This window comes from Halomonas sp. AOP27-A1-41, assembly GCF_052378605.1.
Classification (GTDB): domain Bacteria; phylum Pseudomonadota; class Gammaproteobacteria; order Pseudomonadales; family Halomonadaceae; genus Vreelandella; species Vreelandella citrativorans.
In genome coordinates this window covers 173,015-229,973 of the sequence record NZ_JBQSXT010000002.1, presented here as the reverse complement: position 1 = coordinate 229,973, position 56,959 = coordinate 173,015, and the positions used below count along the sequence as shown (strand labels likewise).

Annotated in this window: 42 protein-coding genes and 7 tRNA genes (1 of these 49 only partly in view); 33 read left to right on the top strand and 16 right to left on the bottom strand. The window is 52.8% G+C overall.

Annotated elements, in window-relative coordinates; genetic code table 11:
- The 5 genes from ACT3TC_RS03175 to ACT3TC_RS03155 form a co-directional block, all read left to right on the top strand.
- Positions 1-3,575, top strand: a 3,575-nt coding sequence (locus ACT3TC_RS03175) for a beta strand repeat-containing protein (RefSeq protein ID WP_444639087.1), incomplete at its 5' end; no start/stop codon positions are given.
- A gap of 194 nt (positions 3,576-3,769) precedes the next feature.
- Positions 3,770-5,161: a TolC family protein gene (locus tag ACT3TC_RS03170; RefSeq protein ID WP_444639086.1), complete on the top strand. Its 1,392-nt coding sequence runs from the start codon at positions 3,770-3,772 to the stop codon at positions 5,159-5,161.
- Between the two features lie 68 nt (positions 5,162-5,229).
- Positions 5,230-7,440, top strand: a complete 2,211-nt coding sequence (locus ACT3TC_RS03165) for a type I secretion system permease/ATPase (protein WP_444639085.1) — start codon at positions 5,230-5,232, stop codon at positions 7,438-7,440.
- Positions 7,437-8,690 carry an HlyD family efflux transporter periplasmic adaptor subunit gene (locus ACT3TC_RS03160; RefSeq protein ID WP_444639084.1) on the top strand — a complete coding sequence of 418 codons (1,254 nt, stop codon included), beginning with the start codon at positions 7,437-7,439 and terminating at the stop codon, positions 8,688-8,690. Before ACT3TC_RS03165 ends, ACT3TC_RS03160 begins: the two co-directional genes overlap by 4 nt.
- Before the next feature lie 116 nt (positions 8,691-8,806).
- On the top strand, positions 8,807-9,754 hold the full coding sequence (locus tag ACT3TC_RS03155) for a hypothetical protein (protein WP_444639083.1): 948 nt from the start codon (positions 8,807-8,809) through the stop codon (positions 9,752-9,754).
- 154 nt (positions 9,755-9,908) lie between these two features.
- On the opposite strand, the gene ACT3TC_RS03150 is transcribed toward ACT3TC_RS03155, so the two are convergent.
- Together ACT3TC_RS03150 and ACT3TC_RS03145 are read right to left on the bottom strand one after the other, a co-directional pair.
- A complete protein-coding gene (locus ACT3TC_RS03150; RefSeq protein WP_444639082.1) occupies positions 9,909-10,952 on the bottom strand; it encodes an alpha/beta fold hydrolase in 1,044 nt (347 codons plus the stop codon).
- A gap of 420 nt (positions 10,953-11,372) precedes the next feature.
- Positions 11,373-14,567, bottom strand: coding sequence for a Mur ligase family protein (locus ACT3TC_RS03145; RefSeq protein WP_444639081.1), 3,195 nt, complete (start codon positions 14,565-14,567; stop codon positions 11,373-11,375).
- A 268-nt stretch (positions 14,568-14,835) separates the two neighbouring features.
- Here ACT3TC_RS03145 and ACT3TC_RS03140 point away from each other — a divergent pair.
- From ACT3TC_RS03140 to nadA, 3 genes are all read left to right on the top strand, one after another.
- Positions 14,836-14,911, top strand: a tRNA-Lys gene (locus ACT3TC_RS03140).
- Positions 14,912-14,965: 54 nt separating this feature from the next.
- A tRNA-Lys gene (locus tag ACT3TC_RS03135) sits at positions 14,966-15,041 on the top strand.
- Between the two features lie 307 nt (positions 15,042-15,348).
- Positions 15,349-16,380 carry a quinolinate synthase NadA gene (gene nadA / locus ACT3TC_RS03130; RefSeq protein ID WP_444639080.1) on the top strand — a complete coding sequence of 344 codons (1,032 nt, stop codon included), beginning with the start codon at positions 15,349-15,351 and terminating at the stop codon, positions 16,378-16,380.
- Between the two features lie 92 nt (positions 16,381-16,472).
- Here nadA and ACT3TC_RS03125 read toward each other — a convergent pair whose 3' ends face one another.
- Positions 16,473-17,933, bottom strand: coding sequence for a M48 family metalloprotease (locus ACT3TC_RS03125; RefSeq protein WP_444639079.1), 1,461 nt, complete (start codon positions 17,931-17,933; stop codon positions 16,473-16,475).
- A 155-nt stretch (positions 17,934-18,088) separates the two neighbouring features.
- Here ACT3TC_RS03125 and ACT3TC_RS03120 point away from each other — a divergent pair, with 155 nt between their 5' ends.
- Positions 18,089-18,349 carry a sulfurtransferase TusA family protein gene (locus ACT3TC_RS03120; RefSeq protein ID WP_444639078.1) on the top strand — a complete coding sequence of 87 codons (261 nt, stop codon included), beginning with the start codon at positions 18,089-18,091 and terminating at the stop codon, positions 18,347-18,349.
- Entirely contained in the window at positions 18,349-19,446 is a 1,098-nt protein-coding gene (locus ACT3TC_RS03115) for an AI-2E family transporter (protein ID WP_444627691.1), read from the top strand. Before ACT3TC_RS03120 ends, ACT3TC_RS03115 begins: the two co-directional genes overlap by 1 nt.
- Positions 19,447-19,552: 106 nt before the next feature.
- Here ACT3TC_RS03115 and ACT3TC_RS03110 read toward each other — a convergent pair whose 3' ends face one another.
- Positions 19,553-20,029 carry a peroxiredoxin gene (locus ACT3TC_RS03110; protein WP_193053283.1) on the bottom strand — a complete coding sequence of 159 codons (477 nt, stop codon included), beginning with the start codon at positions 20,027-20,029 and terminating at the stop codon, positions 19,553-19,555.
- A 251-nt stretch (positions 20,030-20,280) separates the two neighbouring features.
- Between ACT3TC_RS03110 and dapA the strand changes: the two genes are divergently transcribed.
- The 3 genes from dapA to purC all read left to right on the top strand — a co-directional run bounded on the left by dapA (position 20,281) and on the right by purC (position 22,991).
- A complete protein-coding gene (gene dapA / locus ACT3TC_RS03105; protein ID WP_193053282.1) occupies positions 20,281-21,165 on the top strand; it encodes a 4-hydroxy-tetrahydrodipicolinate synthase in 885 nt (294 codons plus the stop codon).
- A gap of 95 nt (positions 21,166-21,260) precedes the next feature.
- Positions 21,261-22,244, top strand: a complete 984-nt coding sequence (bamC, locus tag ACT3TC_RS03100) for an outer membrane protein assembly factor BamC (protein ID WP_444639077.1) — start codon at positions 21,261-21,263, stop codon at positions 22,242-22,244.
- A gap of 30 nt (positions 22,245-22,274) precedes the next feature.
- On the top strand, positions 22,275-22,991 hold the full coding sequence (gene purC, locus ACT3TC_RS03095) for a phosphoribosylaminoimidazolesuccinocarboxamide synthase (protein ID WP_172117407.1): 717 nt from the start codon (positions 22,275-22,277) through the stop codon (positions 22,989-22,991).
- A 9-nt stretch (positions 22,992-23,000) separates the two neighbouring features.
- Here the strand turns inward: purC and tsaA are convergent, their stop codons facing one another.
- On the bottom strand, positions 23,001-23,732 hold the full coding sequence (gene tsaA / locus ACT3TC_RS03090; protein WP_444639075.1) for a tRNA (N6-threonylcarbamoyladenosine(37)-N6)-methyltransferase TrmO: 732 nt from the start codon (positions 23,730-23,732) through the stop codon (positions 23,001-23,003).
- A 100-nt stretch (positions 23,733-23,832) separates the two neighbouring features.
- Here tsaA and ACT3TC_RS03085 point away from each other — a divergent pair, with 100 nt between their 5' ends.
- The gene (locus tag ACT3TC_RS03085) at positions 23,833-24,363 is read left to right on the top strand and encodes a GNAT family N-acetyltransferase (RefSeq protein WP_172117409.1); all 531 of its coding nucleotides are present in this window, start codon (positions 23,833-23,835) and stop codon (positions 24,361-24,363) included.
- 31 nt (positions 24,364-24,394) lie between these two features.
- Here the strand turns inward: ACT3TC_RS03085 and nadC are convergent, their stop codons facing one another.
- Positions 24,395-25,249 (bottom strand): carboxylating nicotinate-nucleotide diphosphorylase, encoded by an 855-nt coding sequence (gene nadC / locus ACT3TC_RS03080; protein ID WP_444639074.1) that lies wholly within the window; start codon positions 25,247-25,249, stop codon positions 24,395-24,397.
- Between the two features lie 107 nt (positions 25,250-25,356).
- On the opposite strand from nadC, the gene ampD reads away from it, so the two are divergent.
- The 7 genes from ampD to ACT3TC_RS03045 all read left to right on the top strand — a co-directional run bounded on the left by ampD (position 25,357) and on the right by ACT3TC_RS03045 (position 34,724).
- On the top strand, positions 25,357-25,941 hold the full coding sequence (gene ampD / locus ACT3TC_RS03075) for a 1,6-anhydro-N-acetylmuramyl-L-alanine amidase AmpD (protein ID WP_193053326.1): 585 nt from the start codon (positions 25,357-25,359) through the stop codon (positions 25,939-25,941).
- A gap of 382 nt (positions 25,942-26,323) precedes the next feature.
- Positions 26,324-28,996: a pyruvate dehydrogenase (acetyl-transferring), homodimeric type gene (gene aceE, locus ACT3TC_RS03070; protein WP_172117411.1), complete on the top strand. Its 2,673-nt coding sequence runs from the start codon at positions 26,324-26,326 to the stop codon at positions 28,994-28,996.
- Between the two features lie 59 nt (positions 28,997-29,055).
- The gene (gene aceF / locus ACT3TC_RS03065) at positions 29,056-31,074 is read left to right on the top strand and encodes a pyruvate dehydrogenase complex dihydrolipoyllysine-residue acetyltransferase (RefSeq protein ID WP_444639073.1); all 2,019 of its coding nucleotides are present in this window, start codon (positions 29,056-29,058) and stop codon (positions 31,072-31,074) included.
- Between the two features lie 310 nt (positions 31,075-31,384).
- Entirely contained in the window at positions 31,385-32,038 is a 654-nt protein-coding gene (gene adk, locus ACT3TC_RS03060; RefSeq protein ID WP_172117413.1) for an adenylate kinase, read from the top strand.
- 105 nt (positions 32,039-32,143) lie between these two features.
- Positions 32,144-32,842: a tRNA (adenosine(37)-N6)-threonylcarbamoyltransferase complex dimerization subunit type 1 TsaB gene (gene tsaB, locus ACT3TC_RS03055; protein WP_444639071.1), complete on the top strand. Its 699-nt coding sequence runs from the start codon at positions 32,144-32,146 to the stop codon at positions 32,840-32,842.
- Positions 32,839-33,546: a class I SAM-dependent methyltransferase gene (locus tag ACT3TC_RS03050; RefSeq protein ID WP_441677230.1), complete on the top strand. Its 708-nt coding sequence runs from the start codon at positions 32,839-32,841 to the stop codon at positions 33,544-33,546. The genes tsaB and ACT3TC_RS03050 overlap by 4 nt, the downstream gene beginning before the upstream one ends.
- 50 nt (positions 33,547-33,596) lie before the next feature.
- Positions 33,597-34,724, top strand: a complete 1,128-nt coding sequence (locus tag ACT3TC_RS03045) for a phospholipase D-like domain-containing protein (protein WP_444639070.1) — start codon at positions 33,597-33,599, stop codon at positions 34,722-34,724.
- Positions 34,725-34,750: 26 nt separating this feature from the next.
- Here ACT3TC_RS03045 and ACT3TC_RS03040 read toward each other — a convergent pair whose 3' ends face one another.
- Positions 34,751-35,419, bottom strand: coding sequence for a YecA/YgfB family protein (locus ACT3TC_RS03040; RefSeq protein WP_441677226.1), 669 nt, complete (start codon positions 35,417-35,419; stop codon positions 34,751-34,753).
- A gap of 69 nt (positions 35,420-35,488) precedes the next feature.
- On the opposite strand from ACT3TC_RS03040, the gene ACT3TC_RS03035 reads away from it, so the two are divergent.
- The 3 genes from ACT3TC_RS03035 (at position 35,489) to ACT3TC_RS03025 (ending at position 39,125) form a co-directional block, all read left to right on the top strand.
- Positions 35,489-36,070 (top strand): SprT family zinc-dependent metalloprotease, encoded by a 582-nt coding sequence (locus tag ACT3TC_RS03035; RefSeq protein ID WP_444639069.1) that lies wholly within the window; start codon positions 35,489-35,491, stop codon positions 36,068-36,070.
- 170 nt (positions 36,071-36,240) lie between these two features.
- The gene (acs, locus tag ACT3TC_RS03030) at positions 36,241-38,190 is read left to right on the top strand and encodes an acetate--CoA ligase (protein ID WP_172117419.1); all 1,950 of its coding nucleotides are present in this window, start codon (positions 36,241-36,243) and stop codon (positions 38,188-38,190) included.
- A gap of 272 nt (positions 38,191-38,462) precedes the next feature.
- Complete coding sequence (locus ACT3TC_RS03025) at positions 38,463-39,125, top strand: LuxR C-terminal-related transcriptional regulator (RefSeq protein ID WP_016916171.1); 663 nt, start codon at positions 38,463-38,465, stop codon at positions 39,123-39,125.
- Between the two features lie 72 nt (positions 39,126-39,197).
- Here ACT3TC_RS03025 and ACT3TC_RS03020 read toward each other — a convergent pair whose 3' ends face one another.
- From ACT3TC_RS03020 to ACT3TC_RS03005, 4 genes are all read right to left on the bottom strand, one after another.
- Positions 39,198-43,139, bottom strand: a complete 3,942-nt coding sequence (locus tag ACT3TC_RS03020) for a hybrid sensor histidine kinase/response regulator (RefSeq protein WP_444639068.1) — start codon at positions 43,137-43,139, stop codon at positions 39,198-39,200.
- Between the two features lie 90 nt (positions 43,140-43,229).
- Positions 43,230-43,751 (bottom strand): hypothetical protein, encoded by a 522-nt coding sequence (locus ACT3TC_RS03015; RefSeq protein WP_444639067.1) that lies wholly within the window; start codon positions 43,749-43,751, stop codon positions 43,230-43,232.
- A 102-nt stretch (positions 43,752-43,853) separates the two neighbouring features.
- Positions 43,854-45,650 (bottom strand): sodium:solute symporter family protein, encoded by a 1,797-nt coding sequence (locus ACT3TC_RS03010; protein WP_172117422.1) that lies wholly within the window; start codon positions 45,648-45,650, stop codon positions 43,854-43,856.
- A 6-nt stretch (positions 45,651-45,656) separates the two neighbouring features.
- Positions 45,657-45,917 carry a DUF4212 domain-containing protein gene (locus tag ACT3TC_RS03005; RefSeq protein WP_172117423.1) on the bottom strand — a complete coding sequence of 87 codons (261 nt, stop codon included), beginning with the start codon at positions 45,915-45,917 and terminating at the stop codon, positions 45,657-45,659.
- 735 nt (positions 45,918-46,652) lie between these two features.
- Here ACT3TC_RS03005 and ACT3TC_RS03000 point away from each other — a divergent pair.
- The 3 genes from ACT3TC_RS03000 to ttcA all read left to right on the top strand — a co-directional run bounded on the left by ACT3TC_RS03000 (position 46,653) and on the right by ttcA (position 50,185).
- Positions 46,653-48,467: a putative nucleotidyltransferase substrate binding domain-containing protein gene (locus ACT3TC_RS03000; protein ID WP_444639066.1), complete on the top strand. Its 1,815-nt coding sequence runs from the start codon at positions 46,653-46,655 to the stop codon at positions 48,465-48,467.
- A gap of 8 nt (positions 48,468-48,475) precedes the next feature.
- A complete protein-coding gene (locus ACT3TC_RS02995) occupies positions 48,476-49,126 on the top strand; it encodes a DNA polymerase III subunit epsilon (RefSeq protein WP_444639065.1) in 651 nt (216 codons plus the stop codon).
- Positions 49,127-49,273: 147 nt separating this feature from the next.
- The gene (gene ttcA, locus ACT3TC_RS02990) at positions 49,274-50,185 is read left to right on the top strand and encodes a tRNA 2-thiocytidine(32) synthetase TtcA (RefSeq protein ID WP_444621515.1); all 912 of its coding nucleotides are present in this window, start codon (positions 49,274-49,276) and stop codon (positions 50,183-50,185) included.
- Here ttcA and fnr read toward each other — a convergent pair.
- The 4 genes from fnr to ACT3TC_RS02970 all read right to left on the bottom strand — a co-directional run bounded on the left by fnr (position 50,172) and on the right by ACT3TC_RS02970 (position 55,078).
- Entirely contained in the window at positions 50,172-50,924 is a 753-nt protein-coding gene (gene fnr / locus ACT3TC_RS02985; RefSeq protein WP_444639064.1) for a fumarate/nitrate reduction transcriptional regulator Fnr, read from the bottom strand. The genes ttcA and fnr overlap by 14 nt on opposite strands.
- Positions 50,925-50,986: 62 nt before the next feature.
- Positions 50,987-52,414, bottom strand: a complete 1,428-nt coding sequence (gene hemN, locus ACT3TC_RS02980) for an oxygen-independent coproporphyrinogen III oxidase (RefSeq protein WP_444639063.1) — start codon at positions 52,412-52,414, stop codon at positions 50,987-50,989.
- 85 nt (positions 52,415-52,499) lie between these two features.
- Complete coding sequence (locus ACT3TC_RS02975) at positions 52,500-53,225, bottom strand: sulfite exporter TauE/SafE family protein (RefSeq protein ID WP_444639062.1); 726 nt, start codon at positions 53,223-53,225, stop codon at positions 52,500-52,502.
- A complete protein-coding gene (locus tag ACT3TC_RS02970; RefSeq protein ID WP_444639061.1) occupies positions 53,222-55,078 on the bottom strand; it encodes a heavy metal translocating P-type ATPase metal-binding domain-containing protein in 1,857 nt (618 codons plus the stop codon). Before ACT3TC_RS02970 ends, ACT3TC_RS02975 begins: the two co-directional genes overlap by 4 nt.
- Before the next feature lie 144 nt (positions 55,079-55,222).
- On the opposite strand from ACT3TC_RS02970, the gene ACT3TC_RS02965 reads away from it, so the two are divergent.
- From ACT3TC_RS02965 to ACT3TC_RS02940, 6 genes are all read left to right on the top strand, one after another.
- The gene (locus ACT3TC_RS02965; RefSeq protein WP_444639060.1) at positions 55,223-55,960 is read left to right on the top strand and encodes an alpha/beta fold hydrolase; all 738 of its coding nucleotides are present in this window, start codon (positions 55,223-55,225) and stop codon (positions 55,958-55,960) included.
- Between the two features lie 88 nt (positions 55,961-56,048).
- Positions 56,049-56,124 (top strand) — tRNA-Val (locus ACT3TC_RS02960).
- 59 nt (positions 56,125-56,183) lie between these two features.
- Positions 56,184-56,260, top strand: a tRNA-Asp gene (locus ACT3TC_RS02955).
- A 38-nt stretch (positions 56,261-56,298) separates the two neighbouring features.
- Positions 56,299-56,375: transfer RNA gene (locus ACT3TC_RS02950), tRNA-Asp, on the top strand.
- Positions 56,376-56,414: 39 nt separating this feature from the next.
- Positions 56,415-56,490, top strand: a tRNA-Val gene (locus ACT3TC_RS02945).
- A 56-nt stretch (positions 56,491-56,546) separates the two neighbouring features.
- Positions 56,547-56,623, top strand: a tRNA-Asp gene (locus ACT3TC_RS02940).
- A 90-nt stretch (positions 56,624-56,713) separates the two neighbouring features.
- On the opposite strand, the gene ACT3TC_RS02935 is transcribed toward ACT3TC_RS02940, so the two are convergent.
- Positions 56,714-56,959, bottom strand: partial view of a GlcG/HbpS family heme-binding protein gene (locus ACT3TC_RS02935; protein WP_087111863.1) — the 3' portion only. It continues 156 nt past the right edge of the window; 246 of the gene's 402 nt are visible here — the last part of the coding sequence; its start codon lies off the right edge, out of view; the stop codon is at positions 56,714-56,716.

The following is a 56,959-nucleotide window of genomic DNA, read 5'->3' as shown; positions in this document are numbered from 1 at the left end:
CCGACGCCGCGGGTAATGACTCCCCGGAAGCGGCGATCACGGCCCCGGATATCACCGCCCCGGACGCCCCGACGGTCACCCTAGCGAATGACACCGGTGATGTGGACGGTATCACCAGCGATGGCACCATCAACGTAGGCGACCTGATCGCCGACGGCAGCTGGGAATACTCCACCGACGGCGGCGACACCTGGACAGTGGGTGAGGGCGAGAGCTTCGAACTCCCCGAAGGCGCGTACGCCGACGGTGACGTGGTCGCCCGACAAACCGACGCAGCCGGCAACACCAGTGACAATGGCTTGCTGGGAGCCGTTGAGGTTGTTGATCTGGAGGCTGTAGACGATATCGCTTCTGTGGATCTGGGCGAGCCTACGGTAGTGGTTAACCCCTCTACTACTGAGGAAGGCGTTCAAGTGCTTGACATTGTTGAAGGCGACGGAGGCACCGTTAGCGGTACAACCTTTACCGTTTCCGACGATCAGCTTGGTAACGTGTCTATTCAGGTGCAGCAGGTCGCGTTGCTTGCGGTGGCCGACGCGTTCCGGGTCGAGGTTTATGATGAAGAGGACAATCTCGTTTACGTGGGGGCTACTGAAAACTCATTGGTTGGTGATATTGGCGGCCTCGAAATTTTAGGGTTGACTGGTGACGATGAGCTGGTAGCGAACATTAGTGGTCTAGCAGCAGGTAGCTACACCGTCGTAGTACGCAATGACCAGAGTACACTTGAGGGATTGTTGGATGGCCTTACTCTGGAGGAGTTGGGTGAGGCAGGTGTCGTACTGGGGCCAGAGAATCAAGCCATCGTGTTGGATGACGTTGAGAATGCTCTGAACGGCCAGTCCGCTCTTCTTGGTACTACAGTTAGGGGGATTTTGGAGCCAATACTCAACACGTCTACGACCATTGGCGCTGGTGAGCTGGTAGGTATCCTTACCGAACCATTAGATGGACTCGGCCTAACACAATTCCTGGATGACGTTATTGACGCTCTGGCAGAGGCTTTGCTGAGCAATACACTGACAGCATTCCAATTCACCGATATCACTACCACGCTGACGGAATACAGCTTTGATGGTGATCTTGTAGCGACCGGCAATGTTATTACTGGTGACGAACAAGGGGCGGGTGAGGATGCCGTTATACCTGGCAGTGCTATTACTCTTGTGACAAACAGCTTGGGGCAGAGTGTCGAAGTGCCCGACACGGGGGTTGTTTCTCTTGAGGGGCTATATGGCGTGCTAGAGATCGCGGCGGACGGTAGCTACACCTATACGGCCAATGGCGATAATGCATCTATTGATCAGGAAGAGGTGTTCACTTACACCATTTCGGATGGTATCAACAGCGCTGAAGCTGATCTCACCATCAATATCGAAGGCAGCGAGCTTCCACTGCTGACACCGCAGGACGACAGCATTGAGCTCGACTTGGGAGCACAGTCTGCAAGCGTTAATACTCCCGTCAGTAACAGCAATGTTGGGGTGGGCTTGCTCGAAGGCGATGCGGGAGATATTACCGGTGTGCCTCTGATGGTGACTCAGGACCAAGTTGGAGAGGTGCGCATTGAGGTTAGTCAGACAGCGCTCTTGGCTGTCGCGGATGCTTATGTGGTTGAGGTGGTCGACGCCGAAGGAAATGTGGTGTTTACCGCTGCCACGCCCGATAACCCGATAGTGGGTGATGTGTTAGGGCTCGGAGTGCTAGGTGTGACGGGGGATGGCACACTCGTGACTACTGCGCCTGGTTTGGCACCAGGTGACTACACCGTCGTAGTACGTAATGACCAAAGTGCCGTTGCTGAAGTCATCTCCGGCTTATCGCTTGCAGAACTCGGTGATAAGGGGGTAATCCTTGGGCCGGAGAACCAAGGTCTGGTCCTTGATGCTGTGGATAACGCCTTGGGTGATAATCCTCTGTCCGGCTCAGTACGCGGAGTACTTGAGCTGACGCTTGATACCCTCAATGGTCTGGGGGCGAGCAGCCTGGTTGATGTCATCAGTAGCACGCTGACTACATTGGGCCTTAGCAGCTTGGTGGAGGACGTCCTTGACGCTGTTGCCTCTTCTCTTGCAAGCAATACGCTGACGCTGCTGCAAACTACCAATATTACGACAACGCTAACGGAGTACAACTTCGAGGGCGATCTTGCCGCTAGTGGCAATGTGCTTACCGGTGAAGGCGAAGGCAATGTCGCTGACGGTATCGCTAATGGGGGGGTAGTAACCGCGGTTACTAACAGCGACGGTGAAAGCGTTACAGTGCTTGGCACTGGCAGCGAAGGGGTGCAGATTGCTGGGCTCTACGGTGTACTGACGCTCTTTGAGAACGGCAGCTATACCTACGCGGCTACCGGAGCGCGAGATGGGTTGGGTCAAGAGGAGGTCTTTACCTATAACGTTACGAATGGCGCCTTTGCCGCTGATGGCTCTCGTATTACGGCACAAGCTACTCTGACTGTTGGTATCGATGGTGAAGGTGTGGCAAGTGATGTTGCCCTTGCTGGTGTGGAGTATGATTACGCTACCGAAGCTGGGGTCGATTTTGACAACGATCTTGGTTTTAGCTGGCTACTCGGTGCATTGGGAGCCACGGTATGGACGCGTCAGGAACCTATTGGTAGCACTATAACGGTTGCTGAGAATACGACTCAGGATCTAACTATTGCTGTGACAGGCGGCGACCTGCTAGGGGTAGGAGGCAACACATCAATTTCTATTGAGAAACTTATTGATGGTGCTTGGCAGGTTCAAGAAACCTACGACAGTAACCAGTTGGTAGGATTGCTGGGGGTAGGTGGCAGTAGTGAGTTCGTGGTAGGCGATCTAACTCCTGGTCAGTACCGGGTGAGCATGGAACCTGGAAGCGGGCTTGTTAGTGTGGCAGGAAGCATCAGCGTTGACCTCAGTTCTACAGTGACGCAACTGGATGAGTTCGAGCAAGCGGGTATCAGCGTTGCAGAAGGCAACCTATTTGAAAACGATATACTGCGCAGCGAGGATTTCGAGCTATCAGTCGGGGGGCAGAGCACCAGCGTGGGCAGTGACGTGACGCTAGTTGGCCAGTATGGCACGCTGACTGTGGCAGCAAATGGTGATTACACTTATACACCTGATGCGGGTCTGGATTACTTTACAACCGTGCTGGAGGAAACCTTCACCTACGAGGTTGACTATGGTGACCGTGTAGAGCAGGCCGATCTAACGGTATTTGTAAGCCCATCCGGTGCAGGCATTGATAGTGATACAGAGGCAAGCATCCTCACTACTTTCATGGCGGATGATGTTATTGCTCTGGACGATGGCAGCAGCGATGAGCAAGATTCTAATGCTGACTTTGCCCAGCATGACTCTGTTGAGGAGACGGAAGCAGTAGATCTTGCCTTGGAAGACGTTATTGATATGTCTGAGCAGGAGGAAATAGTGTTTCCTGAGACTGAATCTGACAATAATGACATGGAGAGTGAGGCGGATGAACGCACTGAAAGTGTCTATACGCCAGCAGAGGCTGAGCTTATAGCACCAACAAACGATCCGCTTGATGAGTGGGATCAGAGTACGACCGTTGTGTATTAACAGCGCTTGTTTATAGGCATAGTAGCCAAAGCACCGGGCCTTATGGCCCGGTGCGTTTTTATGAGCCGTCAGTATTTAATGAAGCCAAATAAGCTTCTTGCTATATGTGTCGCATGATCTGTGCGATATATAGCAGGGGCAAAGAGTTTTAAGGCCAGCCTGTGCTGTAGCAGTAACTTGAAGTGGAGTGTGATATGAAGTTGCCAGGTGCTGACCCGGTAGAAAAAAATACAGCGTATGCGGCAGTGCTAACGTTTGGTTTGCTTATAGGAAGTGGTGTACCGCAAGCCTGGGCTCAAGAAGTTGAATCCTCATCACTGATGCCAGCGACTATATCGTCGGTACCCGAGGAGTCTGCAGGTATACAAAGGTTAACGTTACAAGAAGCCGTACAACGTGCGGTTGAGTGGTACCCGTCAGTGACAGAGTCGCTAGGCCGTTTATATGAGCAAAATGAGCAAGTGGCCGTTGCGCGGTCAGGCTACTTTCCTCAAGTAAACGCGGGTATCTCGTCGGAGTACAGAACATCAAGTAATCAGAGGGAAGAAGCGCTTAATATCACTGCATCTCAGCTTTTATATGACTTTGGGAAAGTATCAAATGATGTAAAAGCCGAGCTGTTTGGTATGGAACGCGATCAGGCAAGAGTCTTACTGGCGATAGATGAGTTGGCCCGTGAAACATCGCAAACAGTCATTGAAATCCAGCGTTATGAAACATTGCTGGAAATTGCAGATGCCCAAGTTGCTGGTATAACCGATATACAGGCATTGGCTGCGCAGCGGGCTGAGATGGGGGCTAGCACGCAGTCTGATCAAATACAGGCCCAGTCGCGATTGGAAGCCGCGATCGCGACACGCCTGCAGTTAGCGTCACAGCTTTCGGTCTCGCGAAGCAATTTGCAAAGATTAGCAGGTGTATCAACACCGGTAAGCGTTGTACAAGCGCTTCCCAATGAAGTACTTCACGCATGCACTAACGCGTCAAACCAGTTTTACAATGTACCTGAAGTAATGGTGGCTGATGCTCAACAGAACGAAGCAAAGGCGTTAATAGAAAGGCGTAAAGCAGATTTATATCCAACCGTGTCATTAGAAGCTGGATACAATCAATTTATCAACCCAAACCAAAGCGGCGATGATGATGGGGCGTCATTAAGAGTAAACCTTACAAGCAGTCTTTATCGAGGTGGGGCAACACGTGCACAAAGACGGTCGGCTGATTATGCGCTGCAAGCCATTGAGGCATCAAAAGATAATGTGCTGATCAGATTACAACAAAGTATTCAGGATGCTCAAGAGCTGACCAGAAGTGCACAAAGCCGGATAGATGTGCTGGATGCACGAGCAAGTAGTATAACAAGGACGCAAGAGTTATATCGACAGCAATATCTATCGCTAGGGACACGCTCGCTACTAGACCTTTTAAATGCAGAGGGGGAAATACACCAATCACGCTTTGACCAGGAAAATGCACGTTATGATATGTACGCCGTGCAAATGGACTGTCTTTACGCTTCTTCAGGATTCCGTAGCTTATTTGAAATAAGCGATGATGTTGTACAAGGGGTTAGCCTGTCGCCATGATTTTAAGTTGTCAATGTTTACGGGTTTTATAATGATGTTACCAACTTCAAATGTTAAGGTGTTTGCGAATGTCAAGTGAGAATGGTGGCGATCAAAATAATAATAAAAGTATAGACTACGATCACTGGATTGAAGCCATGGTCATGATAGCCAGGAGTTACAGGCTTGAATATTCAATAGAAAATGCTCGTGTAAACGCTGCCTGGAGCCAGGAGTGTGCATTACCAGAAGCACTTGGAAGCATTGCTCGCCAGCTGGGCATGTCATTGAATATTCAGCGCTTTAGTTTAAAAGAGATTACGCCCTGGCGGCTGCCAATCATTGTACAGTTTGAAAATGGGCAATTGGCTGTTGTAGAGACAGTGAGTAGTGAAGATGAGGTAGGGGTAGTTTATTGCGGCGATGAGGGTATTAAAAGCGTTATTGCTTTAGACATGTTAGAAAAGTATGCAGTAAATCTTTTTATCCTTCGCCCGTCAAAATCGGTTCCAGACTCAAGAGTAGATGAATACATAAAGCCCTATAAGAAAAACTGGTTAAGGCAGATTGTATTACGTGATTTAAAGCCCTATGGGCACATTATGGTAGCTGCGCTAATCGCTAATGTTTTAGCGCTAGCAGGCATAATTTTTACGCGCCAAGTGTATGATAGGGTTATACCTGCAGAGTCTTATTCAACGCTCTATGTACTGTTTAGTGGCGTTATGATTGCGTTATTATTTGATTTTATATTAAGAAGAACGCGCGTAAAGGTAACCGACCTGCTTGGGAAGCGTGCCGATTTACGTATGTCGGATAGAGTGTTTGGGCATGCATTAAGGATCAAGAACTCACAACGCCCAACGTCAACAGGCACGTTTATTTCACAAATACGTGAGCTAGAGCGTGTTCGAGAGCTGCTAACGTCAACAACCGTTACTGCATTCTCAGACATGCCTTTTTTCATTCTCTTTTGTTTTGTATTTTGGTATATCGCAGGATCCCTTGTTCTTGTACCTCTGGTTGCCCTTGTATTGATGCTACTGCCCGCACTCCTGGTGCAGCGTAAGCTTAAGAGGCTAGCGAACGAGTCAATGCGAGAATCATCGTTGCGAAATGCCATGTTGGTGGAGTCAATTCAAGGCATCGATGACATCAAAGCACTTCAAGCAGAGCCCAGGTTCCAGGGGCAGTGGAACCACTATAACTCGGAAGTGGCTGATGTAAATCTTAGAATTCGCTATATCACTAATACACTGAGTGTTTGGGGACATACCGTTATTACGGGGGTCTTCGCGGCGGTGGTTCTATTTGGCGCGCCTATGGTGATGTCAGGCGATTTAACAACCGGCTCCTTGGTAGCTGCTTCTATTCTGGCGTCCAGAATGCTTTCGCCCATGTCTGGTCTAACACAGGTGTTGAGTAAGTGGCAGCAGGCAAAAGTGGCTGCTGAGGGGCTTCATAAAATAATGGAGCGTCCAACCGATTACTCAGAGAGTGAAAAAAGTGTACACCGGCCCATTATCAATGGTGACTTTGAATTTAATGAAGCCTTATTTAAATATAATGCAGAAGCAAAGTTGCCCTCTCTTTATGCTAAACAGTTAACAATAGCGGCCGGTGAGAAAATCGCCATTCTTGGTAAAAATGGTGCTGGCAAGTCAACATTGCTACAAGCCTGTTCGGGAATGCTAGAGCCGAGTGAGGGGGAAGTAACGCTGGATGGAATCAGGCTTTCTCACATTGACCCTGCCGATGTTAGGCGTGATATAGCGCTTCTCAGTCAGAATGCCCGACTGTTTCACGGTACTATTCGTGAAAACCTTCTCATGGCTAGACCTCAGTCGTCTGATCCGGAACTACTGGAAGCGCTACAAACGACTGGCGCGCTGGAGTTTGTTCGTAAATTGCCTGATGGTCTGGATCATGTGATTCTGGAGGGTGGAGGAGGACTGTCCGGCGGGCAGAGGCAGGCACTATTACTCGCGCGCGTTTTCCTTCGCAAACCCAATATCTTGCTCCTGGATGAGCCCACCGCTTCGTTAGATGAAAGTTCTGAAAAGCGCATTATTCAATCATTAAGCGCGTTATCCGATGATAAAACAGTGGTTATAGCGACACATCGCATGGCCTTGCTGAGCATGGTAGAGCGTATCCTCGTGATTGATAATGGACGTATTGTTATTGATGGCCAAAAGGACAAGGTATTAGCCCAGCTCACACGTCGGTCTGCTACAAACAGGCAGAGCCTCAGTGGCAGTAGAAATAACCAGGGTGGAAGCGGGGATAAAACGCTATGACAGGGCTAACGAATACAGAGGGAAAATCAGGTAATAACGCGTCTATGTCAAAAAAAATACCGCTCCTTGATGTTAAAGAAGATGAGCGGCGCTATAACCATGAGACAGATGATGCGACTATCGTACGTTCCACCAGAATTATTTGGTGGGTACTGGCCGTTTTTATAACGTTTGGCGTATGGTCTTATTTTGCTGAACTTGTTGAAGTGTCGTCAGGCACTGGCAAGGTGGTTCCCTCATCCAGAGAGCAGGTTATTCAGTCTCTTGAGGGGGGGATTCTTGCAGATCTTCGAGTACGAGAGGGAGATACGGTCGACGTTGGGGAAATTCTGGGGCAACTTGATCCTACACAGTCGGAGTCCAGTGTAGGCGAAACAGCATCTCGATATCGTGCTGCATTGGCAAGAGTAAGCAGGCTCGTCGCTGAGGTAAATGAAGAGCCTTTAAGTTTCCCAGAAGAACTTGAGCCATTTACAGTACTGATCGCCAGTGAAACTCTGCTTTATGAAACGCGCAGAAGGGCGCTAGAAAGCTCCCTGGCAGGTATTGAAGACGCTTTGGAAATTGTACGAGAAGAACTTGAGTTGACACGTTCGTTAATGCAGGTAGGAGCAGCAAGTAATGTAGAAGTGCTGCGGCTCCGACGTCAAGAGTCAGAGCTAAAGCTGCAGGCTGCTGATGTAAGGTCGGAATACTTTGTACTAGCCAGGGAGGAATTGGCTGAAGCACGTGCTGACGTAGAGGCTTATTCTTCTGTGGTAAGAGGGCGCGCAGATACCGTTTCCCGTTTAACAATGCGTTCGCCGGTACGAGGTATTGTGAAAGATATAGAAGTGACTACGACGGGAGGGGTTATCCCGCCCAATGGCCGATTAATGACTATTGTGCCTTTGGATGACCAACTGCTAATTGAAGCGCGTATCTCGCCACGAGACATTGCTTTTATTCATCCAGGCCAGGAAGCCAGCGTTAAGATAACGGCCTATGACTATAGTTCATACGGCGGGCTGGATGGTGAAGTAGTGATTATTTCTCCTGATACGATGCAGGACGAAGCTGACCCTAATATCTTCTATTATCGGGTATTTGTAAGAACCCAAACTGATTCACTTGAAAATGATGTTGGTACAAAGTTCTCTATTGTTCCAGGGATGATTGCAACCGTAGATATACAAACGGGATCGAAAACTGTTTTTGACTACCTTATTAAGCCAATAAGTAACGCACGAGAAGCGATGAGGGAAAGGTAATAATAACCGATAGAGGACGAATAGCCGTGTATGCGGCTATTCGAACTCTGTGAGAGGTAAAGGCTCCTGAATGTTATAGCTCTCGCTGTTAGCAGCTAAATACTTAGAGGTTTTATATGTCTAAACTCAAGGCGTATGCGGGACTCTTTTTGTTGCTTTTTTGTTGGGTCAACCAGGGAGAAGCCAAGACGCGAGAGCATGAAAAGTGCTCTAATACTACTTCCTCAGGTAGCTATCAACAGCAGTATTCTACCGACGAATTTGTTATTTTTTATGATGTGGTTGGTGATCATTCTATCTCCAACCAAACAGATAGCAATCATAACCAGGTTCCTGATATCGTAGAGGACGTCATGCTGCAGCTGATCACGATGCGTGATGTGCTGCGCTCTTTAGGCTTCAAGCATCCGTTTGATCAGCATCGCTATGAGCGGGCGGGCGTTGGTCGAATTCATGTAGGCATGAGAAACACGGATATCAAAGGTCTAGCATTTGACCCACCACACCGTGATACTACTCCGGGGTTAGGAGAGCCTTGTGTGCTGCTGATTCGGCTTTCTCCTAACCTTGAAACGGGGGATTTGACTCCTGCTCATGAGCTCTTTCATCTTTATCAATACGGATACACTGTTTACAAAAACAGCTGGTATCTGGAAGGAATTGCTCGTTGGGCGGAGAGTTTGCTGGGCGAACGCGCATATCCGAGAGGGGTAATCCCCAATACGCCGGAAGAGAAGGAAGCGCTGTTTTCGCAATCCTATAATGCAGTCTCCTTCTGGATGGCGTTCTTGAAGAGTGTTTCGCCATCAACGGTGGGAGAGCAAAATTACCCTGATGGGTTACGCGCACGACGCTATGTCGATGGGGGCCAAATTATCCACAAAAAGGCCAGTACACACGGTGCCGCTGCTATCATCAATGTATTGGAATCCTTTGATATGCTTGACCGCCTGATCAGCAACGATAAGGGCTTGGGGCCAAAATCATGGCCAAATACTGACCGCCATGATGTCGCAAATAATGAGCCTATGTTTAACGTAGTCTACCAACTTATAGATGATTAATAAGCCGTAAGAGAAGTAGGTGCCTCATTAAACCTTCTACGCCCGAGAAGCGAGACGAAATTAAGTCAGCAGAAAGGCCTTTTACTTACCCCTTGGCCGCAGAAACTGAGTGCATCCATACACGCACCACGTGACTGGTAGCATGGCATAAATATTAGCTAGTGTTTTTCATGTCTTCATTGACCAGGGCGACTCGAATTTCTTTAATACTTGCTCCCTTGGCGATTAATGCAGCTGCTTTTTTCCCGTGGTTGCCTAAGGCATGCCGTTTGGGTAATGGGGCATGGGCGTAAATGTGATGAACGGTTAGTTCTTCTTTTCTTAGTTTATTGATATAAAAAACTTGAGTATTAAAAGGAATTGCTAGATCTCTAGGGTCAGATATAACAATGATAGTGGGCTGCGGGGCCTTGGGGATATCGTTAACATGTTCAGTTGGGTCGTATAGTGTATCTAAGGACTGTTTTTTGACTCCAGGAGTACGGCGTATTTTTCTCCACCGCAGAGATAGTTGGTGAACGGGTAGTAAGCCTGCTGTTAGCACAGCGGCAGATATGTCCTTGCGAAGATTCAGCATGGCGGCTGCTACTTGCCCCCCTCCGGATTGACCTACGACTATAAAGCTTTTAATTTGGTGCCTTGTTTTAAGCAAATCCAGAGTCTTGCTCATGAGTTCTATTTCGTTAATCTGACGGCTTTTTTCATGATTGCCTGACGACCCAAATGTGCCTGGACGCCCAATTAGAATAGCTGGAGTGTTGGCGTCGCCGGCCCACTGTTGCATCATTTGTACGTTTTTTTGGGGTGAATACTGTTTATAGCTAGGTGCTACTAAACGTTCTCCTCTCGCCGTTCTGAGTAGTAAGTCACCAGGAAAATAAATCATGGCTTTTACGTTTTCTCCAGCACTTAGCCCAGCGGGATAGTAGCGGATACATTCACTACTACTGTGCGTTTCCACCCATAAGGAAAAGGGAATGCTGGAAGCAAGCTCTTGCGTGCAAAAAGTACTATGTAAGACGTCATTAAAACTAAAGCTATCGCTGTCTCTGGGTACGGAAAGTAGCTTGGGGACTTGAGAAGCATAGGCAGGTAGATTTCCTTTACGCAATATTTCGGCATTCCCTATACCTAGTCTGGCCTGTATATCAGTAATATACCAACGTATCTTTTTTTTCAGTTTATTAATAATGGTCACTTTATGTAGCCCTCTGTTAACGATGCTTGTTTTTTGATGAGTATTCGGGCCTTTGGAAAATTTATAAAGTTAGCAGCCGATTAATGTTGTTTGATAATAGGCATGAGGGGCATCTTGACAGGCGATGCTTGAAGCTCATGCTAAAAAAATTGCTCAATGCTAGAAGGTTATAATATAGTGCCGTAGATGTATTTACTCAATTCGTTAGATGTGGATTTAAAAGAGTTAAATAAATAGTTTTTTCATGAGCAGTTTATTTGACCTATGTCGATTATGATATTATATGCTGTATAGCGTATCCATAACTAGATGGTTGGAAAGTTGGAACAGAATAAATACAGCGGCTCGCCAGCCTTTCTCCTTAACACAGCACCTACTGATAGAGGGGGCGAGCCGCTATAGTACTTATCGCATATTGCTTCATTGAGACTCACTGTCCATCCAAGTGATAATTTCATGCATTCCAGTGCTATTTGAGCCTTTTACCAGCACGCTGTCGCCGTCGCAAAAGGCGCTCTCTAGCACGGTTTTTAACGTATCAATAGAAGCAACATAAGCTCCTCGCTGTGTTATGGGCAAGTGATCCCAGAAGGTTCGGTAGTGTGGTCCGACTAAGTATAAACGGTCAATGTTCTCATGTTTAACAATCTCTAGCAGCGCTGTATGATACTGCTCAGCTGCTGTTCCTAGGTCTTCCATCTGACCCAAAACAGCTATTTTGCGGCCTGTGTCTTTAAGACGCCCCAGTCGCTTCAGTGCTGCGGACATTGAGCCCGGGTTGGCATTATAAGCATCATTGATTAATGTTAGCTTGCGGCCTCTGAAAAGAAGGCGCTGTTCCGCCCCACGCCCGGGTAATGCGTGGAATGTCTTTAAGCGTTCTACTATTGGTGCCATCGCGTAGTTTAGCGCTGTAATGACGGCTATTACGGCAAGACCGTTCAAAGCCATGTGATGGCCCGCTGCGCCAATTGCTATACCTTCCTGCGGCCCTCCGTAGCGTGAGAATGTAGCAATCTGTGCTGTGTTATCATAGCTAATTAGTTTTATATCGCTATCTACGTGCTCGCCGAACAAAATAACACGTTGTTTGTATTTAATGGCGGCTGCGTAGACTGTTTTAAATTCTTGCATATCGCGATTGATGACGGCTATTCCTCCTGGAGGCATGCCCTCAAAAATAGCACTTTTAGCTCGAGCAATATCTTCGACCGTATGTGAATTACCTATGTGTGCCGGATGGATGTTTAGGAATACGGCAACATGCGGTTGAACCATTCTGGAACTGATCTTCATCCTTCCTACGGCCATTTCTATAACTAGGTGTGGCGTGTCCCAGTTTGCGGAAGATAGGTTCCAGGCAATGCCATGGGGTAAGTTCGCATTGAACGCACTGGAATAAACTTCACCCTGGGTCTTTAGTGCATGTGCCAGCATAGCGACTGCCGTTGTTTTACCCGAGCTTCCGGTCACTCCGACTACAACCCCGCTCATTTGCTTCCGAGCATAGTGACCAAGAGCTAAGATTGCTTCTCCAGTATTATCAACCTTTAGTACGGGAAGTTCGTTACTTTCTATGTCATTTATTGCCGGGAAAGATGAAGATGGGCTCACCATTACGCCCGCTGGTGTTGGTAATGTACGCAGATGACTTGGCCGTATTCCAAGCTTTTCGTTTGTCCCTTTGACTATCACTAAATCACCGTGGCCAACACTTGGGGCAAAGTATTTAATACCCTTTGCGGACCAGCCGCTTTCGGGCCGTTGAGCCCAGTGTCCACCTGTAGCTGCCTCTAAGTGATGGGCATTCCAAACGCGGCCGTTACTCTCTAGTCTATTTGTACTGGCGCCTTCTAAATAATGCAATAAATAAGCCACATACCCCGACAGATAGTGCTCCACATCATCAATGCGCACACGAAAACTATGATGACGGATGAAAAAGCTGCCCATAATGCGTTGCGGGTTCTGAAAATAGATCGCAAACTCTGGCCAGAAAAAGCCATTGAGCAGGTAGTGTGCTCGTGCCTCTAAGGCGCGGTAAAACTTTTTCAGATTGATTTGCTCCAGCAGATGCCGGTGCTGGTCGCTTGCTTCCAGGCGCGTAATCATTTTGTGAGCTGCCATCATTAGTTCGAGCAGTGTTGGGAAGGTAGTAATACGCCCAATCACAAAATCAAGATGCCCGGCAACATTTTTGATACCAAACTGGTAGTAACGCGCTTCTGGCCGATACAGGGTTAATTCATTGACACAATAGCTAAGCCAATGGTCATGGATTTTCCAGTGCTCTTTCTCGATGAAATACTCGAACGCCTTTTCAACCGTGTTCAGCCAGCGCTCATCTTTAGTAAGACCGTATAGACGCATTAGCCCAAAAGCGGCTTCGCCATCGTAGTAGATGATGCGGAACTCTTCTTTTATGCTGAGGTCATCGGCATTTAAAACGTGGTAAAGCTGGCCGTTTTCCTGGTTTTGCATGCGCTGTATGCCGAGCGCTAGCTGCTCCATAAGGGACAAATACTGCTGGTCATTGGTAAGCTCTGTGTACTTAACAAGTGCCAGCAGGCATACCGCGTTACCACCAAGCTTTATTTCATTATTATTATCTTGTAAGTAGGCGAGGGTTTCACCTGAAGGCAGTGTGTATTGGCGAATTAGCTCGTTAGTTAAGTGCTTGATAGAACGGTCTATCGCAGATTTTAACTCGCTGCTTTTAGTGACCTCCCAAGCTTCAAGCATAGAGTAGGTGGTACTGGTATGGCGAAGTGTATTGTAGGCTTTAATTTCTCTGTCGAAGCAGGGGTGTATGCCATAAGTAAAGCGGCCTTTTGCATCGACCTGTTCTGCCAGGAATTGGCTGGATTGCTGGATTAATGACGTTACCTGTACGGGGTCTAGCTTCTCGATAATTCGCCGCCCTGTGTTGCGGCCCTCCGTGCCACCGCTATAGCCGTGGAGTAGTGCATAGGGTTGATCGGGCTGCACTAAAATGGCCTGTGTAGTAAAGAGCAGGGCTTGATCTTGAGAACTAGAGGGTAACGAGAAGTGCTTACCGTAGCGGTTCACGCCATAGCTGAGAAAATTTTTCTTGTTAAGTGCTGCTTTGGGCTGTTTAGCGCCAAGATACAGCATTGCATTCGCGTTGAGCTCTTGCTCAAGAAAGGCGTAGCGGAAGTTGGTGTCTAAAGAAATACCGTAGCGGAAGTAGTTACGCTTTACGCTTTGCATTTGTTTTAAGCAGTCTGCCCAGGGCATAACCAGTTTTTCAGTCACCCAGTCAATACGTAACCAGCGTACCCCGAGGGACGTTTTGAGTTTACGTTGCTGCCAGTCAGCGAATTTTTTCCACACTTCATCTAGCTGTTTGCCGGAAAAGTGCACAACGGTTGCTCGCTGTAAGCCATCGGTAAATGAGAAAAAAACGGTCAGGATTTTACCTGCCAACAAGCGGGAGTTTGATAATGCCTCTTCTAGCGGGGCTTTTGCCTGTACCATCAGGTCTGAGAGCTTTTTTGTAGGACATGTGTCCATAAAGCCGCGTAACGGCGGGCGGGTGTTAGGTCTGTTGCTACGCGTTAAAGTTGTTTTTTTGGCCGCTGATGGTTTGTTCATACTGTGTTTCTCATTGTTGGCGTCGCTGAAGTATAAGGGTATGAAGTACCTGCAAGGTATGCCTTTTCTCCAAGGCCTAAAGCTCCTGCTTAGTGAGAGAGGTGTATTCGCACCTTACAGCTCAATATTCATTTTAATTATTGTGAGGCATTAGCGCTGGGAGGGGTACCCCTGCTTGATGAAGGGAGGGGGGAGATATTTCGCCAACAAGTTTTAAAACTACTTGCCATGGTCGGTCCTGGTCTGTACTATATGCATCCGTTCGAAGGGGTCGTTAGCTCAGTTGGTAGAGCAGTTGACTTTTAATCAATTGGTCGTAGGTTCGAATCCTACACGACCCACCATCGAACAGCGCGTCATTAGACATATCGCTATGTCAGCACAGTAAGCAAAAATTTGGGTCGTTAGCTCAGTTGGTAGAGCAGTTGACTTTTAATCAATTGGTCGTAGGTTCGAATCCTACACGACCCACCAAATTCAACGCCCTTGGTAGCTTGCTGCCAGGGGCGTTTTGCTGTGTGCCTGATGCGTACAGCCGCACAATATACCACTTGCAGAAGACAACAATTTGCCACCACAATGGCTTCATGCAATGTGATTAAGCAACGTTCATTAGAGAAAGCTGTTAAGAGAAAACAGCGTAGAGAAATAGTTAGTAGCGCAGTAGGCCACCGCGAGAGACGCAGCGGCCTGTTGCAATCGCGAGCGGCATGTGTGGATGACACAGGTCGCGACTAGTGTTTAACAGGGGGATTCCCTGTTCGTCACAGTGGTAGACACGATGACTATTATGACTTCTCAAGCTGAGCTTGATGCTCCGCTCCCTAGCCCGTATTGCCCTACTCGTATTCCCGCAGAAGACCAGGCGCGTGTCGAAGAGATAAAGCAGCTGCTGCACACGCACAATGCCGTCCTGGTCGCACACTACTACACCGATGACGCTATCCAACAGTTAGCGGAAGAAACCGGTGGCTGCGTGGCAGACTCCCTTGAAATGGCGCGCTTTGGCGCTCGACATGACGCTACCACGCTGATTGTGGCAGGTGTGCGTTTTATGGGGGAAACAGCCAAAATCCTTTCGCCTGAAAAACGCGTATTGATGCCCACGCTGGAGGCAACCTGCTCGCTGGATATTGGCTGCCCGGTAGATGCGTTCAGCGCCTTTTGCGATGCGAACCCCGACCGAACCGTGGTGGTGTATGCCAATACATCAGCAGCTGTCAAAGCACGTGCTGACTGGGTGGTGACGTCATCCATTGCCGTTGACGTGATTGAGTACTTGCAGGCAAAAGGTGAAAAAATCCTTTGGGCACCGGATAAGCATCTGGGGGGATATATTCAGAAAAAAACCGGCGCTGATATGCTGATGTGGGACGGCGCCTGTATTGTGCATGAAGAGTTCAAGGCGAAAGGTATTGAGGACTTAAAACGCCTTTATCCTGATGCGGCGGTGCTGGTGCATCCTGAATCGCCGGACGCGGTGGTCAATATGGCGGATGTGGCGGGGTCGACGTCCCAGTTAATCAAGGCCGCTCAAACATTGCCCAATAACCAGCTTATCGTGGCAACAGATCGCGGCATTTTCTTTAAGATGCAGCAAGCGGTGCCGGACAAGACATTGTTTGAAGCGCCGACAGCCGGGAATGGCGCTACCTGCCGAAGCTGCGCGCACTGCCCGTGGATGGCCATGAATGCACTGGATAATCTGGCGGATGCGCTGCGCTACGGCAGTGGGGAAATTCATGTTGATGAGTCGCTACGCCAGAAAGCGCTAAAGCCGCTTGAGCGTATGCTGAATTTCAACGCTAAATAGAACAGCTTCACGCTGTGATTAGCTCATCAAGCTCCTGGCCCTTCGCAGGCCAGGAGCTTGATGCGGGCCATTCATTTCAAAGCGTTACGTCGTTAAAAGTCATCCAGCGCTTTACGGTATTCAATAAAGGCTTCTCGGCGCTGTTCAATACGTGCAAGCGCTTGCTGGTCGTTCTCTTGCTCGGCCGCGTTGCGCGCCAGTGAGAGTTGCTGAATGCCTCGGTCGACTCGTCCTGTCAGCTGTAAATGCTCGGCGCGCGCCAAATGCCCCCAACCGTTGTGCCCGCTTCGCCCAGCGGCTTCGGCCAGCAGGTTAAAGCCTGGAGGGTATTCAGGGTTTTGCGCTGTTATGTTACGCAGGAGCTGATAAGCGGCTTCTGGGTCTCGCTGCAGTTGTGCCTCTGCCAAAATCAGTTGGGCGGGCAGATAAGATGGCATCAGCCTCAAAAGGCGCTGGCTTCGGGTAATGGCTTCATCATAGCGTTGGGCATCCAGCGCGACGCTTGCCGCAGACGCAGGCAGCATGCCGTAATCCGGTAGCTCAGTGGCCAGTTGATCGAGCATTTGTAAGGCTTGATCCGTTTGACCATTACGCGCAGTTATTAATGCCTCTAGATAGCGTCGTGCCGGCTCTTCTGCGTCATCCTGGGCAAGGCGGGAAGCGGCTTGTTGCGGGGAGTTTTGGTAAATGCTTAATAGGGCGCGAGCGCGCATCATGTCGTAAAGCGTATTGCTGGTATAGGTGCTGGCCACACTGAGCTGCGAGGCACGCCCTTGTGCATCGCTTAAGCGGCTGTCTGAAACTGGGTGGGTGAGTAGAAACTCAGGCGGGTTGCCGCCTTGTAGTCGCGCCAAGCGTTGCATGGCAGAAAACATGCGGACCATGGCATGAGGGTCGTAGCCAGCATCGGCCATCGCCTGTAAGCCGATACGGTCAGCCTCTTGCTCAAAACGTCTTGAGTAGCTGAGCTGGTCCTGGATCAGGGCAGCCTGTGAGCCCATGGCGGCGGCAAGGCCCGCTTCGCCACCTCCGCTGGCCGCTACCAGCATGCCCGCCAGCATGGCTGCCATGGCAGGAAGTTGCGTCTGTTCTGCTCGCGCGCTACCTCGGGCATAGTGGCGCTGTGATAAGTGGCCAAGCTCATGAGCAATCACCGAGACAAAAGCACCTTCATCTTCAGCAAAGGCAAAAAGCCCGGAATTGATTCCCACCACGCCACCGGGAACGGCAAAGGCATTGAGTGATCGGTTATCGACCATCACCATCGTCGTTTGCAGGTCTCCCAATTGGCTGTATGGCAGCAGGCGCGCCACAAGGCTTTCCAGGTAATCGCTTACGATAGGGTCTTGCCACTGAGGCGCCTGGGCCCGGAACTGACGTAGCCATGCTCGGCCCAAACGGAACTCTTCACTGCTGGCTGATGACGAGGGACCGCCAAGCGTGGGCAGATGATAGTCATTAAGTGCGTAGCTTGGCGGGCTTGAGACGCTAATGCTGCAAGCAACAATTAGCGCGCAGAGCCCACGGGGATAAGCAGTCCGTATGTGCGGCATGGCATCCTCATTGATAAGGGTAAAGCGCAGCGGTTACCGCTGTGACATTGATTGATGCTGTAAAGTGCCGTTAAATCAAGTGAACAGTGATCATCGCAACATAAACAGTTTATGCAACAATGGCGAGATCATGCAGGCATTTTTAGGGAGCAGGTATGTCTGAATCATCCGTACGTTTTCATCCAGACGTGGTGCTTGATGCGTGTGGGCTGCCGTGTCCGATGCCGTTACTCAAGACTAAACAGGCGTTAGCCGGTTTGGCGGCTGGGCAGTTGCTTGAAGTGCGTGCCACTGATGCAGGCTCATGGCGCGATATAGCGTCGTTTACTGATCAAGGCAATCATGAGATGGCGGCGCGAGAGCAGCATGAAGGCACGTACTTTTTTTGGATACGTAAGGCGGGAGACGCACACTAATGACCATGCGTACTATTCTTAAAAGCTGGGTTGAACGCTATTTTTCCGATGAAGAAGCGCTCGTCTTATTGCTGGTATTGGTGGCTGGCTTTACGGCCATTATCTTGTTTGGCCACATGCTGGCGCCGTTTTTTACCGCACTGGTTCTGGCTTTTCTGCTGCAAGGGGTGGTGAGCGCTTTAACGCGAAGAGGGATACCCCATCTTTTAGCCGTTACTCTTATTTTTCTAGCCTTTATCAGTGCTTTGTTAACCCTTGCGTTCATTTTAATGCCGCTGATTTGGAATCAGTTGGTCGGGTTTGTACATGAAACGCCGCGCATGTTTGCCAGCGGCCAGGGGTGGTTGGATGAGATGCAGGCGCGCTACCCAAACCTGGTTACGCCTGATCAAATGCAGAGCTGGATCGGTGTAGCAAGCCGTGAAATTAGCCAGCTAGGCCAGCGTGCGCTGACGCTCTCCTTGGCCTCTTTGGGTAATGTCATGTCACTGATTATTTACCTCGTCCTTGTGCCCATTCTGGTCTTCTTTATGCTGAAGGACCGCGAGGCGCTGGTTGGGTTCGCGGTTTCGCTGTTGCCACAAAAACGTGCGCTGTTAACGCGCATCTGGCAGGAAATGGATCATCAGATTGCGAACTATATTCGGGGCAAGTTCATCGAAATCATCATTGTGGGTACGGTAGCGTTTGGCACCTTTACCTTTTTTGGTTTGCCGTATACAGCGCTGCTGGCTGTTCTGGTGGGCTTTTCGGTGCTGGTGCCTTTTATCGGCGCTGCGGTGGCTACACTGCCGGTCATGGCGGTAGCAGGTTTTCATTTTGGATTAAGCGATCAGTTTATTTACGTGCTGGTTGCCTATGGCGTGATTCAGGCGCTGGATGGAAACGTTCTGTCGCCAGTGCTGTTTTCTGAAACCAATAATATTCATCCCGTTTCCATTATTGTCGCGGTGCTTTTCTTTGGCGGTATTTGGGGCTTCTGGGGCGTGTTTTTCGCCATTCCGTTGGCCACGCTGCTAAAAGCGTTGGTCTACGCTTGGCCGAGGGGTGTTCGTGAGCAGAATGGAGAAGAGGGTATTATCCAGGCGGAGTCATAAGACCGCACGGCCGCTGCCCGAGGGTTAACAATGCCCTTGGTTTAACACGCTGAGTCTTTTGAACAGTTAACGCCCGCTCGGTGACGACACTGAGCGGGCGTTTTTATTAACGGCTCGCGTGTAGTGCTTCCGCGGCAGCCAGCACTTCCTCTACGTGGCCTGGCACTTTAACGCCACGCCATTCGTTGGCAAGGTTGCCTGCTGCATCTATTAAGAAAGTACTGCGCTCAATGCCCAGATGCTCCTTGCCGTACATTTTTTTCAGTTTGATAACATCAAATATCGTACAGACAGTTTCATCCTTGTCGGAAATGAGCGGGAAGTTAAAATCCTGCTTGGCTTTAAAATTTTCCTGGGCACGCAAACCGTCCCGAGACACCCCTAAAATAACCGTATTGGCGTTATCGAACGCTTTTTTATGGTCGCGGAAATCGCCGCCTTCGGTGGTGCAGCCGGGTGTGCTGGCCTTGGGATAAAAATAGATAACGACCTGTTTGCCACGTAGTTCCGACAGTGTGATTGTCGTATCGCCCGTCGCACTTGCAGAAAAATCGGGGACAGGTTGGCCTAATTCGATATGCATGCAGACTCCTAATCGTTGACGACTTATAGGGTGATTACACGCAACCTGAGGCAGCATGTCAAAGGCATGATAGGTGTGCATCACAAACTCACAGCGGTTTGCGCTGTACAGGCTCGAATCGCCTGAGTACCATTTACCCTCTGTAGGCCCAAACGGGCAGTCGCCATGATGCGTAAAAGAGTGGTTCGGCGCCTTGTCTGGATGTCCATGTTGGGCTTGGTCTCATAATTTTGTAGATGAGGAATAAACGGATGATCACAGGCAGCATCGTCGCCCTGGCGACGCCGATGAAAGTCAATGGCGACATCGACTGGGAGGCGCTTCGTCGTCTGGTGAACTTCCACCTTGATAACGGAACAGACGGCATCGTTGCCGCAGGCACCACTGGCGAGCCTACGACCATGACGTTTGCAGAGCACTTTGACGTGATCCGCAGTGTGGTGGAGGAGGTCAACGGACGCATTCCGGTGATCGCCGGTACGGGTGCTAATGCGACGTCTGAAGCCGTTGAGCTTGCTCGGTACGCCAGTGAAGTAGGGGCTGATTACTGTTTGTCCGTTTGCCCCTATTATAATAAGCCGACTCAGGAAGGCTTGTACCAGCACTTTAAGGCGGTGGCAGAAGGCAGCAAACTACCGGTTATCATGTATAACGTGCCGGGGCGTACCTGCTCTGACCTGTACAATGAAACGGTTGTACGCTTGGCAGGCGTTGATAACATCATCGGTTTGAAAGATGCCACTGGAAACCTTGAGCGCGCAGAAGATCTAATTTCGCGCTTAAAGGGCAGTGACTTTATGCTGTATTCCGGTGATGACGCGACGGCCTGCGAGTTTATGCTGATGGGTGGGCATGGTGATATTTCGGTGACGGCGAACGTTGCCCCTAAGGCAATGCATGAGCTATGTGTGGCCGCTGTCGCTGGCGACGCAGATAAAGCGCATCAAATTAATACCCGTTTAATGCCGTTGCATACTAATCTGGGCATTGAATCCAATCCTATACCGGTAAAATGGGCGCTTAACCGGATGGGGTATATGGATGCAGGTATTCGTTTGCCACTGACATGGTTATCCGAGAAGTACCACGCCACTGTCAGTGAAGCGCTGCAACTGGCGGGCGTGATTGAGGAGTAATGCTCTTTCATTACACCCAGCGCGATACCCTTTGTTACCGGGAGCACAGTGATGTGCTGCCGGTTAACTGATTTGTTGACTGTTAAGGTGGCTTGATGAGCTTTGTGCTTGAAAAACGTGCGCTTAAATGGATACCGCTGGCACTCGTAACGGCTGTCGCTCTGGCAGGTTGCGCGCGCGATGGTTATTACCACGACCGTAACCTGGATTATACAGAAGCCGCTCCGGCGCCCCCTCTGGTGCTGCCAGAGACCCGCAATGCGCAGCGCTATCAGGATGCACTGCCCGTTCCTCAAGCAGCCATGCAGGGTGCCCGCATCGAAGAAGCTGCGGAAATACGCGCTCCTCAGTCGTTATCGATTGGCAGTGGTCTAGAGCCCGAATACGTGGAACGCCGGGAAGCAGGTAGCCAAAGCTGGCTAGTGGTGGCGGCCGATACGGGCGCCGTCTGGCCGCAGTTGGAGTCCTTTGCGCGTAGCCGTCAACTAGGTGTGGAGCAAAGCGATGCGTCGCAGGGCGTTATCGTAACGTCGCAGGCCGATTTACGTCTGCAAAGTGCCATGCGTTCTGGCAGCAGTGAAGTGCGCTGTGAACGTGGTGGCCAGACCATGACGAGCTGCCTCGACGCCTTGGAAGAGTTTCTGGGGGCGCGCAGTGCGTCACAGAGCGTGGCTTCCTCCTGGAATGCCCAGCGCTTGAATACCCAGCAAACGCTACAGCTTCGTCAGCAGGGTGATGAGTGGCAAGCTGTCATTCCCCAGCCGATTGATCGTGTTTGGGCTGAACTCAATCACTATCTCGCGTTGGATTTCACCCTACAAGGTCAGCGTAATCTGCTCGCTACCAGCCCGGAGCGTCATGAATTTCTGGTGGAATACATGACCGAGACTGAGCGTGGTCGCAACCCGCTGCAAATTGTATTTAGTGCCGATGTGCGCAAGATGCCCCAGGAAATACGTATTGTGCTGCAGCCCGATGGCAATCAGACCATTTTACGCGCGGTGAATGCCAGTGAGCGTGAGTTTAATGCCGATGACCAGCGTGAGCTGTTAGAACGTGTTGCTGGCTATTTACGTTAATCTGTTTATTTGATCCCTTTCGGAGCTGTCATGGAAAAGCGCCAAGAACTTTATGCCGGTAAGGCAAAATCTGTATATCACACCGATGATCCGGATCTGCTGGTGCTGCAGTTTCGTGATGACACCAGCGCTTTTGATGGTAAGAAGAAAGAAGCGCTGGCCCGTAAAGGGATGGTCAATAACGTCTTCAACGCATTTATTATGGAGCGTTTGCAAGAGGCCGGTATCCCTACGCATTTTGAAAAACAACTCTCCGATACCGAGAGCCTTGTTAAGAAAATGCAGATGATTCCGGTCGAGTGCGTGGTACGCAACATCGCTGCGGGTGGGCTGGTAAAACGGCTGGGCGTTGAAGAAGGTGTTGCACTTACGCCGCCTACCTTTGAGCTGTTCTTGAAGAACGACGAAAAAGGCGACCCGATGATCAACGAGTCGTTGGCAGAAACCTTTGGTTGGGCAACGCCCGAGCAGCTGGCCAAGATGAAAACGCTGACCTTCAAGGTTAACCACGTGTTAAAGCAACTGTTTGCCGAAGGCGATATGCTGCTGGTGGACTACAAGCTTGAGTTTGGCGTGTTCAAAGGCGAAGTGGTGCTGGGCGATGAGTTCTCTCCGGATGGCTGCCGCCTGTGGGATGCCAATACCCGAGAGAAGCTGGATAAAGACCGCTTCCGCCAAGGCCTGGGCGGCGTGATCGAAGCCTACGAAGAAGTAGGTCGGCGTCTGGGAATCACCTTTCCTGCCTGATCGCCCGTACTAGCCAGTCATGATGTCGATAGCCACCACTTCTAACGTGGTGGCTTCGTCGTTGTGTAGGGCTCGAAACTTCACATCGACATCGCGCAGCCTAACGCCATAGACACGCCCAGGCTCCTCGCTTTGCTTGTAAGCGGGGCGTGGGTCTTGCCCAAGCACTTGCTCGATCAAGGCATACAAGCTTGCGCTATCAACGCGGCGTGCCAAGGTATCCAGCGCATCGTGGCTGAACGTGACGGGCAGCAACACGGGGGCTTGCGGTGCAAAACCGGCGACAGCTTCAGGGCGTGCTTCGGCCCAGGGCAGGTAGGGCTTGATATCGACCACCGGGGTGCCGCTCACCAAATCGCAGCCTTCGAGTCTTAAACGAACCCCTTGGTGAGTTTCGATACCGGCCAGCGTTACCAGCGAGAGGCCCAGCCGATTAGGTCGGTGGGTACTGCGGCTGGCAAATACACCTACCTTGCGGTTGCCCCCAAGCCGTGGTGGGCGCACTAATGGCGTCCAACGCTCTGGGCTTTGATGAAAAATAAATGACACCCAAAGATGGCTAAAATCCTCCAGTCCACGCACCGTTAAGGGGTCGTTATAGGGTGCCGTTAGCACGAGACTGGCGTTGGCCGCCTGCGCCAGGCCCGGTTGGCGGGGTATGCCAAACTTGTCCGGGTAGTCGCTAACAACGTAACCGATAGGCGTCAGCGTAAAGGACGCACTTTCAGGGGCATTGTGCATGCTACTGCCTTATGCTGAGATAGGCGGCCAAGTATAAAGCAGGCTGACGTTATACGCCGAATGCTTGATCCCCATTTCGATAACTGCTTAGAGGTGATGCATGCCAACGACCGAGGAGCTTTCTGCGCCAAAAGCCCCGGCGGCGAGGGTGACCTACCGCGCTGCTTTAGCGCGCGACGCCGCCGACCAGGCAGAAGTGTTTTACCATGCGGTCATGCAAGGCGCAGCCAGCCACTATGAGCTTAGCCAGCGGCGCGCCTGGGCCAATGCGCTGCCCCGTGAAGCCAGCGCCTGGGCGGTTCGCCACGCGCTTTACACCACACTGGTGGCGGTGTGCGACGGGCGCTGTGTGGGCTTCCTTGAGCTTGATGTGAAGGAAGGGCGTATCGAAACGCTGTATGTGTGGCCCTCGCTGACCGGGCGTGGTATTGGCACCACACTGTTGATTCATGCTGAGCGTATGCTGTTGGAGCAGGGAGTTGATCGCATCGAGATTGAGGCGAGCCTGATGCTTTATGACCGCCTGCTGCGCCGAGGCTGGGAAAACCTGGGCGAGCAGTGGGTTGAACGAAGCGGTGAGTCACTTCAGCGCTATCGGATGGAAAAGCGCCTGAGTGCGATTGAAACCTGAGCTTGAGACTAACTCTGAAGCTGACCCCTGGCTATACGCTATAGCTGCGGGTAATTCGCATGGAGAGATCAATGGACTGGATATCTTTGGTCAGCGCGCCGCTGGAAATACAGTCGATCCCCGTATCGGCAATCGCTTTGAGCGTAGTCGCATCGACATTGCCTGAGGCCTCAAGCGTGGCGCGCCCGCCGTTCAGTTCGACTGCTACGTACAAATCTTCAAGTGCGAAATTATCCAGCATGATGATGTCAGCCCCGGCCGCCAATGCCTGGTCAAGCTCTTCAAAGGTCTCTACTTCCACCTCTACCGGCACACCCTTGGCAAGTGTCCTTGCCTGACTCACCGCGGCCTTGATGCCGCCGCATGCCGAAATGTGGTTCTCCTTGATTAAGAATGCATCCCAAAGACCTATTCGATGATTGTGGCCTCCGCCGCACGTAACGGCGTATTTTTGCGCCAAACGCAGGCCGGGAAGCGTTTTGCGGGTATCGAGCAGGCGAACGCCGGTACCCTCAATCAAGTTGACGTAGCGGCGCGTTGCGGTTGCCGTGGCAGACAGCGTTTGTAACATGTTGAGCGCCGCGCGCTCCCCGGTTAACAAACTACGTGCCGGGCCTTCCAGTTCCAAAAAGCCTTGGCCTTCATCCAGCAAGTCACCGTCAGCGGCTAGCCAGCGAAGCGTGACGCGCGCATCCAACTGCTGAAAAATTTCATCGACCCACGCAGTCCCACACAGCACCGCAGACTCACGGGTAATCACCGTCGCCGTTGCCCACTGGTCCTCGGGAATTAGCTGGGCAGTAATATCGCCTGAGCCTATATCTTCGTTAAGCAGGCGAGTCACGCAGGTGCTGATCTCTTCAGCTAGCGCATTTTGGTTGTTCATGGCGGTGAGCTCTCTGGGCATGATCAAATGAGACCGGCATTATAGTAAAAGAGGGCCGCTAATGAGAGCAGTGAAAAGAGCGCGACGTAAAGGAGACTTTGTGGGTGATTAATGACCAGACACACGACGGCTGGTGGGGCAGGGCGCGCAGGGTTGACTCGCCCAATTATGATGCGCGACCTACTGATGACGTATCGTTATTGGTACTGCATGCGATCAGTTTACCTCCTGGGCAATTTAGTGGTGATGCGATAGAGGCGCTGTTCACTAATCAACTGGCAACGGACCAGCACCCTTTTTTTGCCGAGATTGCCCATTTACGCGTTTCAGCGCACCTGCTTATCCGGCGTGATGGTGAGTGCGTGCAGTTCGTGAATACGGATCAGCGCGCCTGGCACGCTGGGCGTTCACGCTGGTGGGATAGCCACGCCATGCAGTGGCGGCAGGCATTGAATGACATTTCACTGGGCATTGAGTTGGAAGGTGATGACATAACGCCCTTTACCAAGGCGCAGTACCACGCGCTGGCAGAAGTCACTCAGTGGTTAATGGTTCGCTACCCAGCGCTTGATGCGTCACGAATGACGGGCCATGCGCATATCGCGCCGCTGCGTAAAACGGACCCAGGGCCCGCCTTTGATTGGGCCTACTTTTACCAGTGTTTGGCGAAAATCCACCTTGATACGCTTTAAAAAGAGCGATTAAGTTGTTCAACGACAAGAAAATAAAACGGTAGTTTAGCTACACTGCCTACGCATAAAGGGTGATAGGAAGCACCGTCGAAGCGTCTATGTTGCAGTGCAATAGTTTGTTTTCGATACGCTTTTCCACTACTCCGGAATTGGCAGCGTGGCGACTTTGCGGTATCTTCCTATATACAAAAGGCTAACTTTTACGACATTTATGTAGCTTTACTACATTCAGTGGTCTGTAGCTCGTTGAATATAGAGCTAAAAAAACATTAGCGTTACCGCGCAAATGCTTTTCTGCGGTGGCCATCAATCACCGCAGCTGCCCCAAACCCGTACGGGTTGGCGGGGCTCATGTCATTTATCGTCATTCGGAGAGACCTCTATGAGTCTGGAGACAAGAGAAGATCTCGATCCGGTCGAAACCACGGAGTGGCTGGAATCCCTGGAATCGGTGCTGGATCGTGAGGGCGAAGATCGCGCCCGTTACCTGATGACCCGCCTGGCGGATCGATTGCGCCGGGACGGGATGAAGGTGCCCTTCTCGGTGACAACCCCGCACCGCAACACGATTCCGCTGCATCGTGAAGCGCGGATGCCTGGTGATCTGTTCATGGAGCGGCGCATTCGCTCCTTGATTCGCTACAACGCGATCGCCCAGGTCATTCGTAATAACCGGGCCAACCCCGGGCTTGGCGGCCACATTGCCAGCTTTATGTCATCGGCAACCCTTTATGATGTGGGCTTTAACCACTTCTTCCGTGCGCCTAAAGATGACTTCGCTGGCGACCTGATTTACATCCAGGGTCACGTAGCACCGGGCATTTACGCACGCTCCTTCCTGGAAGGTCGTCTGTCTGAAGATCAGATGGATAGATTCCGTCAGGAAGTAGATGGCGATGGCTTGTCATCGTATCCGCACCCTTGGCTGATGCCGGATTACTGGCAGTTCCCGACCGTCTCCATGGGCCTTGGCCCAATCCAGGCGATCTACCAGGCCCACGTGATGAAGTACCTGCATCATCGTGAAATGAAAGACATGTATGATCGCAAGATCTGGTGTTTCATGGGCGATGGCGAGTGTGATGAGCCGGAATCCCTGGGTGCCATCTCACTGGCAGGCCGTGAGAACCTGGATAACCTGATCTTCGTTATCAACTGTAACTTGCAGCGTCTGGACGGCCCTGTACGCGGTAACTCTCGCGTTATGGACGAGTTTGAAGGCGTTTTCCGTGGTGCCGGTTGGAACGTAATTAAAGTCGTTTGGGGTCGTCACTGGGATCCGTTGTTTGAGAAGGATAGTAAAGGCGTCCTTCAAAAACGTATGGATGAAGCGGTCGACGGTGAGTACCAGAACTACAAGGCTAACGGCGGCTCTTATACCCGTGAGCACTTCTTTGGTAAGTATCCTGAAACCGAAGAAATGGTTAAAGATCTTTCCGATGATGATATCTGGAAGCTCAATCGCGGTGGCCACGACCCGTTCAAGGTCTATGCGGCCTACCATGAAGCCGTTAACTCCACTAACGGTAAGCCGACGGTTATTCTGGCGCATACGGTAAAAGGTTACGGTATGGGTAGCGGCGATGGCGAAGCAGCCAACGAAGCGCACCAGGTGAAAAGCATGGAGTATGAAGCACTGCGGACCTTCCGCGACCGCTTCGGTATTCCGCTTTCCGATGAGCAGCTCAAGGAAGTGCCTTACTATAAGCCGGAAGATGATTCGCCCGAGCTTAAGTATATGCACCTGCAACGCGAGCGCTTAAACGGCTACCTGCCCAGCCGCAAAAGCGATTTTGAAGCGTTGGAAATCCCCACGCTTGAAGACAAAACCTTCGCCACGCAAATGGCCGGTTCAAAAGGTCGTGAAGTATCGACCACCATGTCCTTTGTGCGCGTGCTCAATGGCTTGGTTAAAGACAAGAAGCTTGGCAAGCTGGTCGTTCCGATTATCCCTGATGAAGCGCGTACCTTCGGTATGGAAGGTATGTTCCGTCAGCTCGGCATTTATACCGCCGAAGGCCAGAAGTATGAGCCGATGGATAAAGGCCAAATCATGTACTACCGCGAGGACCAGAAAGGTCAGGTTCTCGAAGAAGGTATTACGGAAGCCGGCGCGATGTCAGCGTGGATGGCGGCTGCCACGTCTTACAGCAATAACCACCTGACGCTGTTGCCGTTCTACATCTACTACTCGATGTTTGGCTTCCAGCGCATTGGCGACTTGGCTTGGGCCGCAGGTGACCTGCAGGCACGTGGCTTTATGGTCGGTGGTACCGCCGGGCGTACGACGCTTAATGGCGAAGGTTTGCAGCACCAGGATGGCCACAGCTTAATCCAGGCGTCGACCATTCCTAACTGCCGTAGCTACGACCCCACGTACGGTCACGAAGTCGCTGTCATCGTTCAGGATGGTTTGAAGCGCATGTTCACTGATAAAGAGAACTGCTTCTACTACCTGACCGTGATGAACGAGAACTACGAGCATCCGGAGCTTGAAAACGTACCGGTCGACGATATCGTCAAAGGCATGTACCTGCTGCGTGAGACGAAGGGCGACAAGGGCCGCGTTCAGCTGATGGGGTCTGGCACCATTCTGCGTGAAGTGGAAGCCGCCGCTGAGCTGCTCGAACAAGACTGGGGTGTTGGCGCTGATATCTGGAGCGTGACCAGCTTTAACGAACTGCGTCGTGAAGCGCTGCTGCTTGAGCGTGAATCCTTCCTGAATCCGGACGCTGAGGCCAACAAGCCGCACGTGACGAAATGCCTGGAAGGCCGTGACGGTCCGGTCATTGCTTCGACGGACTACATGAAGCTTTATGCGGATCAGGTCCGTGCATGGGTACCAGGCGACTATACTGTTCTGGGTACCGATGGCTATGGTCGTTCGGACACGCGTAAGAAGCTGCGTTACTTCTTCGAGGTAGATCGCTACTTCGTTGTTGTAGCGGCCCTGCGTGCACTGGCTGAGCGTGGCGAGATTGAACGTAAGCAGGTTGGCGAAGCCATGAACAAATATGGCATCGACGCTAACAAGCCGAACCCGCTGACCAGCTAAACCGCTGCCCGGCGGGTTAAGTACCCGCCGGCTCGATCCGATTTGAAAGGAGCGCGACCTTGAGTAGCGAAATCATCAAAGTGCCCGACATCGGCGGTAGCGAAGGTGTCGAAATCATCGAGATCGCGGTGTCGGAAGGCGACGTCATTGCAGCGGAAGACACCCTGATCACGCTGGAGTCTGATAAAGCCAGCATGGATATACCGGCCCCGAAGGGCGGTAAAGTCGTTAAAGTGCTGGTTAAAGAAGGCGATACCGTTTCCGAAGGTGACGATATCGTTGAGCTGGAAGCGGAAGGCGGCGGCGATGCCGAGGAAGAGGACGACAAGCAAGCGTCCGAACCCGAGCAGAAAGAAGCCCCTGCGGCCGAAGAGAAGCCCAAGGCCGAGCAGAAAAGCGCCAAGAAATCCGGTGGCGGTAAGCAAACCGTGGATATCAAGGTGCCGGACCTAGGCGGCTCTGACAACGTTGAGATCATCGAAGTCGCGGTGAGTGAAGGCGATAGTATCGATGCTGAAGATACGCTGATCACCCTGGAGTCTGATAAAGCCTCCATGGATGTGCCGAGCCCGCATACCGGTAAAATTGTCGCGTTTACCGTTAAAGAAGGCGACACGGTTTCTGAAGGCGATGTTATCGGCCAGATGGAAGTCGAAGGTGAAGGTGGCGACGAGGCCGACGATGAAGCGCCTGCTGAGGAAGAGGCGAGCGCCTCCAGCAGCGAGCCTGAAGATACCCGCAGCGACGACGCGGCCAGCGGCGAGCCAGAGCGCAAGGAGATCCGCGTTCCGGATATTTCCGGCTCTACCGACGTACCGATTATTGAAATCGGTGTGGCAGTAGGCGATGAGATCAGCGAAGAAGATCCGTTGATCACGCTGGAATCTGATAAAGCCTCCATGGATGTTCCCAGCCCCTATAAAGGCAAGCTCCTTGAGCTGACCGTTAAAGAGGGTGATACCGTTTCTGAAGGCGATATCATTGGTTATATGGAAGTAGCGGGCGCGAAGAAAGCCGCTTCCAAGCCAGCGCCGAAGAAGGAGACTGCTCAGAAAACCGCTGAGAAGAGCACTGCCAAGCAGAGCGCATCAACCGTAGGCGGTACGCCCAGCCCTGAAGCGCAAATGGCCGCGCACAAGCCGCGTGATGGCAAGTTGGTACACGCAGGCCCAGCCGTGCGTATGCTGGCCCGCGAGTTTGGCGTCGACATTGGCCTGGTTAAGCCCAGCGGCCCCAAAGAGCGCGTGCTCAAAGAGGACGTTCAGGCCTATGTGAAGCAGGTCATTGCGAACCAGGGCAAGGCGCAAGCATCGGGCGGAGCAGCTGCCGCCACGGGTGGCGCCGGTATTCCGCCGATTCCGGAAGTCGACTTCAGCCAGTTCGGTGAAGTAGAAGAGAAGCCGATGGGTCGCCTGTTGAAAATGGGCGCGACCAATCTGCATCGTAGCTGGCTCAACGTGCCCCACGTGACTCAGTTTGACGAAGCGGATATCACCGAGCTTGAGAACTTCCGTAAGTCGATGAAAGCCGAAGCCGAAGCGCAGGGTGCCAAGTTAACCCCGCTGCCCTTCCTGGTGAAAGCGTGTGCTTTTGCGCTGCGTAAGTTCCCGCAGTTTAACGTCAGCTTAAAAGGCGACGGCGAAACACTGGTATGGAAGAACTACGTTCATATCGGTATTGCTGTTGATACCCCTGATGGCTTGATGGTGCCGGTACTGCGTGATGCCGATAAGAAGTCCTTGATCGAGATTGCCAAGGACATGGCAGAGCTGGGTAAAAAGGCACAAACCAAGAAGCTCAAGCGGGAAGAGATGACCGGTGGCTGTTTCACTATTTCGAGCCTGGGTTCGATTGGTGGCACGGCGTTTACGCCGATCGTGAATGCGCCTGAGGTGGCTATTTTGGGTGTTTCCAAAGCCCAAATGAAGCCGGTTTGGGATGGCGGAGCCTTCCAACCGCGCTTAATGATGCCGCTGTCGCTTTCCTATGATCACCGGGCAATTAACGGGGCGGATGCTGCGCGTTTCACGGCATTCCTGGCGGATGTGTTGACCGATATTCGCCGCTTGTTGCTGTGATCAGGTTGTCGGCATGATGTGGATTGTCGTTGCGCCGTTTGATGCGGTATCACGGCAATCCACGCAGCAGTATATGAGAAAGTAGCTGCAAATTAGGTTTAGTCAACGGCGCCCAGTGATGGGCGCCGTTTGCGTTTAGCACTTCAAACGAGGCGGCCGGTGCGCCTGGCGTGCATCACTTGGCTGTTTTATTTAAAAAAATCTTACAAAAATACCCTTCTCAGGCTTTTGGGGAGTTGTGCCGCATGAGTGGCCCGGTTATTGTCGGTTAATTCATTTTATTGCGTTTTACTTTCAAGGAGCAGTGGCCATGCGTTTAATCCTGTTGGGTGCCCCCGGCGCGGGGAAAGGGACTCAAGCTCAATATATTTGCGAGCAGTTCAAGATTCCTCAGATTTCCACCGGGGATATGCTACGCGCGGCAATCAAAGACGGCACCGAGCTGGGGCTAAAAGTTAAAGAGATAATGAACAGTGGTGGCCTGGTGTCCGATCAGATCATTATTGACTTGGTGAAAGAGCGTATCAGCCAGCCAGATTGCGAGAACGGGTTCCTGTTTGACGGGTTCCCGCGGACCATCCCTCAGGCCGATGCCATGAAAGAGGGTGGCGTGAAGATTGACCACGTGCTTGAGATCGCTGTCCCGGATGAAGAAATTGTCAACCGCCTGGCGGGGCGCCGCGTTCACCCGGCATCCGGGCGTGTTTACCACGTCGATCATAATCCGCCTAAAGAGCCTGGCAAAGACGATGTAACGGGCGAGCAGCTTATTCAGCGTGAAGATGACCAGGAATCAACCGTGCGTAACCGCTTGTCGGTTTATCACGATCAAACGGCACCGCTGGTGGATTACTACCAGCAGTGGGCAAACAAGGACGCTGAAGCAGCGCCCCAGTACCACCGTGTTGAAGGCGTAGGCAGCGTTGCCGATATTACGCGCCAGGTAAAAGAAGCCCTTGGCTGATTAAACGATGCTCGCTAAGCCGATGGCCCGCCAAGCGCGGGCCATCGTCGTATGGGCGCACTAAAGGTATAATGTTCGACTACTTATCACGAGTGCGGAATTGCTATGTCGTTACACCTTCTTGCGCTAGATGCCTCATCCAGCGCCTGCTCGGTAGCACTGCTACGTCAGAACGGCGCTGACCGCGAATGTCTAGCGCGCTACGAGATGACGCCGCGTGCGCATACTCGGCGGTTAATGCCGATGGTGGACGAGCTGTTAGCGCAAGCGCAGATTACACCGGCGGCGCTCGACGCCATTGCCTTTGGACAAGGGCCGGGCTCATTTACTGGGCTGAGAATCGCTACCGGAACGGCACAAGGCCTGGCCTTTGGTTTGGACCGGCCATTACTCGGCGTCTCAACGCTCAAGGCGTTGGCTCTCCAGGCCCATCGGCGCTTTCACTTTCGCTATATCGTCACTGCTCTGGATGCGCGTATGGGCGAGATCTACGCGGCCACATGGCACTGTTTGAACGATAGCGTGAGTCTGGAACAAGCTGAAGCCGTGTTGGCCCCGGAAGCGTTTTCACTACCTGAAGCTGAAACTGACTGGGTCGGTGTAGGCTCAGGTTTTACGCTTTGGGAGCGCTTTGCAGCCACGGTGCAAGTGAGCATGAGCCAGCACCTGGTTGATATGGAGCCTCGCGCTGAAGAGATGGCCTGGTTGGGTGCCGATGATTTTGCGGCAGGGTTAGGTCAGCCGGCGCATCTGGCTCAGCCGGTGTATTTGCGCAATAACGTTGCCTGGAAAAAGCCGGCATGAGCCTGCCTGAAAAGGCCGTACTCCCAGAAGGACTGGCGCTTACGTATTGCGAGGGACGTTTAGTACTGGCAGGGGATGAAAAACGCTATGGAAAACCGCTAAGCGTTGATTTTGCTGCAGGTAAAGCAGCCCATCGGCGTCAGTTTGGCGGTGGGCGAGGCCAACTGGTTGCCAAGGCGTGCGGGCTTGCTAAAGGCGTGACGCCAAGCGTTGTCGATGCGACGGCAGGGCTTGGGCGGGATGCCTTTGTACTGGCCGCACTGGGCGCTCATGTGCTGCTGGTTGAGCGTGTCGGCGCGATTGCCGCGCTGTTGGAAGACGGCCTGCTGAGAGCCGCTAAAGCGCATGATATAGCTGATATCATCGCTCGCATGACCTTGCGCCATGGCGACGCGGCTCAGTCGCTTGAAGCGTTGGTTACCGAGGCCGCGTTTGATCCACAGGTCGTGCACCTGGACCCGATGTTTCCGCATCGGGAAAAGTCAGCGCTGGTCAAAAAAGAGATGCGCCTGTTTCGCGAATTGGCGGGCGATGACGATGATGCGCCGCGGTTGTTGGAAGCCGCTCTGGAGGTAGCGACACACCGGGTGGTGGTAAAACGTCCCCGTAAAGCCCCTCCGATTGCAGGCCCCGCGCCTCAGCATGTGCTGGAGGGAAAGACCAGCCGCTATGATCTCTATGTTAAGCAGTCGCTTCATCGTTGAGTCGATACGCATTACGCATTAACGAGGTATTTCATCAGGAGCAGAGCGCTATGAAGTATCAGCCCCTGACATGGCATGCGGGCAATCGGTTTACCCTGCTGCCAGAGGCGTCTCGCTTTCTACCCGCCATGCTTGAAGCCATCAACCACGCCAATCACTATGTGTTGGTTGAGCTTTACTTGATGGAGTCGGGAGCGCTTGCTGACCAGGTGATACAAGCACTAACAACGGCAGCCCAGCGGGGTGTAAGGGTGTATCTGCTGTTGGATGGCTTTGGTTCCAAGGGGCTTGCTAGCAGCGACCGCGAGCGGCTTCTCCACGCGGGCGTGGCGCTGCGCTTTTTCAATCCGGTGGGGCTCCACTCACTGGCTCGGAACCTTAGTCGTGACCACCGCAAAATTATAGTGGTCGATGGACAAATAGCCTTTACCGGTGGGTTTGGCGCCGTCGATGAATTTTTAGAGGCATGGTACGACATTGCCGTGCGTATTGAAGGCCCGGTCATCGCCGACTGGGAGATGCTTTTTCGCACCCTCTGGCGTTCGCGCTTAACACGCGCAGAGGATAAGCGTCCTCCGGCGCCTCTTCCTCAACAGCGCCAGGCAGAGGCGTTTGAAGGCGGGGCAATCGGCCGAGCCATACAGGGCCGAGGCTACCGGTACCAGGCGATTCGTCACTCGCTTTACCGCCGGGTGCAGGGCGTTCAAGGGCGTCTTTGGCTCTGTACGCCCTATTTCGTGCCTACGTTTACACTGCGCCGTCGCTTGGCGCGGGCTGCAAAGCGGGGCGTGGATGTACGCCTTTTGCTGCCCGGCGCGAAGCATGACCACCCCAGCGTGCGTTACGCAGGACAACGTTTTTATCAGTCGATGCTTAAAGCGGGCGTACGCATTTACGAATTCCAGCCGACGTTTATTCATGCCAAATTTGTACTCGCGGATGACTGGGTGAGTATTGGCTCGTGTAACTTCGATCACTGGAATCTGCACTGGAACTTGGAGGCCAATCAGGAAGTGATGGACGAGCGGCTTGCTCAGGATGTGTGCGCTATGTTTGAGCGTAATTTTTCGGCCAGCAAGGAAGTGCTGGCCGAGGAGTGGGCCGCGCGCTCATGGAAGCAGCGCGCCTTTGAATGGATATTTGGTACGCTGGATTCAGTGATTACCCGGCTTAAGTAACGATACCGGGTTGAATGAACACTGACTTAGCGGCGCTTGCGGCTCTTGGCAGGCGTTTTTTTGCGCGGCTTGGGTTTGGGCGTTTCCGGTGGAACGCGGTAATGCAAATACAAATCAAGCACGAGCTCTGGCAATTGCGCGACCAGGCTTTCCTGGTGTGCCGTGTCGCTTGCCATCTCGGCCATGTCGGGCTCATCATCAAATAGCCCGGAAAGCAGCATAAAGGGCAAAAGCAGTGTTGCCGCGGCTTCTTCATCCTCCTGGAACCACGCGCTTTCATCGCTGAAGACGCCTTCCATAAAGCCCGCGCACCAGTCGCCAATCGGTGTTTCTTCCGCAGGCAGCCCATCCAAGGTTAAATCAAAAGGTAGTTCAGGAAGCCCGCCTTGCTCCAGCACGGCCATTGCGTTGTTGCGCAGCAGGGTTAGCAGATTAACAATTTCATTGCGCTCGTTATCATCGGCATAGCGCGGTTCGCCTTGAAACAGCTCAACGAGCCACTGAGCCGGTGATACTTCGCTGGGAGCTACCGCGAGTGCCACGAGAAAGCCGTGGGCGGAGATCACGTCCAGCGCGTCTTCATCGACCTGGTCTGAGTCGAGGAAATCATCCAGCCTGTCGAGCTGCTCATCGGTCAGCAGTGGCTGCGGAGGGACAGTCTCTGGCGCGTTTGCATCGTCGGGGCGCTCTGCCATAGCAAGCCTCATGAGTTGGGTCGTTTAAAAAATGATACTAATGGGTAACCATCATTTAGGCATTCATTAATGACAAGTTTATCACTAATAGGCGCATCGCTAACGGGTACATTGCCGCTGCCGCCCTGGCCGGAAGATGAATTAGCGGCGCTGTCACCCGAGGCGCTACAAAAAGCGGCATTAAGCCGGGTCGAGCAAGCGTGGCAGCGCTGCCTGGAAGTGTATCCGCAGTTGCCGCGGCCCCGGGTATGGTTTGATTTAAAGGGCGCTTCAGCGGGACAAGCCCATTGGGGACGCGGTGGCCTGCGGTTTAATTTTATTTTGCTTAGTGACAATCGTACTGCGTTTTTTAACGATGTGATTCCGCATGAGATGGCGCATTGGCTGGTGTTTCATCTACGTGACGGGCGACGCTTAAAACCACACGGGCAAGAGTGGAAAACCGTGATGCGGGACTTGTTTGGGCTAGCCCCTCACGTTACCCACCGCTTCGACGTTCATAAGGCTCAGCCTGCACCTTACCGCTATCAGTGCGCCTGCCGTGAGCACCTGTTGACGGCTAGGCGTCATGCGCTAGTTAACAAGGGGCGCCGCTATCGTTGTCGTCATTGCCAGGAGACGTTGGTCTATATCGCTTACGACAATCATTGAAAGCCATCCAGGTTGCTGTTTTTTAAATAAAAAATGTTAATACCAATGTCTAAGAGGAAGCCGCCTAAGGGAGGTTTATGCTAGGGGAACATTCAGTGGTGTCGGGGCAACAAAGAATAATACCGACTACATTCCTATTGAGAGTGCGTTTCTACGGACATGAGGCAACTATGAGCGAACATCAAAACGTCTATCCGGTGCGCGATGCTATCGCCGCCAACGCCTGGGCCGATAAAGAAAAGTTCACGGCCATGTACCAGCAGTCCAAGGATGATCCCGAAGGTTTCTGGGCAGAGCAGGCCAAGCGTCTTGATTGGATTAAAGTGCCAACCATCATCAAGAACACCTCATTTAAACGGGATAATGTGGATATTCGGTGGTTTGAGGACGGCGTACTCAACGTGAGTGCCAACTGCCTTGACCGGCACCTTGAACAGCGCGGCGATCAAACGGCGATTATCTGGGAAGGCGATAATCCTGATGAATCCAAGCATATTACCTATCGTGAACTGCATGAGCGTACCTGCCAATTGGCCAATGCCCTGAAATCGCTGGGTGTTGAGAAAGGCGATACGGTGACGATGTACATGCCCATGATCCCTGAAGCGGCCATGGCAATGCTTGCTTGTGCGCGGATTGGTGCGGTTCACTCGGTCGTCTTTGGTGGCTTTTCGCCCGATGCGGTAGCCCAGCGGATTGTTGGTGCCGATTCCAAACTGATTATTACCGCCGACGAGTCAGTGCGTGGTGGCAAACACGTGCCGCTCAAGGAGAACGTCGATTCAGCACTTACTCGCGAAGGCACCGACGTCTGCAAGAATGTGCTGGTCGTAAAACGTACCGGTGGTGACATCGACTGGAAGGAAGGCCGCGATCTCTGGTTTGATGAATTGGTTGATCGACAGCAAGCGGTGTGCGACGCCGAGCCGGTGGGCGCCGAAGATCCGTTGTTTATCCTGTATACGTCTGGCTCAACAGGTGCGCCTAAAGGCCTTAAGCACACGACGGGTGGCTACCTTACCTACGCCGCCATGACTCACCAGTATGTGTTTGATTACCAGGAGGGTGAGGTCTATTGGTGTAGCGCTGATGTGGGCTGGGTGACCGGACACAGCTATATCGTCTACGGGCCGCTTGCCAACGGAGCGACCACGTTGATGTTTGAAGGCGTGCCCAGCTATCCGACTCACGGGCGCTTGGGTGAAATTGTTGATAAGCATAAGGTCAACATTCTGTACACCGCGCCCACTGCCGTGCGTGCCCTGATGGCCCATGGTGACAACGTGATGAGCACCAGCTCACGCGACAGCCTGCGCCTGCTGGGTTCGGTAGGCGAGCCGATTAACCCGGAAGCCTGGGAGTGGTTCTATCGGGTGATTGGCAACGAAAACTGCCCGATTGTGGATACCTGGTGGCAAACGGAAACCGGCGGCATCATGATTTCTCCGCTGCCAGGCGCAATGGATCTAAAGCCTGGCTCTGCCACGTTGCCCTTCTTTGGTGTACAGCCAGCCCTGGTGGACAACGAAGGCCACCAGCTTGAAGGCGCCGCCGAAGGCAATCTGGTGATCCTTGATTCCTGGCCGGGGCAGGCGCGCTCTATCTGGGGCGATCACGAACGCTTTGTGCAGACCTACTTCTCCACCTACGATGGCATGTACTTCACCGGCGACGGCTGCCGTCGTGATGAAGATGGCTATTACTGGATTACCGGACGTGTGGATGACGTGCTTAATGTGTCGGGCCATCGCATGGGCACCGCAGAAATAGAGTCCTCGCTGGTTGCGCACTCGGCGGTGGCTGAAGCGGCGGTGGTAGGTTTCCCCCACGATATCAAGGGGCAGGGCATCTATATCTATGTAACACTGAACGATAGTATTGAGCCATCTGATGAGCTTAAGAAAGAGCTGACCCAGTGGGTACGTAAAGATATCGGGCCTATTGCCTCCCCCGATGTGATCCAATGGGCGCCGGGGCTGCCTAAAACGCGCTCGGGCAAGATTATGCGGCGTATCTTGCGCAAGATTGCGGCCAACGAATGTGATGGCTTGGGGGACACAAGCACGCTGGCTGATCCCTCAGTGGTTGACGAATTGATTGAGCATCGAGCCAATCAATAGTAGCTTACTACTCAGTGGCTTAAGCGTGATGAGTGCTACGTAAGTTGATGAGTGTCAGCCAAAAAGAGCGCAAATAGCAGCATGCTGCGCTTATGCGTTGTAGTGCCGACCAGAGGGTCGGCACTGTTGCGTTTAAAAGGGTGACATAATGATGACAAAATATGCAGGTATGCTTGGGCATGAAGAAACCTTGGGGTACCATGCGTTGACCGTTTGAGCCTAGCGTCGTAGCGGCACGTATTTCCGCTGCACGAGGAACCGGAGGAATATCCATGGCAGTAGCCCATAAGTTTATCGTTGCAGACGACCATCCGCTGTTTCGTGCAGCGCTCACTCAGGCCTTGCGCCAATTAGCCCCGCAGGCTGAGATTGTCGAAGCCGACACCATGGAAGCCACAACGGAAGTGGTTAATCGCCATCCTGATGCCGACCTGATCTTGCTGGACTTGCACATGCCAGGTGCACATGGCTTTTCAGGGCTCATTCAGTTGCGTGGCCAAATGCCGGATATTCCGGTGGCGGTGGTGTCGGGCAGTGATGAACCTTACGTCGTGCGGCGGGCAATTGACTACGGTGCTTCGGGCTTTATTCCTAAATCATCGTCGTTGCAGCTGATTGCTGAAGCGGTAGGCGAAATTCTTCAGGGTGAAGTCTGGCTGCCAGAGGCGTTGGCTAACGTGTTGGAAGAGACCAGTGAAGAGGAGTCGCGCTTTGCTGAAGCGATTGCTTCGTTAACGCCCCAGCAGTTTCGTGTGTTGAATATGCTAACCGAAGGGCTGCTCAATAAGCAGATTGCCTACGAGCTCAACGTTTCTGAAGCAACGATTAAAGCTCATGTGACGGCGATTTTACGCAAGCTGGGCGTTCATTCGCGCACACAAGCGGTCATTGCGGCGCAAAAACTGGAAGTCGAGCCGCCTAAAGTTGAGTCATAAACGCTCTCGTGGCGTGATTAAAAAAACCGCTTACGCACAACGTAAGCGGTTTTTTTCTGCGGTACATATAGGCTAGGTATTGGCCCGGCTGGCCTGTAACGTGCGGGTCAATAGCGCGCGAAGGGCGGCAGGTTTTACCGGTTTCAGCAGCAGTTGATAGCCGTCGCGTTTGACCTTATCCGCAACGGCTTCGGTACGGTCAGCGGTAATCACAATGCCGGGCACCGCGCCCGATAAACGCTCGCTCAGTGCGTCCAGAGCCATCAAGCCGGTCACTTCATTGTCCAGGTGATAGTCAGCGAGGATCGCATCCGGGTCGCCATCCATGTTGCGCAGGATGGATTTAGCGCCCCCAATGCTGGTGGCGGTAAAGACTTCACACCCCCAGCCGCTGAGCATGGCGGTCATGCCTTCCAAAATCAGGGTTTCATTGTCGATACACACAATGCGCGCACCGGCTAGCTTATTGCCGCTGCGCCGGTTGGTAGGCTCTTGCTCGGCAGCGGTGATTGCCCTGGCCGCTACCACAGGCACGCTGACGGAGAACACGGTACCAGTACCTTCCCAAGAGCGAACCTTAATCGGATGGTCAAGCACTCGGCTCATGCGGTCAGCAATAGAGAGCCCAAGCCCCAGGCCTTTTTCACTCTCCTTGTGACGCGATACCTGATCCAGACGGCGGAACTCCTGAAAGATTTCCGTGAGCTTGGACTCGGGGATGCCGGGGCCGCTGTCCCAGACTTCTATTAAAAGCCGCTGCCCTTGGCGACGACAGCCCAGCAGCACATGCCCATCCTGCGTATAACGCACCGCGTTGGAAAGGAAGTTTTGCACGATCCGACGCAGCATCTGCGGGTCCGAATCAACCCATAGCTGGGTTGGCACAACGTTGAGATCCAGGCCGCGGTTATCGGCCATGACTTCAAATTCAGCGCGCAGCGGGCGGAATATATCGGCGAGTGCAAAGTGGCTGCGGCGCGGTGTCAGCGCGCCAGCGTCCAGTTTGGAGATATCCAGCAACGTGCTCAACAGCTCTTCAGCGGCCTGTAGCGAGTTATCAATATGCCCGATGGTACGCTGTGTATCCGGAGTGGTTACGTTTTGCATAAGCGCTGACGTAAACAGCCGAGCAGCATTCAGCGGCTGCAATAAATCGTGGCTTGCTGCTGCCAAAAAGCGTGTTTTAGAGGCGTTGGCATCTTCCGCCAGTTGCTTGGCCTGGCGCAGGGCCTGCTCGGCCTCGGCGCGAACACGGTTCTCCTGACGCAGGGCGGCGTTGGCTTCAGAAAGTGCTTGGGTGCGCTCGCGAACGCGCTCTTCTAGTGTTTCATTGGTCTCCTCAAGCGCTATTTCAGCTTGTCGACGCTCGGTAATGTCTTGATAAAGCGAGAAAAAGCCCAGAATCGACTGGCTGTCGCCAAAGTGAGGGGTATAGGTCACCAGCATATGGCGCATGACATCGTTGACGTGCATGGAGACTTCAAAACTTACCCGTTCTCCATTCAGTGCTCGGGCGACCCAAGGGCCACGCTCTTCTGACTGCTTAAGTGACAGCACATCCTCAAAGCGCCGACCAATCACCGCATTACGATCAATGTTAAATGCTTGCTCATAGGCGCGGTTGGTAAACAGGTAGCGGCACTCTTTATCAAAGTAGGCAATGAGCGCAGGGACATTATCGGTGTAAATACGGATATTGTTTTCGGAACGAATCAGTGCCTCTTCAATCCGCTTTTGCTGGGTAATATCCTGGTACGTGTAAACAAATCCACCGCCGGGCATCGGATTACCCTGAACTTCCAGCACGCTGCCATCCTGACGATAGCGCACGTAGCGGTGAGGGTGACCTTCGCGAATATTATCCAGCAGTAGCTGGACATGCTCTTCGGGGTCGCCCGGGCCATATTCGCTGTTATGAGCGTTATAGCGGAAGATGCGATCAATTGGCGCGCCGACGCGAATTAAATGGTCGGGAAAGCGGAACAGCTCAAGATAGCGTTGGTTCCAGACGACCAGGCACAGATTTTGGTCAACAACGCTAATCCCCTGGTTAATGTTTTCGATAGTGGCCTGCAGCAGTGCCCGGTTGAACTCCAGTACCTGTGACGCTTCATCCACAATAGAGATAACATCGGAAATGCCGATTCCGCGTCCTTGTAGCGCTGAGTTAACGACAATGCGTGCCGAGGATGCGCCGAGTACCGAGGCAAGAAACCGCTCGGTAAATTGAATAACATCAATGGAGGCACGTGTGCTGTAGTCCAGTGGCTTGCCCAGGCGGCGCGCGTAATCCTCAAATGCCCGTTCCACCTGGCTTGCGCCCAAAAAGCGCTCACATAATACTTTTAGGTCGCCCACCGTCGTGGCACCTGTCCACGGGCGGTTCACCGAGGTCTGGCGCGTTTCAACACTATCGACAAATAGCGAGGCCTGGATACGCTCAACCACTCGCTGCGAGGTCACCTGGGAGATGAAGATATAGCAAAACAGGTTAACGCCCAGCGATAGCATGACGCCGTGGGTAAAGCTATCCCCCAGGTTCAGGCCAAAAAGGGCGGTGGGAGAGAGCCAAGCAATCCCCATCGGGCCGTCAGAGAGCCATGCCAGGGGCAGCACGCCGGCATTCGTCATGGCGGGCAACAAGAGGCTGTAAACCCAGATGGCAAAGCCTGCGTTCATCCCCACGATAACGCCCAACCGGTTACCGCGTTTCCAGTAAAGCCCGCCAATGACCGCAGGGGCAAACTGCGCGGCGGCCGCAAAGGAGAGCATGCCGATAGAAGCAAGCGAAGTGAGCTCGGCGATGAGTCGGTAAAAGCCGTAGGACATCGCCAACACGACAGCAATGGTGATGCGACGGGCTCGCAGGACCAGGCGTCCGTAGTCACGGGCTTTGGTATCAAACCAGCGCAACCGGAACAGGGCCGGGATAACAATTTCATTAGAAATCATGATGGAAACGGCGACTGCTGCAACAATCACCATGCCGGTGGCGGCTGAAAAACCGCCAATGAAGGTCAGCAGCGTTAACCACTCATGGCCCGAGGCCATGGAAAGCGCCAACACATAGGTGTCTGGCTCGACGCCGCTCTCTGAAAAGAGCAGTAACCCGGCTGCGGCCAAAGGCACAACGAAAAAAGCGATAGCCAACAGATAAAGCGGAAACAGCCAGCGGGCTTTGGTGGCGTCATCCGGGTGAATATTTTCAACCACGGCCACATGAAATTGACGTGGCAGGCAGAGAATCGCCAGCATCGCGAGCAGCGTTTGTGCCCAAAAGCTTTGGCCGAAGTCCTGGTTGGCGAGCTGACGCTGAAGGCCAAGCTGGCTCTCTGCGTGCCCCATTAGCTCGCTCAAACCATCGAACATGCCCCAGGTAACAAAGGCGCCTAGCACAATAAATGCGACAAGTTTGACGATGGATTCAAACGCGACGGCATGAATCAAGCCTTCATGGTGCTCGGTCGCATCGGTATGACGGGTACCAAACAAAATGGCAAACACTGCCATAATAACGGCTATATAAAAGGCGGTGTCGCCAAAGAGCGGGCTCCCCACGCTATCGCTGGCATCGGTTAGCACGCTAAACGTGGACGAGACAGCCTTTAGCTGTAGCGCGATATAGGGAAGCGTTCCGATCAGCGCGACCAGGCTTGCAAACGCGGCAAGCGACTGCGTCTTTCCGTAGCGCGAGGCGATAAAGTCCGCGATAGAAGTGACGTTTTGGTGTTTGGCAACGCGGATCATTTTGGCGAGAACCGGCCAAAACAGTAAAAATGTCAGGATAGGACCAACAAAAATACTCGCAAAGGACCAGCCTGCCGTGGCTGCCTGGCCTACCGCGCCGTAAAATGTCCAGGAGGTGCAGTAAATGGCCAGCGCCAGGCTATATATGAAGGGGCGTCGGCGGCTGGCGCCGTGGGTACGGGCACGGCGGTCGCCGTGCCAGGCAATACCGAAGAGAATCGCGATATAAAGAAAGGATACCGCGACCAGCAGCCCACCGTGAAACATGCCTATTTCCCCCACCAACGTTTATCTCGCCCAGCGAGCGGCGCGTGTAAAGAGCCCCATTCTAGGCGAAGAGCAACGCTTGCGTCTCTCCTATGTGTCGGCATTCCCGCATACGGTGGCTAACAGCGTGGATGTTTCGCGCAAGAGACGAAGTTCGCTCAACTGCGCCTCGCCAGCTTCGTTGCTTAGCGGCACCAGTTCACGGCTTTCGCAGTTCAGCAAGTAGGGTTGAGTAGACACAAAATCGGTATGACGGCGAATGAACTGGTAAAGAATAAACTCCACCACCTGGTCGCCTTCAATATCGCGGGTAATAATGTTGTCGCTATCCACCACGCTAAACTGGGTCGTGATGGGGAAAACAAACGTCCATGGGCGCCATACTTCTGTTCCGGTGGCACTACTGACGATGACGGATGATTCAGGTAACTGGTGTTGTTTGTGCTCAAACCACGAGTACTCCACGTGAATCTGATAACCGAGCATACCCAGCCCCGCAAACACCGGCACTATCCATTTAGGAAGCCGGTTGCGAGATAGATTGCGCAGAATCAAACCAATCCCCGCAGCGGCCAGTGCAGCAAAAATAGCGGCAATCAAGTGCCATATCATAAAGCGATTTCCTGAAAGAGAACGGGCTTCCCAAAGGAAGCCCGGTTCGACATGGGTTCCGTGAAATGCGCTCTGGCGAGCGCATTCAGGAACGATTATGGCTTAGTGATCAACTGCGGCACCAGCACCTTTTGGATAGCGTACGCTTTGCACTAGCTCCTGGATCTCTTTAGGCGGCGGCGCCGTCATGCTAGAGACAAGGAAGGCAACGGCAAAGTTGATCATGGCACCCACCGCACCGAAGGAGAGCGGGGAGATACCGAACAGCCAGTTATCCGGCGTATTGGGCAGCATGTTGGTGCCCGGGATAAAGAACCAGCCGAGGTAGGTAAAGATATACAGCAGGGTACACGCCAGGCCTGACAGCATACCGGCCACGGCTCCGGTGCTGTTCATGCGAGTTGAGAAAATACCCATCATCAGTACCGGGAACAGTGAGGCGCCGGCAATACCGAAGGCCAGGGCGACGGTCTGTGCCGCAAACCCTGGCGGGTTCAAGCCAAGATAGGTGGCCAGCAAGATAGCCCCGCCCATTGAGATGCGTGCTGCTAACATCTCCTTCTTCTCACTGATATTCGGATTGATCGTGTTCTTGATTAAGTCATGACTGATCGCCGACGAGATAGCGAGAAGCAGACCCGCCGCTGTCGAGAGGGCAGCCGCAATACCGCCCGCCGCGATCAAGCCAATTACCCAGGCGGGTAGGTTGGCGATTTCTGGGTTAGCCAGAACCAGAATGTCATTGTTGACCGTCAGCTCATTGCCTTCCCAGCCGCGACTATCAGCGATAACGTCAAACTCAGCGTTGGCATCGTTATAGAACTGGATGCGGCCGTCATCGTTAAAGTCAAAGAATGTGATCAGGCCAGTCTCTTCCCAGGTGCGGAACCACTCAGGACGATCCTCGTAGAAGATTGGCTCGGCACCGGCCTCCTCATAATTCTCAACCTGGCCGGTTAGCTCAGGATAAACGGTGGTCATCAGGTTCAGACGTGCCATGGAGGCTACGGCTGGCGCTGTTAGGTACAACAGCGCGATGAAGACCAGCGCCCAGCCCGCAGACCAGCGTGCGTCAGCCACCTTGGGAACCGTGAAGAAGCGAATGATAACGTGGGGAAGGCCAGCGGTACCGATCATTAGCGAGAGCGTGAACAGCACCATATTCAGTTTGTTGTCGACGTCGGCGGTGTAATCCTGAAACCCAAGTGCCATGACGACATCATCAAGCTTTTGCAGCAATGGCAGGCCAGATTCCGTGTGGGAGCTGAACATACCGAACATGGGGATGGGGTTGCCCGTCAACTGCATGGAAATGAACACAGCCGGGATGGTGTAGGCCACAATCAGTACAATGTACTGGGCGACCTGAGTATAGGTGATGCCTTTCATACCGCCGAAGACGGCGTACAGGAAAACAATCCCCGCAGCGATCCAGATGCCCCAGGTGCTAGGTACTTCCAGAAAGCGTGAGAAGGCAACGCCAGCCCCGGTCATTTGCCCGATTACATAAGTAACTGATGCGATAATCAGGCAGATAACCGCGACGACCCGAGCGGTACGGCTATAGAAGCGCTCACCGATAAAGTCTGGAACGGTAAACTTGCCGAATTTACGCAGGTAGGGAGCGAGCAGCATAGCCAGAATAACGAAGCCGCCGGTCCAGCCCATCAGGTAGGTTGAGTTGGCGTAACCGCCGGAGGCGATCAGGCCCGCCATGGAAATAAACGAGGCCGCTGACATCCAGTCGGCCGCTGTGGCCATACCGTTAGTGATCGGGTGAACACCACCGCCAGCCACATAGAACTCTTTTGTGGAGCCCGCGCGCGCCCATATCGCGATACCGATATAGAGCGCAAAGGAGGCGCCTACAAAAAGCAGGTTGATTGCAAATTGGCTCATTCTGACTTACTCCTCAAGGCCAAATTTCTTATCGAGCTGATTCATTCTCCAGGCGTAGAAGAAGATCAGAGCAATAAAGGTAAGGATCGAGCCCTGCTGAGCAAACCAGAAGCCCAGGTCTGTTCCCCCTATGTGAATGCTTGCTAGAAGCGGTCTAAACAAAATCGCACATCCGTAAGACACGAACGCCCACACAATAAGGCACCCAGTAATTAAACGAACGTTGGCTTTCCAGTATTCCGCAGCATTGGATTTGTCATCTGCCATTGTGTTGCTCTCCACTTGTGTTTTTAGGTTTGGAAAGTTCACCAGGAATAGCGTTTAGCATATCAGGGTAATGGCACGCTAAAACTACCTACCGCTTGGTCTTGTCTCTTGATTTGTTATTGGCTGTTGCCGTCGATACAAGCGTTTTATGAGATTTTGGTAAGTTTTGGTTAGCACTGTGCAATTACCCTGAATGATGCATTGTCAATACTGAACAATAATCGCTAAAAAATAATCCCAGACTTTGGTATCACTATCTATTGTAGACTAAATAAAGTGTTTCAAATGGCTGAATATTAGCGTTTTTACGTATATTTTTTCAGCAGACTACCCGTTAGTTGAACGATGGTCTAGGGTTTGGTTAAAAGATAATATTTGCTACTTTAAAATAGCGTTCAATGCTAACGGTTAGTTGCTAGGGAGGTGCTACTTTAGTCGTTTAAACCAACGTCGGGGCGACGTTTGAATAATAGATAAAGGTATATAGAGTAGTATGTGTTTCTTGGTGGAAGGTTTTTAGTGGCAGGTTTTTGTACAGGCTTGTTTGGGTTAGTTGGCTTGTTTTATTGAGAAGGACTTATGCTAGGCAGTCGTCTGACGCTACCGTTATTAATAAAAAGTAGTAGGCTGGCTCTTAAGCACCGTAAACCAGAAAGAAGTACTTCACCCGTTGATTGACGTACTTCCAATTTTACGGACGTCGCTTTTTTCTTTTGTCGTGTAAGGACATGCCCCATGGTTGATGTTGATCTGTCCCAACTGCCATTTACGTTGCTTGATGACACGGGGCGCGAGCATGTTCGTCGAGGCATGGACCTTGCCTATTTTGACCGCGATGACATTATCCTGGAAATGGGCGAGCAGGGTGCTTACGTTTTTCTTATTCATAAGGGAGACGTCGCTGAGATAGACCCCTCCTTGCCTGCGGCAAGTGCTCACATTGGGCACTACACGGCAGGGGACTTGTTTGGCGCCATTAGCATCTTGAACGGAAAAAGCCGCTACCGCTTTCAGGCTGAGCAGGAGTGCCTTTGCTACACCATGCCCAGCCTTCTGTTTAGCCAGCTGTGTCGCCAGTACCCTCCTTTTGAGCAGTTCTTTAGGCAGTCACTTGCTCACAAGGCGCGCTTGTTGACAGAAAAGCGCGCCGACGGTGGCGTCACCATGGCAGGCTTTATGCTGGCCCGCATTAGTGAATGTATGCGAGCGCCCCTGCTTATGGATGCTTCTACCACTATTGCCGGGGCGGTTGAAAAGCTTAACGAAAGCCATGCTGACAGCCTGCTGGTGGAAACCCAAGGCAAGCTTGGCATGGTGACGAAAACCGATTTGCTCAATGGCCTGGTCGTGAGCGGCTTCACGTCAGCCACTCTGGTGGGTCAGGTGGCGCACTTCTCCCTTGTCACGGTAACGCCTGAGCAGTACCTGTTTGAAGCCCTGGTGTTAATGACTCGGCACAAGGTTACCCGCGTTGTGGTGATGGAGCAGGCCGCGTTAAAAGGCGTGGTCGAGCTGACGGATGTGCTGAGTTATTTTTCCAGCCGAAGTTACGTTGTTAGTCTGCAGGTGGAGCAGGCTGATGACTTGGAAACGTTGGCAGTTGCTAGTCATCGTACCCCTGAACTCGTCACAGCCCTTATGGCACAAGGCGTTAAGCTTAATTTTGCCATGGACCTGCTGGCGGCCTTGAATGGCCGGATTATGAGCAAGGCCTGGGATTTTGTTATCAATGAGGAGCATCATCAGCATAGCTGCCTGATGGTGATGGGGAGTGAAGGGCGCGGCGAGCAAATTTTGAAAACGGATCAGGATAACGGTCTGATTTTAGACGACGACGCCCAGTGGCCAAGTGTCGCCGATGATATGCAGGCCTTAACCGAGACGCTCATAAAACTGGGTTACCCGCCGTGCCCTGGTAATATTATGGTCTCTAACCCCGAGTGGGTTGCCAGCGTTTCTCAGTGGAAGAAGCGTATTGCTCAATGGGCCAGCGTGCGCGATGGCGATAGTTTAATGAAACTTGCCATTATGCTGGATGCTCATTCAATGGCAGGTAATCCATGTTTACTTGAAAGCGTACGTGAGGCGCTATTTGCGCGCTGTGCCCATGATGAAATTCTGCTTTCCTACTTTGCGCGTGCGGCGCTGCGTTTTTCAACACCGCTGACGCTTTTTGGTTCGCTTAAAAAGCCCCAGCACGGTATCGATATCAAAAAAGGCGGCATTTTTCCGATTGTCCACGGTGTACGTACCATGGCGCTTGAGCGGCGCATCAGCGTAACCTCGACGCTGGGCAGATTGGAGGCACTGGTTGATGATGGCCGCCTTGAACGGCGCACAGCGGATGATTTAGGAGAGGCACTTTCACTGTTGACCGAGCTGCGTCTTAAACAGCAACTTAGCGGGCAGGATATGGACGATGCGCGCTCCAATCACGTGGTGGTGCAAGAACTCTCGTCGCTTGAGCGCGATTTATTGCGCGAGTCGCTACATATCGTTAAAGACTTTAAACAGCGCCTCTCCTATCGTTACCATTTAGAGTATTCATGAGCAGCGCTATGCAAGGCAGCAAAAAAGGCATGGCACTGCTGGGGCAAACGCTGCGCAGAACGTTTAAACGTGAGCGAGATCGGCGCCGCTATGCGAATTCGCCTTACGCCTGGCTTTTCCAGCCCTATATGGGGGAAGAGCTAGTGGCGCTGGCTTGTGAATCACTACCCGGTGAAACGTCGGTATTAAGTGTGGCTGCTGTGGTACTTAATCAACAGCAAGTGCACACAAGCCAGGCGTGGGTGGCGACGTTTGCCGACCCACAAACGGTTGACCAGACGGCGCTGCGCCAGCATCAGCGGCTTTACAATCCCGCCACGGCGGTACCCCTCTGTGCCGAGACACTGCATGCGTTTACCGATTTTATTGGCAACCGGCCGCTGGTCGGGTGGCAACTGGACCAGCAGTTTTGCATGCTTAATAGAGCCTTTAGAACGCACCTCGGGTTTGGGTTGCCTAATGTTCAGGTCGATGTGGCCAAACTGCATCAACGCCAATTGCGCCGTTTACACCCGTTGGTGGAGCCTTCCCAACCATTTTCCGAGGCGCTGGCCTGCTGGCAAGTGCCTGCTATCTCGACCCAGAGGTTGTTAGGTAAAGCCACCGCAAGCGCCTTGCTGTATATGCGCTTACAGCGTGATATGACGCAGTCGGGTTAGCTTCTAGCGTAGTGGCGCCTGTGTAGATGGCCGTCTTGATAACCGTAGTTATGACCATAGTTATGACGTGATTTTGCCAGTTGGGTGAACGGCGGGAGTATTGTTAGAATAGCGGCTGCTCCTTCTACCATTGGCAGTGCTTATATCATGCAACACCTTGATCATTTTGACCCCGCCGCGGCAACCGTTGCACCGACGCCTGACCTGCAAGGCCAGCCGGCGCTTGAGGATGCCAAACAGAAACGCGAATTCAACAAGTTGCAAAAGCGACTGCGGCGCGAGGTAGGTAATGCGATTATCGATTACCAAATGATCAATGAGGGTGATCGGATCATGGTCTGCCTGTCGGGGGGTAAAGACAGCTACACCATGCTTGAGATTTTACGCAACCTGCAGCGCAATGCGCCGGTGAATTTTTCACTGGTGGCGGTCAATATGGACCAAAAGCAGCCTGGTTTTCCCGAGCATATACTGCCCCGGTATCTGGAAAAGCTCGGCGTGGAGTACCGCATTCTGGAGCGTGATACGTACTCGGTAGTGAAGGAGAAAACGCCGGAAGGCAAAACGACCTGCGCGCTTTGTTCGCGGTTAAGGCGTGGGTCGCTTTACGGGTTTGCCGAAGAAATTGGCGCCAACAAGATCGCCCTTGGTCATCATCGTGAAGATATTCTGGAAACGCTGTTTCTCAATATGTTCTTTGGCGGCAGCCTGAAGGCAATGCCGCCCAAGCTGCTTTCCGATGACGGCAAGAATGTCGTGATTCGTCCGCTGGCCTACTGTAAAGAGGCGGATATTGCGGAGTTTTCGCGCCTGATGGAGTTCCCGATTATTCCCTGCAACCTGTGCGGTTCGCAGCCGAACATGCAGCGTCAGGTCGTTAAGGAAATGCTGGCCGAGTGGGACAAAAAGCATCCGGGTCGTTTGGAAAGCATGTTTAAAGCGGTCACTAACGTCGCGCCTTCGCAGCTAGCCGACCGCGACCTGTTTGACTTTGCGGGACTGGAAGCCAAACAGGAAGCGCTAATGGCGGGGCGTATTGAAGCATTTAACGTGAGCTAATCACCGGCTCTTCCTCTTCAGCAAGCGCCATAAGCCGCTGCATATCGAGGATGTTAACCTCGCGCCCTGAGACGGCCACCACGTCTTGCTGCTGAAAACGGCTCAAGATACGGCTGACCGTCTCAACCGCCAGCCCCAGATAATTGCCGATATCCGCACGCGCCATTGAAAGCCTAAAGCTGTAAGGCGAGTAACCCCGACGCCGAAAACGCTCTGAAAGCGTCAGTAGGAAACTGGCCAGCCGCTGGTCGGCGGTTTTGCGCGACAACAGGCGCATCATGCGTCGGTCATCACGAAGCTCCTTGCTCATACTGCGGTACAGCTGACCACGAAGCTCTGGTAGCTCCTCTGAAAGCAGGTCCAGCCGGTCAAAGGGGATTTCGCAGATGGTGGTGGTTTCAAGGGCAATCACGCTGCCTGGGTAGTGCTCTTCGTCAATGCCGTCCAATCCGACAAGCTCGCTGGGCAAAAAGAAGTTAGTGAGCTGGTCGTTGCCATTACCTTCGCTGGTTACCTGTTTTAGGCTGCCTGAGCGAACGGCATACACGCTGGTAAAACGGTCGCCTTGACGAAACAGTGTTTCGCCCTTTTTCAGCGGTGCTCGGCGTCTGATGATGGCATCAAACTGCCCCATGCCTTCAAGCTCAAGCGCTAGTGGAAGGCAAAGCGAGCTTAGGCTGCAGGTCTGGCAGCGTGCTTCTTGAAGAAGCGAGCGTCGTTGGCTTGTCGAGGGTAGCATGACTATCTCCCTGTTTCTCTTTTGCCTAAATGGCTATCTACCGCAGGCGTTGATGCCGCCGGTTAAACGATTCTTGAGTAGCGTTGGCCTGAGTGCCCCGGAAGGTAAGCATCAAACGCCATGGCCAGTTGGCGAATCAGTAAACGGCCCATTGGCGTCGCCTCAAGCGTATCATCCAAGCGAACGATTAGCCCGTCCTGTTCAGCAGTGCGTAGGCTTTCCAGCGCACTGGCAAAGTAGTCGTTGGCGTTAACCTGCCATTGCCGGCTAACCGCTGCTAAATCCAGGCGCATATCGCACATTAAACGTTCGATAACGTCGGCTCGTATTAGGTCATCCTGATTTAATCGTACGCCTTTCACGGTAGCCAGTCGACCTTGATCCAGGTTCTCTTCGTAGCTAGCCAGGTCAGTAGGGTTTTGCGCATAGCTATCGCCTATTCGGGAAATAGCTGACACGCCCAGACCGATAAGATCGCATCTGGCATGGCTGGAGTAGCCCTGAAAATTGCGCTGTAGGGTGCCGTTGGCTTGGGCAACCGCCAGGCTGTCATTGGGTTTGGCAAAGTGATCCATCCCAATATGTTGATAGCCCGCAGCGGTCAGCATGTCGATGGTCGTACGCAGAATCGAAAGCTTTTCATCCGCACCTGGCAGGTCATCCACGCTGATACGTCGCTGAGGCTTGAAGCGTTCAGGCAAATGCGCGTAATTAAACACGGATAAACGCGCCGGATTTAACGCGATCACCTGTTCAAGCGTCTTGGCGAAGCTCCTTTCCGTTTGAAAGGGCAGACCGTAGATTAAATCCAGATTCAGCGAGAGAAAGCCCAACCGGTGTGCTTCATCCATTAGTGTTTCGGTAAGCACGCGAGGCTGATGACGGTTAATCGCCTTTTGAACGCGTGGGTCCAGGTCCTGTACGCCAAGGCTCAGGCGGTTGAAGCCCAAAGACTGCAGGTGGCGCAGGGTTAAAACATCGGCTTCGCGCGGGTCGATCTCAATGGCGTAGTCACGCTCTGGTGCGTTTGAAAGACCGAAGCGTGCGTCCAGGCGGTCAATCAAGTCGCCCATCTGCTCCAGTGAAAGAAACGTAGGGGTGCCTCCGCCCCAGTGCAACTGATTGACAGGGCGCTTTGTATCCAGATGGCGGGCCGTCAGGACCATCTCACGATCTAGCCGATAGAGATACGACTCGGCCAGGGCGGTGTTTTTCGTCGCAATTTTATTGCACGCGCAATAAAAGCAGATTTTGCGACAAAACGGGATATGGACATAGATGGAAAGCGGGCGCTGACTTGCGTTGCTGCGCTCAATGGCCTGGGTCGCATCTTCGGCGGTAAATCCCTCGTGAAAGGCCAGCGCCGTCGGGTAGGAGGTGTAGCGTGGGCCGCTTTTATCATAACGGCGCAGCAATGCGTCATCCCAGCGGGTGCTGGATGACGCGGTAGCAGTAACGGATGAAGGGACAGCCTTGGCACATACAGGCATGAAGAGGCGCTCCGGTAGCTGAAAATACGTTTTAAAAAGCTACCGATAGGCTAAAGAACATAGCGCTGTAGTGCGTTGCGCCAGGTCAATGATTGGCGTGTGAGTGTCCGCCTGAATGCCCACCTGAGTGCATGTTGAGTGCCCAAAGCTGCCATACGGCAAAGCCGATAATGACGAGCGCGGCGATGGTTCTTGTCGCGGGGTGACGAATAAGATGATTAAGCTTGCGTGCGGCAAGTCCTGTGGCCAGTAGCGCAGGCAGGGTGCCCAGGCCAAAAGCGCCCATTAATAAAGCCCCCTGAAGCGGCCGGGCCGTCGCCAGGCTCCAGGCCAGCATTGAATACACCAGCCCACAGGGCAGCCAGCCCCAAATGGCGCCTAGCGCGAATGCCTGGGGGAAATGAACCACCGGCATCAAGCGTCGGCCCCAGGGTTCAAGGTGACGCCATAATCGTTTGCCCACGGCTTCCACGCGCAAAAGCCCTTTCCACCAGTTAGCAATATACAGCGCCATGAGAATCAGCATGAGCGCTGCAACGCCTTGCAGCAGTTGGCGCGCCAGCAGTGAGGGCGAAAGGACAGTGCCCAACGTGGCTACCAGCGCGCCTGCCGTCATGTAGCTTAATATTCGGCCCAAGTTGTAGCTTAGCAGTAGGCTGCCCATACGCGCCGAGCTACGCATGCTGGGCGGGATGGCAAAGGTTAATGCGCTCATGACGCCTCCGCACATGCCGATACAGTGGGCCCCGCCCATAAACCCAAACACAAACGCGGCGATAAGCGGAGGAAGATCAAGCCCGGTCGGGTTCATGGCACGCCTTTGACTGCTGAAGTGGATAAATGGGAGGTGGATACGCTGGAAGTAGATAGCCTGCGTGAAAAGCGTAGCGTATTAGCAATGACGGCAAGCACACTGATGCCAGCGCCCATGATGGCGCCAAACGGCGATAGGGCGCCCACTGCCGCTAGGCAAAGCGCTATCACGCTGATGGAGGCCGCCATGCCCATTGAGTGTTGTATGCAGCGCTGCGCGGCGCGGGCAATGGTTAGAGTTTCTACGGCGCGCCCGCTTTGTGGGCTGAGTATGACCACGTCTGAGCAAGACGCTATCGCCTCATCTGCAGGCTGCGTTGTTGTGGCCAATGAAAGCAGGGCGCGAGGATTCATTATCACCACGCCTCGTGCACGTAACTGCTGGTAAGCGACCGTTAGCGCCGCTGGGGTTGCCAACGCCAGTGCGCACGGGCTGCCTGCTATTAGCAGCGAAAGCAGTACATCCATTGCCATTAGCGGTTTAAACCACCACCAGGGGGCTGTCACTCCTAGCGTTATGATAAGCAGGCCAACGGCCCATTTGTGCACGCCGTGTGCGTTAATGCTAGCCAGGTGCTTTCCAGTAAAAGCAGCGCCAACCAGGGCGCCTAGCGCTGTAATACGGGCGCGGGCAGGCGGTTGGACTACGTTAATCACCAGCGGGTTTTCGAGGTTTTGACAGCCTGCCAGCACGCTATCTCCTTTCGCGTAACTCACCGGGAGCGGTTCGCCGGTGAGCTGTGAGGTGTTCAGGCTTGATGCGCCTTGCTCGATAATGCCGTCAGCAGGTATCCGCTGCCCCGCGTTCACTACGATACGATCACCTGGGCAAAGCTCACTCGCGGGTAAAATTCGTTCGCTTTCATCGGGGGTACGTCGAATGGTCGTGGCGGGTAGGGCTCCTTTAAATGTGTCTTGAGGGCTTCTTAAAATGGGTAATGATCGAGCGCAGCCAAAAAGGAGTAACAGCGTTGTGAGCAGCGCAATCATGCCAACGTACATGCCAACGTAGTGCTCCCCTGTGTGAAAAAACGATGCGTAGCCGCTGGCCAGGTAAGCGCAGCCCAGTGCCAGGGCAATAGGCACGGCCGGACCCAACAAGCCACGCTTTATATCGGCAAGCGCTTGTCGAAAAAAAGGCGGCGTGGCAAACAGCATGACAAGCGTTGCCAGTACCATGGGAAGCCAGTGAAGCAGCGTAGTAGTACGCGTATTGAGATCCCCTCGTACTTCACTCGGCAAAAAAAGCATGAGCAGCGTGATACCGAGAAGGCACGCCCCCGATACTCCCAGCCGCCAAGCACACAGGCGCTTTTTATAGCGCCCGCGTTCCTGTGCAGGGTCTGGCTCAAAAGGCAGGGCGCTGTAGCCAATACCGGCAAGCTCGGCCAGTAGCTGGGAAAGCTTAAGCTTGCTGGGGTGCCAGCTAACGTGAAGGCGATGCCGTGATAAATCGACGGCACTTGAGGCGATGCCCTTCAGCGCATTTAAGCGATGTTCAATTAACCAGCCACAGGCATTGCAGGTAATACCTTCTACCGCGAGCGTAGCGCTTAACTGGTCACTGTCGACGCCAAGGGGCAACGTTTTCCGGAATTTTGTTTCAAATTCAGGGCTGTCGAAATACGCCCAGGCATCGCTATCGAGAGACTCTCCGGCAGGCGTTTCGGGCAGCTCAGTGCGCTGCTGGTAATAGCGCGCCAGGCCGCCCTGTACAATGGCATGGGCAACGGCCTCGCAGCCTGGGCAGCACAACGGGTACGTGGTGGCATCCAGCGTTATATGCCAAGGCGCATTGCTCGGAACAGGGCTGCCACAGTGGTAACAAGAGGAGGCCGGTAACGTTGTCATGGCTTCGCTGCCCGTGCTTTAAATAACCGTATCATCAACGCTTTATCAGGTAAGAGTGTTTCCTTAAGGTAGCAGCCATCGGAAAACTCTTGAATGAATAGTGAAGGTTTAACGGATTAAAATGCCAGGAGAAAGAAAACAGTGATGCCAGACGCTTATGCAGGATATTTGCCCCTTCCGCCAGACGCGCTGGAAGATACCTTGGCGAAAACTGAAGCCCCCGGCTTCTTTTTGGTGGAGGGGCTTGGGCCGCTGGCAGTGGTGGGGCGGGCGCATATCGGGCGAATTTTATGGGCGCATGGCGCAGGCGCTGGGCATCAGTCATCTTTTATGCAGCGCATGATCAATGGGCTGGCAGCCCAGGGGCTTCAGGTGTTTGCGATTGACTTTCCCTATATGCAGCAGATTAATCAACAGGGTAAACGCCGCCCGCCACCGCCAGTTGCTCACACGGTAGCGCATTTTACTGCCTGGTATCGTCTACTTGCGCCATTGGCGGCATCGCCACTGTGGGTGGGCGGAAAGTCGATGGGCGGACGAATTGCGACGATGTTGGCCAGCCAGCAGGCTTGCCCTGGTGTTATCGCTGCGGGCTATCCGTTTCATCCGCCGAAAGCGCCTGAAAAACGTCGGTTAAGTCACTGGCCTGATATTCACTGTCCGGTATTGGTACTGCAAGGCGAGCGTGACCCGTTTGGTACGCGTGAAGAAGTAATTGGCTATCCATTAACGCCTCAAACCAGGCTTGACTGGTTAACCGATGGTGACCATGACTTTAAGCCACGGCGCGCTTCTGGATTAAAACATGAGTTTTTGATTGACGAGGCGGCCTCACTTGCGGCATCCTTCGTCCGCGCTCATGGAACGCCTTCGGGAATGTGAGCAACGCGCTGGTTTAAATCACAAAGTTTAAACATAACGTGTTGACATTCAGCGAGGCTTCTGTAGAATGCAGCGCCACGTGACCAGCGGGTGGTTAGCTCAGTTGGGAGAGCACCAGCCTTACAAGCTGGGGGTCACTGGTTCGAACCCAGTACCACCCACCATCGAAAGATGGCCTGGAAACGTAAAGCAGTACCAAAGTAATATCAGCATGATGTAATGCGGACCGGTAGTTCAGTTGGTTAGAATGCCGGCCTGTCACGCCGGAGGTCGCGAGTTCGAGTCTCGTCCGGTCCGCCATCATCATACGGTTTACTTTGTAGCAGTTATCGCTATTCGGACCGGTAGTTCAGTTGGTTAGAATGCCGGCCTGTCACGCCGGAGGTCGCGAGTTCGAGTCTCGTCCGGTCCGCCACGATAACTTGCAGATTCGTTGATTAAAGATCAACACCCTGGGTGGTTAGCTCAGTTGGGAGAGCACCAGCCTTACAAGCTGGGGGTCACTGGTTCGAACCCAGTACCACCCACCATTTAAAGTCCTTTTAAATGGTTGTCATTGTAATACCGCGTTAAGTGCCTTATATGTGGACCGGTAGTTCAGTTGGTTAGAATGCCGGCCTGTCACGCCGGAGGTCGCGAGTTCGAGTCTCGTCCGGTCCGCCATTAAGCACCTTCGGTTTATACCGAACGAATTCTAAAACCCCGGATCATTGATCCGGGGTTTTTCGTATGTGCGCTGGTTGGTTACGCCAGTCAGGCAACCGCGCTAACACCTGCCTTGGCAATCTGGACGTCCTGCTCAGGTTTTACACCGGAAATGCCTACCGCGCCGATCACTTGCCCATCGACGATCACCGGAACGCCACCTGACAATAAGCCAGGGAAGGGCGCGGAAACAAATGCAGTGCGGCCACCGTTAATCATCTCTTCAAACACCTGCGTTTCCTTGCGGCCAATAGCGGCATTACGCGCTTTATGAGAGGCGATTTCCGCGCTAAA

Bases quoted from the DNA above. Each gene is read 5' to 3' on its own strand.
- ACT3TC_RS03170 (WP_444639086.1), top strand. From the start codon at position 3,770: ATGAAGTTGCCAGGTGCTGACCCGGTAGAAAAAAATACAGCGTATGCG.
- ACT3TC_RS03165 (WP_444639085.1), top strand. From the start codon at position 5,230: ATGTCAAGTGAGAATGGTGGCGATCAAAATAATAATAAAAGTATAGAC.
- ACT3TC_RS03160 (WP_444639084.1), top strand. From the start codon at position 7,437: ATGACAGGGCTAACGAATACAGAGGGAAAATCAGGTAATAACGCGTCT.
- ACT3TC_RS03155 (WP_444639083.1), top strand. From the start codon at position 8,807: ATGTCTAAACTCAAGGCGTATGCGGGACTCTTTTTGTTGCTTTTTTGT.
- ACT3TC_RS03145 (WP_444639081.1), bottom strand. From the start codon at position 14,567: ATGAACAAACCATCAGCGGCCAAAAAAACAACTTTAACGCGTAGCAAC.
- nadA (WP_444639080.1), top strand. From the start codon at position 15,349: ATGACTATTATGACTTCTCAAGCTGAGCTTGATGCTCCGCTCCCTAGC.
- ACT3TC_RS03125 (WP_444639079.1), bottom strand. From the start codon at position 17,933: ATGCCGCACATACGGACTGCTTATCCCCGTGGGCTCTGCGCGCTAATT.
- ACT3TC_RS03120 (WP_444639078.1), top strand. From the start codon at position 18,089: ATGTCTGAATCATCCGTACGTTTTCATCCAGACGTGGTGCTTGATGCG.
- ACT3TC_RS03115 (WP_444627691.1), top strand. From the start codon at position 18,349: ATGACCATGCGTACTATTCTTAAAAGCTGGGTTGAACGCTATTTTTCC.
- ACT3TC_RS03110 (WP_193053283.1), bottom strand. From the start codon at position 20,029: ATGCATATCGAATTAGGCCAACCTGTCCCCGATTTTTCTGCAAGTGCG.
- dapA (WP_193053282.1), top strand. From the start codon at position 20,281: ATGATCACAGGCAGCATCGTCGCCCTGGCGACGCCGATGAAAGTCAAT.
- bamC (WP_444639077.1), top strand. From the start codon at position 21,261: ATGAGCTTTGTGCTTGAAAAACGTGCGCTTAAATGGATACCGCTGGCA.
- purC (WP_172117407.1), top strand. From the start codon at position 22,275: ATGGAAAAGCGCCAAGAACTTTATGCCGGTAAGGCAAAATCTGTATAT.
- tsaA (WP_444639075.1), bottom strand. From the start codon at position 23,732: ATGCACAATGCCCCTGAAAGTGCGTCCTTTACGCTGACGCCTATCGGT.
- ACT3TC_RS03085 (WP_172117409.1), top strand. From the start codon at position 23,833: ATGCCAACGACCGAGGAGCTTTCTGCGCCAAAAGCCCCGGCGGCGAGG.
- nadC (WP_444639074.1), bottom strand. From the start codon at position 25,249: ATGAACAACCAAAATGCGCTAGCTGAAGAGATCAGCACCTGCGTGACT.
- aceE (WP_172117411.1), top strand. From the start codon at position 26,324: ATGAGTCTGGAGACAAGAGAAGATCTCGATCCGGTCGAAACCACGGAG.
- adk (WP_172117413.1), top strand. From the start codon at position 31,385: ATGCGTTTAATCCTGTTGGGTGCCCCCGGCGCGGGGAAAGGGACTCAA.
- tsaB (WP_444639071.1), top strand. From the start codon at position 32,144: ATGTCGTTACACCTTCTTGCGCTAGATGCCTCATCCAGCGCCTGCTCG.
- ACT3TC_RS03050 (WP_441677230.1), top strand. From the start codon at position 32,839: ATGAGCCTGCCTGAAAAGGCCGTACTCCCAGAAGGACTGGCGCTTACG.
- ACT3TC_RS03045 (WP_444639070.1), top strand. From the start codon at position 33,597: ATGAAGTATCAGCCCCTGACATGGCATGCGGGCAATCGGTTTACCCTG.
- ACT3TC_RS03040 (WP_441677226.1), bottom strand. From the start codon at position 35,419: ATGGCAGAGCGCCCCGACGATGCAAACGCGCCAGAGACTGTCCCTCCG.
- ACT3TC_RS03035 (WP_444639069.1), top strand. From the start codon at position 35,489: ATGACAAGTTTATCACTAATAGGCGCATCGCTAACGGGTACATTGCCG.
- acs (WP_172117419.1), top strand. From the start codon at position 36,241: ATGAGCGAACATCAAAACGTCTATCCGGTGCGCGATGCTATCGCCGCC.
- ACT3TC_RS03025 (WP_016916171.1), top strand. From the start codon at position 38,463: ATGGCAGTAGCCCATAAGTTTATCGTTGCAGACGACCATCCGCTGTTT.
- ACT3TC_RS03020 (WP_444639068.1), bottom strand. From the start codon at position 43,139: ATGTTTCACGGTGGGCTGCTGGTCGCGGTATCCTTTCTTTATATCGCG.
- ACT3TC_RS03015 (WP_444639067.1), bottom strand. From the start codon at position 43,751: ATGATATGGCACTTGATTGCCGCTATTTTTGCTGCACTGGCCGCTGCG.
- ACT3TC_RS03010 (WP_172117422.1), bottom strand. From the start codon at position 45,650: ATGAGCCAATTTGCAATCAACCTGCTTTTTGTAGGCGCCTCCTTTGCG.
- ACT3TC_RS03005 (WP_172117423.1), bottom strand. From the start codon at position 45,917: ATGGCAGATGACAAATCCAATGCTGCGGAATACTGGAAAGCCAACGTT.
- ACT3TC_RS03000 (WP_444639066.1), top strand. From the start codon at position 46,653: ATGGTTGATGTTGATCTGTCCCAACTGCCATTTACGTTGCTTGATGAC.
- ACT3TC_RS02995 (WP_444639065.1), top strand. From the start codon at position 48,476: ATGCAAGGCAGCAAAAAAGGCATGGCACTGCTGGGGCAAACGCTGCGC.
- ttcA (WP_444621515.1), top strand. From the start codon at position 49,274: ATGCAACACCTTGATCATTTTGACCCCGCCGCGGCAACCGTTGCACCG.
- fnr (WP_444639064.1), bottom strand. From the start codon at position 50,924: ATGCTACCCTCGACAAGCCAACGACGCTCGCTTCTTCAAGAAGCACGC.
- hemN (WP_444639063.1), bottom strand. From the start codon at position 52,414: ATGCCTGTATGTGCCAAGGCTGTCCCTTCATCCGTTACTGCTACCGCG.
- ACT3TC_RS02975 (WP_444639062.1), bottom strand. From the start codon at position 53,225: ATGAACCCGACCGGGCTTGATCTTCCTCCGCTTATCGCCGCGTTTGTG.
- ACT3TC_RS02970 (WP_444639061.1), bottom strand. From the start codon at position 55,078: ATGACAACGTTACCGGCCTCCTCTTGTTACCACTGTGGCAGCCCTGTT.
- ACT3TC_RS02965 (WP_444639060.1), top strand. From the start codon at position 55,223: ATGCCAGACGCTTATGCAGGATATTTGCCCCTTCCGCCAGACGCGCTG.